Origin of the sequence: Sabulicella flocculans (assembly GCF_045449635.1) — a bacterium.
Taxonomy (GTDB): Bacteria; Pseudomonadota; Alphaproteobacteria; order Acetobacterales; family Acetobacteraceae; genus Roseococcus.
Genome location: NZ_JBJJBR010000006.1, coordinates 107,464 through 150,373, shown reverse-complemented (window position 1 = coordinate 150,373; position 42,910 = coordinate 107,464). Strand labels below are relative to the sequence as shown.

Below are 42,910 nucleotides of genomic sequence, written 5' to 3'. Positions count from 1 at the left end.
CGCTGATCCGCGCCCTGGCCGCCGCGCCCGGCCGCATCGAGGAAGCCGAGGCGCGCGCCGCCGCCGGCCCGCCCCCCTTCCCGGCCGCCGGCATCCCGCGCGCCGAGGCGCTGCTGGCCGACCACGCGCGCGTCGCCGCGGCGCGGCTGGACCCGCGCATCGCCGCGCTGGAGGCGCCGGGGCTGGAGGAGGCGGCCGCCACCCTGGCGCAGCCCGGCGGCCTGTTCGGCTTCCTCAGCGGCGAGCGCCGCGCCGCCGAGGCCGCGCTGGACGCCGCGCTGCGCGACCGCGCCGCCCTGCCGGCGTTGCTGGAGGCGCGGGCGGCGCTGCGCCGCGCCGCCGGCACCGACCCGGCGGCGCTGCGCGCGGGGCTGGACTGGCACCGCCGCTTCGGCGCCGTGCCGGAAGCCCCGGCCGCCGCGCTGGACGCCGCCCGCCAGGCCTGCGCCGCGCTGGGCCTGGAGGCGCGCGGCCCCTTCGCCGCCCTGGCCGAGCGCCTGGCCGCCCTGGCGGCGGAGGCCGAGGCCCTGCCCGGCTGGCGCGCCTGGCTGGCCGCCACCGACGCCGCGCCCGAACTGGCCCCGCTGGCCACCGCCCTGGCCGACGGCAGCCTGCCGCCCGCCGCCGCCCAGCCGGCCTTCGAGCGCGCGCTGCTGGAAGGGCTGTGGCGCGCCGCCACCCGCGCCCATCCCGCCCTGGCCGCCTTCGACGGCGCGGCGATGGACCGCGCGGTGGAAAGCTTCGCCGCCGCCGACGCCGCCCGGGTGCGCCTGGCCCAGCAGGAGGCGCGCGCCGCCCACCACGCCCGCATCGCCGCCCTGCGCGGCGACCGCGCCGACGCCGCCATGGCCTTCCTGCGCGGCGAGTTCGAGCGCCGGCGCGGCCACGCCCCCATCCGCACCCTGCTGCTGCGCGGCGCCGAGGTGGTGCGCGCCGCCAAGCCGGTGCTGATGATGTCCCCGCTGGCGGTGGCGCAGCACCTGCCCTCGCCGCACCACCCCGCCCTGCCCGGCCTGCCGCCCTTCGACCTGGTGGTGATGGACGAGGCCTCGCAGATCGAGCCGGTGGACGCCTTCGGCGCCATCGCCCGCGCGCGCCAGGTGGTGGTGGTGGGCGACGACCGGCAGATGCCGCCCACCCGCTTCTTCCAGCGCCTGCTGGAGAACGAGGAGGAGGCCGCGGCGCCGGAAGGCGACGTGCAGGCGCGCGACGTGGAAAGCATCCTGGGCCTGTGCAACGCGCGCGGCCTGCCGCGCGCCCTGCTGCGCTGGCACTACCGCTCCCGCCACGAGAGCCTGATCGCCGTCAGCAACGCGGAGTTCTACGAGGGGCGGCTGCTGGTGCTGCCCTCGCCGCGGCCGCGCTCGGCGGCGCTGGGCCTCTCGCTGGTGGCGGTGGAGGGGGTGTCGGAGGGCGGCGTCAACGCGGCGGAGGCGGCGGCGGTGGCCGAGGCGGTGCTGCGCCACGCCCGCGACACCCCGGGCGAGACGCTGGGCGTGGCCGCCTTCAGCGTGGTGCAGCGCGACGCCATCCTGGAGGCGCTGGAGGCGCGCCGCCGCGCCAGCCCGGAGACGGAGGCCTTCTTCGCCGCCCACCCGCACGAGCCCTTCTTCGTGAAGAACCTGGAAAACGTGCAGGGCGACGAGCGCGACGCCATCCTCATCTCCGTCGGCTACGGGCGCGGGCGGGACGGGCGGCTGGCCATGCGCTTCGGCCCGCTCTCGACCGAGGGCGGCGAGCGGCGGCTGAACGTCCTCATCACCCGCGCCCGGCGCCGCTGCGTCGCCTTCAGCGGCCTGCGCGCGGAGGAGGTGGACCTGTCGCGCGCCGGCGGGCGCGGGGTGGCGGCGCTGAAGGCCTTCCTGGCCTTCGCCGCCGCCACGGAGGAAGCCCGGGCCGGCCGCCGCGCCGACACCCCGCTGGCCGCGCTGCTGGAGCCGGTGGTGGGGCCCGGGGCGGTGGCCGGGCTGGGCACGCCCGCCCTGCAGGTGGACCTGGCGCTGCGCGGCCCCGATGGCGGCTACGCCTGGGGCATCGAGGCCGACGGCGCCGACTTCGCCGGGCTGCGCTGCGCGCGCGACCGCCACCATGGCTGGTCCGGGGCGCTGAGGGGCATGGGCTGGAAGCTGAGCCAGGTCTGGGCCGCCGACTGGCTGGAACGCCCGCGCGAGGCCGAGGCGCGGCTGCGCGCCGCCCTGGGGCTGGAGGCCGCGCCGGAGGCCGCCGCCCCGGCCGACCCCGGCCTGGCCGCCCCCTACGCCGAATGCGCGCCGGAGCTGCCCGGCCCGGCCGATTCCCTGCCCTTCGCCACGCTGGCCGGCCTGTACGCCCAGGTGGTGGAGGCCGAGGCCCCGGTGCCGGAGGACGTGGTGCTGGCGCGCATCGGCGCCCCGCCCGCTGCCGCCGCCCAGGCGCTGGCCCTGGCGGCGAAGCTGCACGGGCTGCGCAAGGAAGGCGCCTTCTGGCTGGGCGAGGCAGCGCCCGCCTTCGCCCCGCGCGACCGCCGCGCCGCCCACCCCCTGCTGCGCCGCGCCGCCGCGGTTCACCCGCGCGAGGTGGAGGCCGCCGCGCGCGCCCTGCTGGCGGCCCGCCCCGCCACCACCGAGGCGGAGGCGGCGGCCGGGGTGGCGCGCCTGCTGGGGCTGGAAGCGGGCAGCGAGCCCGCCCTGGCCGCGCGGCTGGCGATGCTGGCGGGCAGCGGGGCGCTCAGCTTCGCGGGGTGAGGGTCCCGCCGCGCTGCGCCCGCAGCTCGTCGCGGATCTCGGCCAGCAGCACCTGGTCGGCGGTGGCCTTCACCTCCTTCTTCTCGCCCGCCATGCCGAGGCGCGACAGCACCTTGACCAGCCAGAACACCGCGAAGCCCACGATCACGAACTTGATGACGGCGTTGAGGAACACCCCCAGCGCCAGCACCGCCGCCCCGCCCTCGCGCGTCGCGGCCAGCGTCGGCCGGCGCTCGCCCGTCAGCACGACGAACAGGTTGGAGAAGTCGATCCCGCCCAGCAGCAGGCCCAGCAGCGGGTTGAACAGGTCCTCCACCAGCGAGCCGACGACGCTGGTGAAGGCGGCGCCGATCACCACGCCCACCGCGAGGTCGATGACGTTGCCGCGCATCAGGAAGGCGCGGAAGTCCTTCACCCATTGCGGCTGGTTCAGGGGGATGGGGCTCTGCATCTTGGTTCTCCCGGTTCGCGGGGCCATGCTGGCCCCCATGACGCCCTTCGAGCAACAGGTGACCTTCCTCTACGCCGCCGACCCGGCGGCGAGCTGGCGCTTCTACGAGGAGGTGCTGGAGCTGCCGCTGGCACAGGACCAGGGCACCTGCCGCATCTACGAGGCCGCGACGGGCGGGCGCGCCTTCCTGGGCATCTGCCGCGCGCGGGCCGAGCGCGCGAGCGAGAACCCGCGGGTGGAGGGCGGCGTGGTGTTCACCTTCGTGACGCGCGAGGTGGAGGCCTGGCACGCCCACCTGGCCGCCAAGGGCGTGGCCCTGCCGCCGGCGCCCGAATACAGTGCGGCCTACGGCGTGACGCACTTCTTCTTCCACGACCCCGCGGGCTACCTGCTGGAGGTGCAGCGCTTCGACCGGCCGGACTGGGTCAGCCCGGCAGGCAGCTGATGCGCACGGCGTTGGCCAGGGCCTCGTTGCGCAGGGGCGCGCGGCCGGGGATGCTGGGGGCGTAGCCCAGCGCCAGGGTGGTGGACTGCCCGGCCGCCAGCGACTGCGCGCCCACCGGCTTGCCCAGCACGTCGCCCTGCACCTGCACCACGAAGCGCAGCGGCGCGCCCGCGGCGTTGCGCAGCGTCACCCGGTAGTCGGCGCGGCCCTGGGCGCCGGGGGTCACCAGCGTCTCGAAGGGCGCGGCCACCAGGCGGTCGCCGCAGAAGGAGACGGGCACGGCATAGGCCTGCGCCGCCGCCGGTTGGGCGGCCGGGCCGGTGGCGAGGAACAGCGGCAGGAACAGCAGGCGGCGCATGGGCCCATGCTGCCACGCGCCCGCCGGGGCCGCCAACCGGCCCGCCCGGTCAGCCCGACAGCCGCCCGAGCAGGGACAGCAGGAGCGCGCGCTCCTCGGGCGAAAGGGGCTGCAGCAGCGCCTCGTTGGCGCGCTTGCCGGCGTGCTTGGCCTGCGCCAGCAGCAGGTGCCCCTCGGCGGTGACGGACAGAACGCGGGTGCGGCGGTCCATCGGGTCCGGCGCGGCGCGCACCAGCCCGCGCTCCTGCAGGCGGCGGGCCACGCCGTGCGCGGTGGCGCTGTCCATGGCGGCGAGGCGCCCGAGCTGGTTCTGGGTGCAGCGCCCCGCCTCGGCCAGCCGCAGCAGGGTGGCGAATTGCGGGCCGGTCAGCCCGATGCCGGCCGCAGCCTCGCCGAACAGGGCCTGGTAGCGCTGGTGCGCGCGGCGCATGAGGTGCCCGGCGGAGGTTTCCAGGCGGTAGGGCCGCTCGGCGGCGGCGGGGCGATCGAGGATCTCGCTCATCACGGTCCCGGCTTGGTGACGCGTCGTTGCGCCCGATTCGCCAGGAGTGTCAAGAAATCCTTTCGCCGGCGGGTGGGATTGCAACTTCCTTGCGTCGCCCTTAATCACCGCGGTGACCCGCCTCCAGAGCGGGGCTGCCATTCCTTGCGCAGGGAGCGAGACATGACCGACGCCAATCGCCGCGGATTCCTCAAGGCCGGTGCCGTCACCGCGGCGGGGGCCGCCGTGCTGGCCACGCCCAGCGTCAGCCGCGCGCAGACCACCACCCTGCGCTTCCAGTCCACCTGGCCGCAGCGCGACATCTTCCACGAGTTCGCGCAGGACTTCGTGTCGCGCGTCAACGCCATGGGCGGCGGGCGCCTGCGGCTGGAGCTGCTGGCGGCCGGCGCCGTGGTCGGCGCCTTCCAGGTGCTCGACGCCGTGCATTCCGGCACGCTGGACGGCGGGCACGGCGTCTCGGCCTACTGGTTCGGGCGCAACCGCGCCTTCTCCCTGTTCGGCACCACGCCGCCCTGGTTCGGCGACGCCAACCAGATGCTGGGCTGGTTCTACTACGGCGGCGGCGAGGCGCTGTACCGCGAGCTGATGCACGACATCCTGCGCATGAACGCGGTGGGCTTCATGTCGGGCCCCATGCCCACCCAGCCGCTGGGCTGGTTCCGCAACCCCATCGAGCGCCCGGACCAGATCCGCGGCCTGCGCTACCGCACCGTGGGCCTGGCCACCGACCTGTTCCAGGAGATGGGCGCCGCCGTGGTGGCCCTGCCGGGCGGCGAGATCGTGCCGGCGCTGGAGCGCGGCGTCATCGACGGCGCCGAGTTCAACAACCCCTCCTCCGACCGCGTGCTGGGCTTCCCCGACGTCGCCAAGAACTACTACATCCAGAGCTACCACCAGGCGGTGGAGTGCTTCGAGATCCTGTTCAACCGCCAGCGCTTCGAAGCGCTGCCGGAGGAGCTGCGCGCGGTGATCCGCCATTCGGCCGAGGCGTCCTCGGCGGACATGAGCTGGAAGCTGCAGGACCGCTACTCGCGCGACCTGCTGGCGATGAGCCAGCAGCAGGGCGTGAACGTGCGCCCCACCCCGCGCCCCGTGCTCGACGCCCAGCTCCAGGCCTGGGACCGCGTGATCGCGCGGCAGGAGGGCGACACCTCCAACCCCAGCGCCGGGCCGTTCTTCAAGAAGGTGTGCGACAGCCAGCGCGAGTGGTGCCGCCGCGTGGGCAACTTCAGCCTGCGCTACAACGTCTCCGCCGTCGTCTCCTACAACCACTTCTTCGCCCGCGGCTGAACCCCGCCCCTGGTTGACGCCCGGACCGGCAGCAGCAGCGCCGGTCCGGGCTTTTTCGTGGCCGCACGGAGGACGCAGCAATGACCGATGCGATGGTGACCGGCGGCCTGGCCGGGCTGGTGGTGGCGGCCCTGCTGGTGGGCATCCTGTTCGCCGAGAGCGGCGTCGTCTCCCGCGCGCTGCTGGCGGTGGACCGCTTCTCGACGCTGGTGGGGCAGGTCTTCTCCTGGACCATCCTGCTGCTGACGGCGGCCATCGTGTACGAGGTGTTCGCGCGGCGCTTCTTCAGCGCCCCCACCAACTGGGGCTACGACGCGCAGTACATGCTCTACGGCACGCTGTTCATGTTCGCCGGCGCCTACGCGCTCAGCCGCAACGGCCACGTGCGCGGCGACTTCCTGTACCGCATGATGGCGCCGCGCCGGCAGGCGTGGCTCGACCTCGTGCTGTACATCCTGTTCTTCTTCCCCGCGATCTTCGCCTTCATGGTCGCCGGCTGGCACTTCTTCGAGCTGAGCTACATGCAGAACGAGCGCTCGATGTTCTCGCCCTCCGGACCCATCATCTGGCCGTTCAAGGCCATCATCCCGGTGGTGGGCGTCATCATGCTGCTGCAGGGGCTGGTGGAGGTGGTGCGCTGCGTGCGCGCCATCCGCTCGGGCGAGTGGCCGCGTCGCCTGAGCGACGTGGAGGAGCTGGACCAGATCATCCTGGCCCAGGCCGCCGAGAAGAGCCCGGAGGAGCTGGAGCGCGAGCTGCGCCAGGGCGACGCCATCCTCCACCAGAAGCACTGAGAGAGGCCCAGCGCCCATGATCTCCGACGCCGCGCTGGGCCTCACCCAGCTCCTGCTGTTCCTGTTCTTCATCCTGCTGGGCTTCCCCATCGCCTTCACGCTGATGGCGATGGGGCTGTTCTTCGGCTACCTCGGCATGGGCGACCGCATCTTCGACCTGCTGATCCAGCGCACCTACGCGGTGATGAGCAGCGACGTGCTGATCTCCGTGCCGCTCTTCGTGCTGATGGGCTACATCATCGAGCGCGCGAACATCCTCGACCGGCTGTTCCGCTCGCTCCAGATGGCCTCGGGCAACATCCCCGGCTCGCTGGCCGTGGCCACGCTGGCCACCTGCGCGCTGTTCGCCACCGCCACCGGCATCGTCGGCGCGGTGGTGACGCTGATGGGGCTGCTGGCCTTCCCCGCCATGCTGCGCGCCGGCTACGACGTGAAGCTGGCCTCGGGCGTGGTCTGCGCCGGCGGCTGCCTGGGCATCCTCATCCCGCCCTCCATCATGCTCATCCTCTACGGCGCCACCGCGGGCGTCTCGGTGGTGCAGCTCTACGCCGCCGCCTTCATCCCCGGCCTGATGCTGGCCTCGCTCTACATCGGCTACGTGATCGTGCTGGCCATCCTCAAGCCCGAGGTGGCGCCCAAGCTGCCGCCCGAGGCGGTGAACATCCCCTTCGGCCGCATCCTGTGGAACCTGCTCACCAGCTTCCTGCCGCTGGCGCTGCTGATCGCCATGGTGCTGGGCGCCATCCTGATGGGCCTCGCCACGCCCAGCGAGGCGGCGGCGATGGGCTCGCTGGGCTCCATCCTCCTCGCCGTCGCCTACCGCTCCTTCACCTTCGAGAAGCTCAAGGAATCGGTGTTCCTCACTGCGCGCACCTCGGCGATGGTGTGCTGGCTGTTCGTCGGCTCCTACATCTTCAGCAGCGTCTTCGGCTACCTGGGCGGGCAGGGCGTGGTGGAGAACTTCGTCAAGTCGCTGCCGCTCAACACCTTCACCTTCATGCTGCTGGCCCAGGCCATCATCTTCGTGCTGGGCTGGCCGCTGGAGTGGACGGAGATCATCGTGATCTTCGTGCCGATCTTCCTGCCGCTGCTGGACGATTTCGGCGTGGACCCGCTGTTCTTCGGCGTGCTGATCGCGCTGAACCTCCAGACCTCCTTCCTGTCGCCGCCCGTCGCGATGGCCGCCTTCTACCTGAAGGGCGTGGCGCCCAAGCACGTGCGGCTGGAGGACATCTTCAAGGGCTGCATGCCCTTCATCTACATCGTCGTCTTCACCATGCTGATGGTCTACGCCTTCCCCGGCATCGTCACCTACCTGCCCGAGGCGCTGTACGGCGGCGACCACGGCCCGCCCGCCGTCTCCATGGAAGCCCCGCCCTCGGGGGGCTTCCAGGAGGAGGAGATCAACCTCCGATGAGCCTCGCCGCCTGGCTGCAAGAGGCGTGGGAGACCGGCAACCCGCTGGCGCCCATCCCCCCCGGCACGACGCGCGAGGCCGCGGAGGACGCCGCCGCCGCCCTGGCCGAGGGGCTGGGCGCGCCGGTGGTGGGGCTGCGGATGGCGCGCGGCCCCGGCGGCGCCTGGGTGGCGGCGCCGCTGCCGGAGACGCGGCTGCTGCGCGCCGGCACGCCGGTGTCCGTCGCGGCGCTGCGCGCCCCGCGGCTGAGCGTGGGCGTGATGGGCGTGCTGGCCGCGCCGCTGGGCGAGGGCGCGCCCGCCTTCTCCGCCCTGCACCCGGTGCTGGACGTGGCGGCGACACGCTTCCGCGACGGCCCGGCCAGCGCGGAGGAATGCCTGGCCGACCTGGGCGGGGTGGGCTTCGTGCTGGTGGGCAAGCGCGCCCCCGGCACCGCCCTGCCCGAGGCGGCGGAGGCCCGGCTGGGCCCGACCGGCGCGCGGCCCCGCCCCATCCACGAGCAACTGGGCGTGCTGTTCGCCCAGGCGGCCGCCGAGGCGCGGCGCGGCGGCGGGCTGCCGGCCGGCGCCCTGCTGCTGGTGGCGGGGCTGGGCGGCGAGGCCGCGCCGAAGCCCGGCGAGAAATGGAGCGCCGCGGTGGCCGGGGTGGGGCGGATCAGCGTCGGGTTCGGCTGACGCCGCGCCTCAATCCGCCCGCGCGCCCGTCTCCTCGATCACCACCTTCCAGCGCGCCGCCTCCTCCGCCATCAGCGCCGACAGCGCGGCGGGGGTGATGGCGGGCGCCAGCTGCATGCCCTGCCCTTCCAGCACCGCGCGCAGCTCGGCATCGGCCAGGGCGGCGGCGAGCGCGGCGCGCAGCCGCTCGCGCGGGGCCTCGGGGGTGGCGGCGGGGACCACCAGCCCGAAGAAGACGCTGGCGTCGTAGCCGGGCAGCCCCTGCTCGGCCACGGTGGGCACGCCGGGCAGGGCGGCGCTGCGCTCCGCCGTCGTCACGCCCAGGGCGCGCAGCCGGCCGGATTCCACGTGCGGCTTGGCGGTCAGCACGTCGGTGAACACCATGGCGATGTGCCCGGCCAGCACGTCGTTCAGCGCCGGCCCGGTGCCGCGGTAGGGGATGTGCTCGAAGCGCGTGCCGGCCATGCGGTTGAACATCAGCCCCGCGAGGTGCGACGACGCGCCGTTGCCGGAGGAGCCGAAGGCCATGGGCCGGTCCAGCGCCACCAGCTCCCGCACGTCGCGCGCCGGGATGGCGGGGTGGACGGCCAGCACGTTGGGGATGCGCCCCAGCGGCCCCAGCGGCGCGAAGTCGCGCAGCGGGTCCCAGGGCAGGCCGCGGAACAGCAGCGGGTTGATGGCCAGCGGGCCGGAGGTGCCGAACAGCACCGTGTGCCCATCCGCCGCGGCGCGGGCCACGTGCTCGGCGCCGACATTGCCGCCGGCGCCGGCGCGGTTCTCCACCACCACCGGCTGCTCCAGCCGCGCGGCCATCAGCCCGGCCAGGCGGCGGGCGATCAGGTCGGTCGGGCCGCCGGGGGCGAAGGGCACCACCAGGGTGACGGCGCGCGGCTGCGTCAGCGCGGCGCCCGGCAGGGCCAGCAGGGCGCCCGCCGGCAGCGCCGCGAGGCGGTGCGCGAGGCGCAGAAGGATGCGGCGCGGGATCATGCGGGGGCTCCGGGGTCGGGCAGCAGGGCGTCGTCGTCGAAGGCGGGCTCCGCCGCCAGCGGGTCGCGCGCGTGCAGGCGGTGGCGCAGCACCAGCCGCGCCAGGGCGGCGCGCTCCGGCACCGCCGCGGCCTCGGCATGCAGGGCGGCGGCGCTGGTGAGGTGATACAGCGCGCTGGCGGCCTGGCGGGCCAGCGCCGGGTCCTCCTGCGCCCGCAGCGCCAGGGCCGCCACGCGGGGCCAGAGGTCCAGCGCCTCGGGGAAGGCGTTGCCGCACAGGGCGCGCACCCGCGCCTCCAGCGCCGGCAGCGAGTTCTCCCGCGCGATGGCGCGGCCGACGTCGAGGGCGACGATGTTGGACGTGCCCTCCCAGATGGATCCCAGGTGGGCGTCGCGCAGCAGGCGGGCGTCGGGGAACTCCTCGATGTAGCCGCAGCCGCCGCGCACCTCCATGGCGTCGCCCGTCACCTTGCGGGCGTCGCGGCAGGCGCGGAACTTCAGCAGGGGCGTGAGGATGCGCAGCAGCGCGTATTGCCCGTCCTCGCCCGCATCGCTCCGGCGCAGCGCCTCGGACGTCAGGAACACCATGGCGCGCGCCTGCTCGGTCGGCAGCAGCAGCTTCAGCAGCTGGCGGCGCATCAGCGGCATCCGCGCGATGGGCTGGCCGAAGGCGACGCGCCGGTGGGCGATGAACAGCGCCTCGGTGGTGGCGCGGCGCATCAGCCCGGCGGCGCGCACGCCGTTGCTCAGGCGCGAGTTGTTGACCATGTCGGCCATCTGCCGGAAGCCCGCCCCGGGGTCGCCCACCAGGAAGGCGCGGGCGCCGTTCAGCGCGATCTCGCCCGAGGCCATGGAGCGCGTGCCCAGCTTGGGCTTCAGGCGGACGATGCGGTGCGCGTTGGGCGTGCCGTCCGGCATCTCGCGCGGCAGCAGGAACAGCGACACCGCCTTCAGCCCCGGCCCGGCGCCGCGGCGGCGCGCCAGCACCATGGCGAGCGCGGCGTCGGGGTTGGAGCAGAACCACTTGTCGCCATGCAGGGTCCAGGTGCCGTCCGCCTCCTCCACCGCCTCGACGGCGGTGTTGGCGATGTCGCTGCCCGCACCCTGCTCGGTCATGAACATCGCACCCTGGGCCAGCGCGTCCATGTCCTGCGCGGTCAGGGCGGGCAGGTAGCGCGCCACCAGGGCGGGGTCGCCGAACCGGCGCAGGGTGCGGGCCAGGCTGTCGGTCATGGAGACGGGGCAGCACAGGCCGAACTCCGCCTGCACCAGCAGCATGGTCAGCAGGTATTTCGCCGCGGGCGGCAGCGGCGCCGGCCAGCCCAGCACGCCGGGGCGGTGCGACATGGCGGCCAGGCCCAGCTCGCCGAAGGCGATGCGCTCCATCTCGCGGTAGGCGGGGTGCTTGGCGATGCGCTGGCGGTCCTCGCCGCGGCGGGTGCGGGGCTCCAGCACCGGGGGGTTGCGGTCGGCCTCGGCGGCCAGGGCGTCCAGTTCGCCGCCGGCCAGGGCGCCCAGCCGGTCCAGGTGCGGCTCCAGGTGGGCCAGCAGGTCCGGCGGCAGGTGGTGGGCGGCCAGGGCCCGCAGCGCCGGGTCGGCGCGCCACAGGTTCAGGCCGGCGCTGTCGGGCACGGCCTCCGGCCCGGTGGGGGCGGCGAGCGGGCTGATGTGCATGGGCGGTTCCTTCCGCCCGCGAGGCTAATGCCCCGGCGGCGGCAGGGCCAGGGTGGCGGCCCACAGGGCCAGCGCGGCCAGCGCCACGCGCTCGGCGTGCCACAGCAGGCGCGGGCGCAGGTGCTGGCGCAGGCGGCCGTGGCGGCGGGTGCGGTGCGGCACCCGCCACGCCGCGAGCAGCAGCCCGAGGGTGAGCAGCGCGGCCGCCTGCGCGCCCATGCGCAGGGCCAGCGCGGCCTCCGGCGCCAGGGCCAGCGCCGCGGCGGCGGCCAGCAGCCCGACCCCGGCGCAGGTGCGTCGGATGGCGGCGTCGTCGGCGCCCGGGGCCGGGTGATGCATCGCGGCGTCCTTTCCCGGCCATCCTGCCAGGGCGGGCGCCGCCGCGGGATGAAAAACCCTCAACCCATGCGGGCGAGCAGCCCCCAGCCGGCCAGGGCGGCGGCCCCGGCGCACCACAGGCGCAGCGCCGCGCCGGGAGAGGCGCCCAGGCGCTCGGCGATGGCGGCGGGCACGGCGGCGAGCAGCAGCGTGCCGGTGCTGACGATGAGAGAGGCGCCGTAGAACACGATCTCGGCGGTCACCGGGAAGGCCTCGGGCAGCCAGACCGGGTGGAAGAACGCCACCACCATCAGCAGCGGCGAGACGAGGCCGTGCAGCAGCGAGGCGGCGACGGCGAGGACGAAGGCGGTCTCGTCGGACATGGGGCTCAGCCGGGCGGGGTGATCGAGGGGGCCAGGCCGGCGCCCATCATGGACAGGCCGGCGACCCAGCGCAGGGCGAACAGCCAGCAGCACGCCACCAGCGGCAGCCAGCGCGGCCCGACATAGGACGGCACCAGGAAGGCGGCGGCGCCCACCGGCCAGGCGGTCAGCGCGCGGAAGCCGCGCCAGATGTAGTTGGGGCTGTCCGGCGGCAGGAAGGCCGACATGACGAACCGGCCCACGCAGGCCCAGGCCAGCAGCGCGAGGAGGTAGTTGACGATCCAGAAGGGCAGGTGGCCCAGGACGAATTGGTTCATGCGGCCCTTCGGAGGTGGGTGGGGGCGGCCGGGCGGCCGCCCCCGTGGCGCCCGCTATTCCTTCACCGCGTCGCGGGCGTCGGCCAGGGCCACGCCGCCGCGGGGGATGCGGATGCTTTCCACGAAGTCCTGCATCGCCCGGGACGGCGCCCGGGTGAAGTGCGAGACGACGTAGATGGTGAGGAAGGACAGCGGCACGCCGAAGATGCCGCCGGAGATGTTGTTGATGCCCCACAGCCGCCCGACCACGCGGCCGCGCAGCACCTGGTGGTCGGTGGTCATCCCCAGCCCGGACAGCAGGCTGCCCAGCCAGGACAGCGCGCCGTCCGGCAGCGCCGCGCCCTGGGCCACCAGCGCGGCGGCGTAGGCCTTGGCCTCGGCGGTCGCCTGGGGCAGCGCCACCGTGGCCTGGGCGGCGCGCAGGATGGCGTCGCGCGTGCCGAACAGCTCCACGAAGGACAGGCCGTAGAATTCCGTCCACATCAGGTAGCCGAAGGTGACGACGTAGCCCACCACCATGCCCCAGCAGGCGGCGGCGTTGGTGGTCTTCTTCCACCACACCCCCATCACCAGCGCGGCGAACAGCCCCGCGGCGGCGATGGAGAAGGCCCAGGCGACCAGGAACAGGATGTCCGCCCCGGCGTTGCCCGCCGTCCAGGCCGCGGCCAGCGCGACGAGGATGAGCAGCACGCGGGCGACGATCAGGCGCTGGGCCGTCGGCGCGTTGCGGTTGATCATCTTGTAGTACACGTCGTGGCTCAGCGCGTTGGCCAGTGCCAGCAGCAGGCCGTCGGCGGTGGACAGCGCCGCCGCCAGCCCGCCCGCGGCCACCATGCCGGCGATGACGTAGGGCATGCCCGCGATCTCGGGCGTGGCCAGCACCACGACGTCCGGGTGGATGCGGAACTCGCTCCACTGCAGGATGCCGTCGCCGTTGCCGTCCACGATGTTGATCCAGGGCACGCCATAGGGCGAGACGATCTGCCAGTTGCGCACCCATTCGGGCAGCGAGGCGATCGGCTGGTTGATGAAGTTCTGGTAGATCTCCAGCTTGCCGAAGGCGGCGTAGGCCGGCGCGGTGAAGTACAGCAGGAAGATGAAGAACAGCGACCAGGCGACGGAGGCGCGGGCCTCGCGCACGCTGGGCGTGGTGAAGTAGCGCATCAGGATGTGCGGCAGCGCCGCGGTGCCCACCATCAGGCAGAAGGTCAGCGCGAAGAAGTTGACCGCGGCGGGCATGGAGAACTGGCCGTTGGCGCCGACGAAGGGCGCCGAGTGCCAGCCGGTGACGCCGGGCGGCGGCGACTGGCCGGCGGCGCGGAAGGCGTCCTCCAGCCCGGCGATGCGCTCCAGCGCGAAGCCGTACATCAGCTGCGGCACCGGCACGCCCGTGACCTTCATGGACATCAGGATCGCGGGGATGAGGTAGGCGATGATGAGGATGATGTACTGCGCCACCTGCGTCCAGGTCACCGCGCGCATGCCGCCCAGCATGGAGCAGACCAGGATGCCGGCGAGGCCCACGAACACCGCCACGCCGAAGGAGACGTCGAGGAAGCGCTGGGTGATGATGCCCACGCCCACGATCTGCGCCACCACGTAGACGAAGGAGGCGGTGATGAGGACCACCACGCCCAGCGACCGCGCGAGGTTGCCGCCGAAGCGCGCGCCCAGGAAGTCCGGCACGGTGTACTGGCCGAACTTGCGCAGGTAGGGCGCCAGCAGGATGGCCACCAGCATGTAGCCGCCGGTCCAGCCCAGGATGAAGGCCAGCCCGCCATAGCCCAGCGCGTAGAGGCTGCCGGCCATGCCGATGAAGGAGGCCGCGGACATCCAGTCCGAGCCGGTGGCCATGCCGTTGTAGATGGCGGGCACCTTGCGGCCGGCGACGTAGTACTCGCTCACCTGCGCCGTGCGGCTGATGATGCCGATGTAGGCGTAGACGCCGATGGTGAGGAACACGAACAGGTAGCCGATGATGCGGTCGGGCACGCCCATCTGCTCGAGGATGCCCAGGATCACCACGAAGGCCAGGAAGCCGCCGGTGTAGCCCGCGTAGATCTTGTTCAGGTTGGAGATGAAGGGGTCCTTGCCCCCGGTGCTGGCGGACATGGCTACGCGTCCTCCTGCACGCCGAACTCCTCGTCGATCTGGTTCTGGCGACGGGCGAACCACCACAGCCCGACCACGAACACGACGAGGGAGCCCTGGGCCGCCATGTAGAAGCCCAGCGGGAAGCCGAGCACCCGCACGGCGTTGAGCGAGGGCGCGAAGACATGCACGACGAAGCTGGCGACGAACCAGATGGCCAGCACGGTCCACATCAGGGCGGAGGTCTTCCTCCAGTAGGCGCGGGCCACGGCCGGCTCGATGGCCGGCGGGGCGGCGGCGGGCGGCGCCGCGCCCGGTTCAGCGAGGGGCAAGACGTTTTCCTCCTTCGGCTTCCTCCCCCGCCCCGGATTCTCCGACCCGGCAACAGGGGAATGTCATTTGGACGTGGGCATATGGCCCGGCACCTTACGCCTGTGTCACAAAGCGAGGCTTGCTGCAACGAGGAACTGCGGGCCAAGTCACCGGACCGCGCCACGGGGGAACGGATGGACTTGAAAGGGTTGTTCCGGCCGCGCCGGCGCGCCGGGCTGGCGGAGTTGCCGGGCTTCCTGCACCGGCAGGCGGCCTTCGTCGCGCAGAAGACGGTGCTGGACTACTGCCGGGTGAAGGCGGGCCGCAACGAGCGCCGGCACTTCGCCGACCGCGACTTCCAGGCGGCGCTGGAGCACTGCCGCTGGCAGGTCTTCCTGGCCGCGGCGGCGGACCTGGCGCTGGTGCTGGAAGCGGCCCTGCGCCCCCACGCCCCGGGCCGCGAGGCGGCGCTGGCCGCCGGGCTGGCGGCCGCGCACGCCGCCGCCCTGCGCGAGGAGCCGGCGCCGGAGGCGGAGCGCGCGGCGCTGGAGGACGCGCTGCGCGCCCTGCCCCACCACCTGGCCGCGGCGCAGGCGGCGCCGCCGCGCCCCTCCTCCTCGCGGCCCATGCTGGCGGAGCCGGTGCTGTTCGCCACCCTGCCGGTCCACCCGGAGCAGCGGCGCGACGAATCCCCGGCCATCCGCGGGGCGCTGCGCTTCCACCTCGTCTCCTCCGAACAGGAGTTCGAGCGCCGCTTCGACGTGGCGGCGCTGGCCGCGGCCATCGCGTTTCCCGATGAACGGGGCGCCGCGGCAGATGGAGGAAAGGTCACCTCACCTTAAGTTGCTTGCCCGGCGGGGGCCGCTGAAAAAGTGGAGAGGCCCGGGCATCACCCCGGGACCCGGAAGGCTTCGAGGGGGAAGACAAGAAAGATGGCAAACGCAAGGGCCGCAGGGCCGATGACCGCGGAGGAGAGGAAGGTCATCGTCGCCTCCTCGCTGGGCACGGTGTTCGAGTGGTACGACTTCTACCTCTACGGGTCGCTGGCCGCGATCATCGGGCTGAAGTTCTTCTCCATGTTCGACGAGACGACGCGCAACATCTTCGCGCTGCTGGCCTTCGCCGCCGGCTTCCTGGTGCGGCCCTTCGGCGCGCTGGTGTTCGGCCGCCTGGGCGACTTGGTGGGGCGCAAGTACACCTTCCTCGTCACCATCGTGATCATGGGCGCCTCCACCTTCCTGGTGGGCATCCTGCCCGGCTCGGAGAGCTGGGGCATCGCCTCGGCCATCATCCTCATCATCCTGCGCTGCCTCCAGGGCCTGGCGCTGGGCGGCGAGTATGGCGGCGCTGCCACCTACGTGGCCGAGCACGCGCCCAATGGCCGGCGCGGCTTCTACACCTCCTTCATCCAGATCACGGCGACGGCGGGGCTGTTCCTGTCCCTGCTGGTGATCCTGGCGACGCGCTCCATCGTGGGCGAGACGGCCTTCCTCGACTGGGGCTGGCGCGTGCCGTTCCTGCTGTCGGTCTTCCTGCTGGCGATCTCGGTCTACATCCGCTCCCAGATGAACGAGAGCCCGGCCTTCAAGAAGATGAAGGAGGAGGGCAAGCAGTCCAAGGCGCCGCTGGGCGAGGCCTTCGGCCAGTGGAAGAACGCCAAGATCGCGCTGTTCGCGCTGCTGGGCCTCGTCATGGGGCAGGCGGTGGTCTGGTACACCGGGCAGTTCTACGCGCTGTTCTTCCTGGGCTCCGTGCTCAAGGTGGACGGCTTCACCACCAACATGCTGATCGCCTGGTCGCTGCTGCTTGGTTCGGGCGGCTTCGTGCTGTTCGGCTGGCTGTCGGACAAGGTCGGCCGCAAGCCGATCATCCTGGGCGGCTGCCTGATCGCCGCGCTCACCTACTTCCCGCTGTTCAAGCTGATGAGCGCGGAGGCCAACCCGGCCCTGCACCAGGCGCACCAGAACATCCCGGTGCAAGTGGTGGTGGACCAGTCCACCTGCTCCTTCCAGTTCAACCCGACCGGCACGGCGCGCTTCACCCAGCCTTGCGACGTGGCCAAGGCGGCGCTGGCGCGCCTGTCGGTCAACTACCGGGTGGAGAACCAGCCGGGCCGGCAGGGCGCGGGCGTGGTGATCGCCGGCGGCGCGCCGATCGAGGTGGCGGGCAACGCGCAGTTCGCGCAGCAGCTCGGCGCGGCCATCACCGCGGCGGGCTACCCAGCGGCCAACAACCCCTCCGTGGTGCGGATGAGCGGGCCCTTCGACCTGTTCCGCGAGCAGCCGGCGGTGCTGATCGGCATCCTGACCCTGCTGGTGATCTACGTGACCATGGTCTACGGCCCGATCGCCGCGGCGCTGGTGGAGCTGTTCCCGACGCGGATCCGCTACACCTCGATGTCGCTGCCCTACCACATCGGCAACGGATGGTTCGGCGGGCTGATGCCGGCCACCGCCTTCGCGATGATCGCGCAGACCGGCGACGTTTACTTCGGCCTGTGGTACCCGATCGTCATCGCCCTGGCGACCGTGGTGATCGGCACCTTCATGGTGCCCGAGACCAAGGACCGCGACATCTTCGCGGAGAACGCCGACGGCTCGGCCTCCGCCGCGGCCTACAAGCCGGCGCGCTGAGCGCGCAGGCCGGCGAAACCGGAAGGGGCGCCGCGAGGCGCCCCTTTTTTCGTGCCCGCCGCCGCGACCCCCGACCATGCCGCCGCGCGCCCGCCCGGCGCGTTGGAGCGGGATGAGCAAGGAGTTCCCCATGCGCAAGGCATTCGCGGCCGCCGCCCTGGCGGCCCTGTCCAGCATCGCGGTGGCGGCGGCGCAGCCCGTCGCGCCGGGCCAGGAGGCGGCGGGCGGCGTGCTCGCCTCCACCGGCACCTCCTCGGCGGGCGGGGCGCAGCCGGCGGCGGGCAGCGCCGGCGGCGGCGTGCAGCCGACCGGCCCGGCCGGCACGGCGACGCAGCCGGCCGGCCCGGGCCCGGCCAGCGGCGGCGCCACCCCGGCCTCCAGCGGCCAGAGCAGCGGCGCCGGCCCGGCGCGCTGAGGCGCCCGTTGCCGCGGCGCCGTCGCGCGCCGGGGGATGGCGCCTGAGCGTGTGACGCTTCCGGCCTCCGGCGCGGGGCGGCCCCCGCGCCGCGTCCGCTCAGCGCAGCTGGGCGATCTGCTGGCGCATGGCCGCCAGCAGCGCGGCCACCTGGTTGCCGCCGCGCTGGATGACGGAGGAGTACTCCGAGCGCTGGGTGAGGCGCAGCGAGGCGCCCTCCGCCACCAGGTCCACGATGCGCGGCTGGCCGTTCACGTCGGCCACCCGCCAGTCCAGGTTGAAGGCGGCGGTGCCGGGCCGCTGGACGATGGTGGTCACCAGCGCGTCATCCTCCGTGCGCTGCTGCGAGCGGCCGAGGGCGAAGGTGACGCCCTGGAACTCCCCGAAGCGCGAGGCGAGGTTGCGGATCAGCACCTCCTCGAACAGGCGCAGGTACTCGCCCTGCTCGGCCGGGCTGGCCTGGCGCCACCAGCGGCCGAGGATGAAGCGGCCGGTGCCCTCGATGTCCACGGCGCGGCGCAGGATGGTGGCCACCTGCTGGCGGCGCTGCTCCACCGGCGCGGGCGAGTTGATGACGCGCACCAGGTCCTCGCCGGTGGCCTGGATGAAGGCGGCGGCGCGGCCGGGATCCATCTGCGCCAGGGCAGGGCGGGACAGGGCGAGGGCAGGCAGGGCAGCCAGCAGCAGGCGGCGGGTGGTCACGTGCGGAGTCCTTCGGGGTGATCAGCGCGGCGCGGGGTCGCGCGGGGTCGAGTCGAGGGCGGGGCCCATGCCCAGCCCGGTGCCGCCGATGGTGGCCTGGGGCTGGCGCTCGCCGCGGTTGGCGATCTGCGCCGCGCGCTGCTGGCGATAGCCTGAGCGCAGCGTGGCATAGGGGTCGAGCGAGGTGCGGGCGATGTCGTCCAGCGTGTCCAGCGCGCCCTCGCGCGCGTCGAGGATGGTGAGGCCGAAGCGCGTCCAGCGCAGCGCCTCCACCGTCGGGCCCTGGCCCACCCAGGTCCAGGGGGAGGCGGCGGCGTCCACCGCCGTGCCCACCAGGTCGCGCGGGCTGGAGGGGCCGATGACCGGCAGGAACAGGTAGGGCCCCTCGCCCACGCCCCAGACGGCGAGGGTCTGGCCGAAATCCTCCGCATGGCCGGGCAGGCCGAACTGCCACTCCGCCACGTCCACCAGCCCGCCGATGCCCAGCGTGGAGTTGATGAGGAAGCGCACGGCGGTGCGCAGCGCGCGCTCCGGCTGGGCCTGCAGCACGTCGTTCATCAGGATGGTCGGCGCGCGCAGGTTGCCCAGGGCGTTGCGGATGCCGGTGCGCACCGGCGGCGGCACCACGGCGCGGTAGGCCACGGCGGCCGGGCGCAGGGCGTAGCCGTCCACCACCCCGTTCACCGCGTACATGGCGCGGTTGAAGGGCTCGATGGGGTCGTTGGTGGCCAGGAACTCCTCCAGCGCCTCCGGCTCGGTGGCCGGGGGCCGGGTGGCGCAGGCACCGACGGCGAGCGGCAGGAGGGCGGCGAGGAGGAGGAGCGGACGGCGCATCGCGGATGGGTCACCTGGGCTGCGGGCCGGGCCGCGCATCGGCCCGCCTCCCCGTCACAAGCGGGGAAACTGCCCGTTGGTTTACCCCGGGGGGGGCCGGAGGCGCAAATCCCCCCTTGCACGGACCTTGCGGCGGGGCCATTCGGGGGGGCATGGACACCGTGCCCAACACCCTGGAACGCTGGCTGACGGGGCCGCGCATCGGCACCCTGCCGGCACCTGCCGCCCTGCCGGTGCCGAAGCTGAGCTTCGAGTTCTTCCCGCCCAAGAACGAGCGCATGGAGGGCGAGCTGTGGGCCGCCATCCGCCGGCTGGAGCCGCTGGGGCCGCGCTTCGTGTCCGTCACCTACGGCGCCGGCGGCTCCACCCGCGCGCGCACGCACGACACGGTGGCGCGCATCGTGCAGGAAACGGCGCTGACCCCCGCCGCGCACCTGACCTGCGTCGGCGCGACGCGCGAGGAGGTGGACGAGGTGGCCCGCGCCTACCTGCAGGCCGGGGTGCGCCACATCGTGGCCCTGCGCGGGGACCCGCCGGCCGGCGCCGCGCGCTACGAGCCACATCCGGGCGGCTACGCCCAGGCGGAGGACCTGGTGCGCGGCCTGCGCGCCGTGGGCGACTTCGACATCAGCGTCGGCGCCTATCCCGAGGCGCACCCGGCGGCGATGAGCGCGGATGCCGACCTGGACTTCCTGAAGCGCAAGCTGGATGCCGGCGCCAACCGCGCCATCACCCAGTACTTCTTCGACACCGACGTCTACCTGCGCTTCCTGGACCGCTGCCTGGCCGCGGGCATCACCGTGCCCATCGTGCCCGGCATCATGCCCGTCACCAGCATCGCGGGCGTCAAGCGCTTCTCGGCCATGTGCGGCGCCTCCGTGCCCGGCTGGATGGAGGCGCTGTTCGAGGGCCTGGACGAGGACCCGGCGACGCGCCAGCTGGTGGCGGCGACGGTGGCGGCGGAGCAGGTGCGCATCCTGCAGGCCAACGGGGTGGACGAATTCCACTTCTACACGCTCAACCGCGCCGACCTCACCTACGCCATCGCCCACATCCTGGGCGCCCGGCCGCAGCCCGCCCCTCAGCCCGCCGCCTGAGGCCGCAGCCGGGCATAGGCCGGCCGCAGCAGGAAGGGGCTGAGGAACAGGGGGAACTGGCACAGGGCGAAGAACATCAGGATGCTGGCGTCGGTGGCGGCCGGCAGCACCGCGAGGTAGAGCGCCATGTTGCGGTTGCCCGACAGCAGCCCGGCCGACAGCGCCACCCGCCCGCCGAACGGCGCGAAGGCCAGGGCGGTGGCGAGGTTCAGCGCGAAGGCGCCGGCGAAGGCCAGCGCGATGCCGCCCAGCACGAAGCCCGGCTGCTCCAGCATCCGCGCCAGGATGCCGTCCATCACCCCGAAGCCGTAGAGCACCACCAGCAGCACCACCGCGCCGTCCACCGCGCGGCCCCAGCGCGCCAGGGCAGCCGGCGCCACCACCCGGCGGATGCCGATGGACAGCAGCAGCGGCAGCCCCACCAGCAGCGCCAGCCGCAGCATCAGCCCGGGCAGCGAGATGGCGAGGTCGATGCCCATCAGCCCCAGCGCCAGCGGCGGCGCGGTGAAGGGCACCAGCAGGGTGGACAGCACGGCCGCGACCAGGGAGATCTCGCCATCCAGCCCCACCAGCCGCGCGAAGGCCGGCGAGGAGGTGGCGGCGCAGCCGGTGGCCATGATGACCAGCGCGGCGGCCAGCGGCCCCTCGAAGCCCAGCGCGGCGCAGGCGGCCCAGGCCAGCACCGGGCAGGCCGCCAGCAGCCACAGCAGCAGCAGCCCCACCAGCACCGGCCGGCGCAGCCAGGCCAGCACCTGCGCCGGGTCCACCCGCAGCAGCACCAGCGTCATCAGGCAGAACACCACGGGGGTGACGACGTCGCGCATCGCCGAGGCCAGTGGCGGCACGAACAGGCCGACGAAGATGCCGCCGGCCAGCAGCGCGGCGCCGCGGTGGGCGGACCATTCCAGGAAGCGGCGCAAGACAGGTCCCGTTTGGCGATGTTTGCCGGATGTTCTATAGGCGCGCGCGTGACCGCAAGCCCCCCCGACTACCTCGCCCGCCTGAACCCCGAGCAGCGCGCGGCGGTGGAGGCCACGGAAGGCCCGCTGCTGGTGCTGGCCGGCGCCGGCACCGGCAAGACGCGCGTGCTGACCACCCGCTTCGCGCACATCCTGCTGTCGGGCCGCGCGCAGCCGCACCAGGTGCTGGCGGTGACCTTCACCAACAAGGCGGCGCGCGAGATGCGCGAGCGCCTGTCCGCCATGCTGGACCGCCCGGTGGAGGGGCTGTGGCTGGGCACCTTCCACGCGCTGGCCGCGCGCATGCTGCGCCGCCACGCCGAGCTGGCGGGCCTGCGGCACGACTTCACCATCCTCGACACCGACGACCAGGCGCGGCTGCTGAAGCAGGTGATGGACGCCGCCGGGGTGGACCTGAAGCGCTGGCCGGCCAACGGGCTGATGGCCGTCATCCAGCGCTGGAAGGACCGCGGCATCGCGCCGGGCAAGGTGCCGGCGGCGGAGACCAGCGACTACGCCAACAACCGCGCCGAGGCGCTCTACGCCGCCTACCAGGAACGCCTGCGCGCCCTGAACGCCTGCGACTTCGGCGACCTGCTGCTGCACGTGGTGGAGATCCTGCGCGGGCACGAGGACGTGCTGGCCCGCTACCACCGGCTGTTCCGCTACATCCTGGTGGACGAGTACCAGGACACCAACCTGGTGCAGTACATGTGGCTGCGGCTGCTGGCGCAGGGGCACAGGAACATCTGCTGCGTGGGCGACGATGACCAGTGCCTCGCTGCCGGCACGCCCGTCCGCATGGCCGATGGGCAGGACAGGCCGATCGAGCAGGTGCGGGCCGGGGAGGAGGTGCTGGCCTGCTTCGGCTCCGGCGAGTTCCGACCGGCGCGCGTCCTGCGCACCGCCGCGCGCAAGGTCAACCGCCCGCTGGTGCGGGTGCGGCTGGAGGATGGCCGCGCCCTGGTCTCGACGACCGAGCACGTGCACTTCGCCGACGTGGTGCTGGGCGCCAGCCCACAGCGGCACTTCACCTACCTCATGCACAAGCGTGGGCACGGCTGGCGCCTCGGCACCTCGCAGGTCTACACCAAGGGGCAGGCGCATCCGGTGGTGGGCTTCAAGCTCCGCGCGGTGCAGGAGCACGCCGACGCCGTCTGGCTGGTGGATGCCTTCGCCACGGAGGACGAGGCCCGCGAGCGCGAGCACCTGCTCAGCCTCGCCTACGGCATCTCCACCCTGCCCTTCGTGGCGCGCAAGGGCGGCTCGGAGAACGGGCTGGTGCACGACCAGGCGCGCCTCGACCGCATCCACGCCCGGCCGGAGGCGGAGGCCGGCGCGCGCCGGCTGATGGACGCGCTGGGCCTGGACCCGGAGCACCCGCACCACGTCCCGCAATCCGCGCCCGGGCGGCGGCGCAACCTCACCATCACCCTGTTCGCCGACCGGCGCGGCGCCACGCCGATGCATCGCGTCTCCGTCAGCGGCAATGACGAGGACGGACGCGCCGCCCTGCTGGCCGCCGGGCTGAACCCGCGCCCCTATGCCCGCAACCCGCGCAACTGGCGCTTCGAGACCGCCTTCCGGGACATGGCGGTGGCCGAGGGCATCCATGCCCGGCTGGCGCCGCACCTGCCGGTGACGCCGGTGCGCAAGGCCAACCTGCTGGGCAAGCCGCTGACGTTGCGCCCGGCGGCGCAGCTGCGGCCCGGCATGGTGATGGCCGGCGCCGATGGCCGCCACCACGCCATCGTTGCGGTTGAGCCGGTGGAGGAGGCGATCACCGTCCACGACCTCGACGTGGAGGGCGTGCACAACTTCGTGGCCGACGGCATCGTCACCCACAACTCCATCTATTCCTGGCGCGGCGCGGAGATCGAGAACATCCTGCGCTTCGAGAAGGACTTCCCCGGCGCCGCCATCGTGCGCCTGGAATCCAACTACCGCTCCACCCGGCCCATCCTGGCCGCCGCCTCGCACCTCATCGCCCGCAACGAGGGCCGGCTGGGCAAGACGCTGCGCCCCGGCCGCAACGACGCCTCCGGCGAGCGCGTGCGCGTGCTGTCCCTGTGGGACAGCGAGGAGGAGGCGCGCGCGGTGGGCGAGCGCATCGAGCAGGCGCAGCGCGCCGGCACCTCGCTGGCCGAGATGGCCATCCTGGTGCGCGCCGGCTTCCAGACCCGCGCCTTCGAGGAGCGCCTGATCACCCTGGGCGTGCCCTACCGCGTGTTCGGCGGCGCCAAGTTCTACGAGCGGCAGGAAATCCGCGACGCCATCGCCTATTTCCGCGCCGCCGCCAGCCCTTCCGACGACCTGGCCTTCGAGCGCATCGTCAACACGCCCAAGCGCGGGCTGGGCGATTCCGCGCTGTCCACCCTGCACGTCACCGCGCGCGAGGGAGGGATGCCGCTGCAGGTGGCGGCCCTGCGCGTCGTCTCCTCCGACGCCATCCGCGCCCGCCCGCGCGCGGCGCTGCGCGAGCTGCTGGAAGGGCTGGCGCGCTGGCGCGCCGCGATGGAGAAGGAGAGCCACGTCCTCGTCGCCGCGCAGGTGCTGGAGGAAAGCGGCTACACCGAGATGTGGAAGCAGGACCGCTCCCCGGAGGCGCCGGGCCGGCTGGACAACCTGAAGGAGCTGCTGCGCGCCATGGGCGACTTCCCCACCATGGCCGCCTTCCTGGAGCACATCGCCCTGGTGATGGAGAACGACGACAAGGCCGAGGGCGACAAGGTCTCGCTGATGACGCTGCACGCCGCCAAGGGGCTGGAGTTCGACCTAGTGTTCCTGCCGGGCTGGGAGGAAGGGCTGTTCCCCTCGCAGCGCTCCCTGGACGAGGGCGGCAACAAGGCGCTGGAAGAGGAGCGGCGGCTGGCCTATGTGGGCATCACCCGCGCGCGGCGGGAATGCGTCATCTCCCACGCCGCCAACCGCCGCATCTACGGCAACTGGACCTCCTCCATCCCCTCGCGCTTCCTGGACGAGCTGCCGGAGGAGCAGGTGGCGCGCGAGGGCGCCGACCTGCGCCCCAAGGCGCCGCCCGCCTCCGTGTTCGGCGGCGGACCGCTGCTGGGCACCCGCAAGCCCCGCGTGATCGAGGCCGGCGCCTGGGAGGTGCAGGGGCGCCCGCAGGCGGAATTCAGCGTCGGCACCCGCGTCTTCCACCAGAAATTCGGCTATGGCCGCGTCACCGCGGTGGAGGATGGCCGGCTGGACATCGCGTTCGAGAAGGCGGGCGACAAGCGCGTCATGGCCGGCTTCGTGGAGAAGGTTCAGTGATGCGGCGTCACGTCCAGCCCCTGGAAACCCTGGTCCTCGACGGGCTGCCCGAGGACGCCGTGCCGATCTACGAGGGCGCGCTGCTGCCGGTCTGCCTCACCGTGGCGCTGTTCCGCGACGAGCCGACCGACACCTGGCGCATCGAGGCGGTGCGCGAGGCCACCGCCGACCCCGCCGCGCTGGCATCCGCCCTCGCCCTCGCCGCCGGGCTGACCGGGCACGAGGCCACGGCGGAGCACCACGCCACCGAGGCCGATGGCTGGCTGGCCCGCACGGTGGAGGCCTTCCCGGTCATGCCGGTCGGCGGGCGCTTCCTGGTCCGCCCCACCCATGCGCCGCAGGGGCGGGTGCACGGGCGCATCGCGCTGACGCTGGATGCCGGGCTGGCCTTCGGCTCGGGCGAGCACCAGTCCACCCGCGGCTGCCTGATGGCGCTGGAAGCCTTGCCCCGGCGCGGCCGCCACGCCCGCGTGCTGGACCTGGGCGCGGGCAGCGGCATCCTGGCGATGGCGGCGGCGAAGCTGTGGGGCTGCCGGGTGCTGGCCACCGACATCGAGCCCTGGTCGGTGCGCGTGGCCGCCGACAACGCGGTGATGAACGGGCTGCGCGGGCAGGTGCGCGCCATCCTGGCCGATGGCTGGAAGGCCGCCGCGGTGCGCCGCCCGGCGCCCTATGACCTGGTGTTCGCCAACATCCTGGCCCGGCCGCTGTGCGCGATGTCGCGCGCGCTGGCCACCCACCTGGCGCCGGGCGGCACCGCCATCCTGGCCGGGCTGCTGGGGGCGCAGGTGCCCATGGTGCTGGCCGCCCACCGTCGGCACGGGCTGGTGCTGGAACGCCGCATCGACCTTGCCCCCTGGGCGACCCTAGTGCTGCGCAAGCGGGCAGGCGCCGGCGCCGGGCGCTGAATCCGCCCCGGAAACGCCTTGCATCCGTCACGCCGAACGGGCATCTCCACCCCGCCCGCAATCCCGCGCGGGAGAGAGCCCCGCCAGCCGGGGCCGCCGAAGGCGCAACCGGCCCCCGGAAACGCTCAGGCAGAAGGGCCGCGCGGGGCTTGGGCACTCTGGAAAGCCCGGGGAAACCCGGCACCGACGGAGTAAGGTTCCCGGCCGGGAACTGAATCTCTCAGGTCCATGGACAGAGGGGGGCCACGACTGCAACCGCCGCCCCGCGCGGCCGGGAGGGCGCGTGGCCGACGACCTGCTTGAGACACCCCTGGGCAGCCTGCACCGCGAGCTGGGCGGCCGCATAGTCCCCTTCGCCGGCTACAGCATGCCCGTGCAGTACCCGCTGGGCATCATGGGCGAGCACCTGCATTGCCGCGCCGCCGCCGCGCTGTTCGACGTCTCGCACATGGGCCAGGCGGAGCTGCACGGCGAAGGCGCCGCCGCGGCGCTGGAGCGGCTGACGCCCGCCGATGTCCAGGGCCTCAAGCCCGGCCGCCAGCGCTACGGCCTGCTGCTGAACGAAGCGGGCGGCATCGTGGACGACTTCATGGTGGCCAACCTGGGCGACCGGCTGTTCCTGGTGGTCAATGCCTCGCGCAAGCAGGTGGACCTGCCGCTGATCGAATCGGTGCTGCCCGCGGGCGTCACCCTGCGCCCCCTGCCCGACCGCGCGCTGCTGGCGCTGCAAGGCCCGGCGGTGGCGGCGCTGCTGCCCACCGCCATGTCCTTCATGGGCATCCAGGCCATGGAGATCGCCGGCATCCCGGTCATCGCCTCGCGCTCCGGCTACACCGGCGAGGACGGGCTGGAAATCTCCGTCGCCGCGGAACACGCGGAGCGGCTGGCCCGCCACCTGCTCTCCCTGGAAGGCGTGCAGCCCGCCGGGCTGGGCGCGCGCGATTCGCTGCGGCTGGAGGCCGGGCTCTGCCTCTACGGCAACGACCTGGACGAGACGACCAATCCAGTCGAGGCCGCGCTCACCTGGTCCATCGGCAAGCGCCGCAAGCTGGCGTGGGACTTCGTGGGCGCCGAGGCCGTGCGCGCGGCGCTGGACCACGGCCCGGCGCGGGTCCGCGTCGGCATCCGCCCCGAAGGCCGCCAGCCGGCGCGCGGCGGCACCCCTGTGGGGGGCGGCGGCACCGTCACCTCCGGCGGCTTCGGCCCCTCGGTGGGCGGGCCGGTCGCCATGGGCTACGTGCCGCGCGCCCTGGCCGCGGACGGCACGGAACTCACCCTGGAGGTGCGCGGCAAGCCGCTGCCCGCCCGCGTCGCCCCCCTCCCCTTCACCCCGCACCGCTACGCCCGCTGAGAAGGATCGCCGCCATGACGACCACCCACTTCACCAAGGACCACGAGTGGCTGCGCCAGGATGGCGAGGCCTGGACCGTGGGCATCACCGACCACGCGCAGAACGCCCTGGGCGACGTGGTCTTCGTGGACCTGCCCGAGCCCGGCCGCGTGGTCGAGGCCGGCGAGGCCATCGCCGTGGTCGAGAGCGTGAAGGCCGCCAGCGACGTCTACGCCCCCATCTCCGGCAAGATCGTCGAGGTGAACGCGGCGCTGGTGGACGACCCGGCGCTGATCAACCAGTCCCCCACCGCCGATGGCTGGTTCTTCCGCATCGCCCCCAGCGGCGCCCTGCCGGAGGACCTGATGGACGCCGACGCCTACGCCCGCCACGTGGAGAGCGCCTCGTGAGCGCCGCCGACTTCGCCGCGCTGGAGGACCAGGGCGAGTTCATCCGCCGCCACATCGGCCCCAATGAGGCCGAGGTTTCGGCGATGCTGCAAGCGGTGGGCGCCGAGAGCCTGGAGGCGTTGGTCGCCCGCACCGTGCCCGCCGGCATCCGCGGCGTGGACCTCTCCGCCCTGCCGCCGCCGGTGAACGAGGCCGGGGCCCTCGCCGAGCTGCGCGCGCTGGCCGAGGCCAACCAGGTGAAGCGCTCCCTCATCGGCCTGGGCTACCACGGCACCCGCACGCCCCCGGTGATCCTGCGCAACATCCTGGAGAATCCGGGCTGGTACACCGCCTACACGCCCTACCAGGCGGAGATCGCCCAGGGCCGGCTGGAAGCCCTGGTCAACTTCCAGACCATGATCACCGACCTGACGGGCCTGCCCGTGGCCGGCGCCTCCCTGCTGGACGAGGCGACGGCGGCGGCGGAAGCCGTGACGCTGGCGCATGCCCAGCACAAGGCGAAGTCCGACGTGCTGGTGGTCGCCGATGACCTGCACCCGCAGACGCTCGCCGTGGTGCGCGTGCGCGCCGAGCCGGTGGGCATCCGCGTCGTCGTCGCGCCCGCGGCCGCCCTGACCGCCGCCATCGCCGCCGAGACGCCCTTCGCCGTGCTGACGCAATATCCCGGCACGGAAGGCGCGCTGCGCGACATCGCACCCGAGATCGCCGCCGCCCACGCCGCCGGCGCGCTGGCCATCGTCGCCGCCGACCTGCTGGCGCTGACCCTGGTGACGCCGCCGGGCGAGATGGGCGCCGACATCGTCGTCGGCACCTCGCAGCGCTTCGGCGTGCCGCTGGGCTATGGCGGGCCGCATGCCGGCTTCATCGCGGTGAAGGACGCGCTGAAGCGCTCCCTGCCCGGCCGGCTGGTCGGCGTGAGCGTGGACGCGCAGGGCGCGCCGGCCATGCGCTTGGCCTTGCAGACGCGCGAGCAGCACATCCGGCGCGAGAAGGCGACCAGCAACATCTGCACCGCCCAGGTGCTGCTGGCGGTGATGGCCGGCATGTACGCCGTCTGGCACGGCCCCGAGGGGCTGCGCCGCATCGCGCGCCGCGTGAACCTGGGCGCGCGGCTGCTGGCCGGCGCCTCGCGCTTCGGGCTGCGCCACGCCGCCTTCTTCGACACGGTGGTGCTGGAAACCGGCGCCGAGACCGACGCCGTGATGGCCGCCGCGCTGGACGCCGGCTTCAACCTGCGCCGCCTGGACGGCGCCGTGGCCGTGGCGCTGGACGAGACGGTGACGGGCGATGAGCTCGCCACCCTGGCGCGCCTGCTGGGCGGCGCCGTCGCCGCGCCGAAGGGCGGCCTGCCCGATGCGCTGGCCCGCACCACCCCCTTCTGCACGGCCGAGGTGTTCAACAGCCACCACGCCGAGCACTCCATGCTGCGCTACATGAAGCGGCTGGAGGACAAGGACGTGGCGCTGAACCGCTCCATGATCCCGCTCGGCTCCTGCACCATGAAGCTGAACGCCACCGCCGAGATGATGCCCATCACCTTCGCGGGCTTCGCCGACATCCACCCCTTCGCGCCGGTGGAGCAGGCGCAGGGCTACCTGGAGATGATCCGCACGCTGGAAGGCTGGCTCTGCGCCGTCACCGGCTTCGCGGCGGTGTCCTTGCAGCCCAATGCGGGGTCGCAGGGCGAGTATGCCGGGCTGCTGGCCATCCGCGCCTTCCACCGCGCCAATGGCGAGGGCCACCGCGACATCTGCCTGATCCCGTCCTCCGCCCACGGCACCAACCCGGCTTCCGCCGTGATGGCCGGCATGAAGGTGGTGGTCACGGCCTGCGACCGCGACGGCAACGTGGACCTCGACGACCTGCGCGCCAAGGCCGAGCAGCACAAGGACCGGCTGGCGGCGCTGATGGTGACCTACCCCTCCACCCACGGCGTGTACGAGGAGGCGATCCGCGAGATCTGCGCCATCGTCCATGCCCAGGGCGGGCAGGTCTACATGGACGGCGCCAACATGAACGCGCAGGTCGGCCTCACCAGCCCGGCCGCCATCGGCGCGGACGTGTGCCACCTGAACCTGCACAAGACCTTCTGCATCCCCCATGGCGGCGGCGGGCCGGGGGTCGGCCCCATCGGCGTCGCCGCGCACCTGGCGCCGCACCTGCCCAACCACCCGCTGGTGGCCGAGGCGGGGCCGGCGACGGGCTTCGGCCCCGTCTCCGCCGCGCCCTTCGGCTCGGCCTGCATCCTGCCCATCTCCTACGCCTATATCCGCATGATGGGCGCCGAGGGGCTGACGCGGGCGACGCAGGTGGCCATCCTGAACGCCAACTACCTGGCCGCCCGGCTGGCGCCGCATTTCCCCATCCTCTACCGCGGCGCCAAGGGCATGGTGGCGCATGAGTGCATCCTGGACTGCCGCGGCTTCGGCCAGGGTGGCGGCGTGCTGGTGGAGGACATCGCCAAGCGCCTGCAGGATTACGGCTTCCACGCCCCCACCATGTCCTGGCCGGTCAACGGCACGCTGATGGTGGAGCCCACGGAAAGCGAGACCCAGGCCGAGCTGGACCGCTTCGCCGAGGCGATGATCGCCATCCGCGGCGAGATCCGCGCCGTCGAGCAGGGCCGGGCGGACAAGGCGGACAACGTGCTGAAGAACGCCCCGCACACGGCGGCGGAGGTGACGGGCGACGCCTGGACCCACCCCTACAGCCGCCAGCAGGCCGCCTTCCCGCTGCCCTGGGTGCGCGCGCACAAGTTCTGGCCGCCGGTGAAGCGGGTGGACAACGTGCATGGCGACCGCAATCTGGTCTGCACCTGCGCCCCGCTGGAGGAATACGCCGAGCGGCAGCTCATGCAGGCGGCGGAGTAGGGGGCAGCGGCCGCATCCGGAGCCGGTCATCCTCCAGTACGGAGAAATGGCCGGCCCAGCCGCCGCGCTGGCGGAGATGGGCGAGCAGGTGCGTCGCCCATTCCGCCAGCGGGCGCTGCCGGAACCGCAGCAGGATCACCCCCGCCGCCTGCCCTTGCGCCGCCAGCGCACCGAAGTCGGTGTCGAAGGTGAGGAGGACCCGCCCCTCTGCGACGGCCCGGGCCAGCACTTCCCGGTCAGGCGCCCCGCGGGCGACCTCGGCCACCCAGGCGGCGTCATGGCCCGCCTGCCGCAGCGCCTCGACCATCCGGCGCGGCACGTTCTCGTCGCACAGCAGGCGCAGGCTCATGCGGCGGAGGGAAAGACCTTCTCGCCCGCCAGCGCGTCGCGCGCATAGGCCAGGCAGGCCCGCAGGTGAGCCTCCGTCACGCCTGGGTAGTTCTCGGCGAAGTCCCGCGCCGTCCAGCCTTGCGCCATCAGCCCCAGCACGAAGGGCACCGCCAGCCGCGTGCCCTCGATCACCGGCTGGCCAGCGAGGATGGCGGGGTCCAGGATGATGCGCGGCGTCTCGGTCATGGGAGGCACGCTAGCACCAACGCCGGCGGCGGCGCAGCGGCTTCCTTTCCCCCGCCCCCGCTTGGCCCTACAACCTCCCCCCATGCGCTACGTCTCCACCCGCGGCGAGGCCGCGCCCCGCGGCTTCGAGGATGTCCTGCTCGCCGGCCTCGCCGAGGATGGCGGCTTGTTCCTGCCCGACGCCTTCCCCCAGTTCAGCCCGGCCGAATGGCGCGCCCTGCGCGGCCTCCCCTATGCCGAGCTGGCAGCGCGCGTCATCCATCCCTTCACTTCGAGCGGGGGCACCGGCGGCGCCATCGCCTTCGAGGCGCTGCACGCCATGTGCCGCGACGCCTATGGCAGCTTCCGCCACCCCGCCGTGGTACCGCTGGTCCAGCTGGATGACCGCAGCTTCGCGCTGGAGCTGTTCCACGGCCCGACGCTCGCCTTCAAGGACGTGGCGCTGCAACTGCTGGGCCGCCTGTTCGACCACGTGCTGACCAGGCGCGGCGAGCGCATCACCATCGTCGGCGCCACCTCCGGCGACACCGGCAGCGCGGCCATCGAGGCGGTGCGCGACCGCGCGGCGGTGGACATCGTCATCCTGCACCCGCGCGGCCGCACCTCCGAGGTGCAGCGCCGGCAAATGACCACGGTGCTCTCCCCCAACGTCGCCAACCTCGCGGTCGAGGGCTCCTTCGACGATTGCCAGGACATGGTGAAGGCCATGTTCGTGGACGCGCCCTTCCGCGCCGAGATGAAGCTGGCCGCGGTGAACTCCATCAACTGGGCGCGCATCGCCGCCCAGGTGCCCTACTACGTCGCCGCCGCGCTGGCGCTGGGCGCGCCGGACCGGCCGGTGGCCGTCTCCGTCCCCACCGGCAATTTCGGCAACGTGCTGGCGGCCTGGGTGGCCTCGCGCATGGGGCTGCCGGTCGCGCGCTTCATCATCGGCGCCAACCGCAACGACATCCTGGCGCGCTTCCTTTCGGCCAACGACATGAGTGCGCGCCCCGTCGAGCCCTCGCTGTCGCCGTCCATGGACATCCAGGTCAGCAGCAACTTCGAGCGCCTGCTGTATTCCCTGCTGGGCGAGGACGCCGCCGCCACCGCCCGCACCATGCGCGAGTTCCGCGCCACCGGCCGCATGCCGGTGCCCGACGCCGCCTGGAAGGCGCTCTCCGCGAAGTTCCACGGCTTCACCCTGGACGACGAGGGCACGCTGGCCGAGATCCGCCGCCTGCACGACGGCGCCGGCTACCTGGCCGACCCCCACACCGCCATCGGCACCGCCGCCGCCCGGGCCCTGGCGCCGGAAGACCGCGGCATCCCGGTCATCGTCGCCGCCACCGCCCACCCGGCCAAGTTCCCCGACGCGGTGGAGCGCGCCACCGGCCTGCGCCCGCCCCTGCCGCCGGCCCTGGCCGACCTCTACGCGCGGGAGGAGCGCTTCTCCACCATCCCCAACGACCTCGCCGCCGCGCAGGGCTTCGTGCGCGCGCACGCCCTGCGAAACGCCGCCTGAAGGCCCATATCCCTCCCATGCTGACCATCACCAAGCTTCCCAATGGCCTCACCGTCGCCTCCGAGACCATGCCGCGGGTCGAGACCGTCTCCATCGGCGCCTATGTCCATGCCGGCACCCGCAACGAGGCGGCGGCGGAGAACGGCGCCTCCCACTTCCTGGAGCACATGGCCTTCAAGGGCACCCGCCGCCGCGACGCCGCCGGCATCGCGCGCGAGATAGAGAACGTCGGCGGCCACATCAACGCCTACACGGCGCGCGAGCAGACCGCCTACTACTGCAAGGTGCTGAAGGAGGATGCCGGCCTGGCCGCCGACATCATCGGCGACATCCTGTGCCACTCCAAGCTGGAGCCCGAGGAGCTGGAGCGCGAGCGCGGCGTCATCCTCCAGGAGATCGGCCAGGCGAACGACACGCCGGACGACATCGTCTTCGACCACTTCCAGGAAGCCGCCTTCCCCGACCAGCCGATGGGCCGCCCGACCCTGGGCACCACCCCCATCATCGAGGGCATGCAGCGCGAATCGCTGACCGCCTACATGCAGCGCCACTACGGCCCCTCGCGCATGGTGGTCGCCGCCGCCGGCGCCATCCAGCACGAGGACCTGCTGGCGATGACCAAGGCGCATTTCGCCGACCTGCCGGCGGTGGCGCCCGAGGCGCCCTCCGCCGCCCGCTACGTCGGCGGCGAGTTCCGCGAGGAGCGCGAGCTGGACCAGGTGCACCTGGTGCTGGGCTTCCAGGGCGTGCCCTATGGCGACAAGGACCACCACGCCTCCCTGCTGCTCTCCACCCTGCTGGGCGGCGGCATGTCCTCGCGCCTATTCCAGGAAATCCGCGAGAAGCGCGGGCTGGTCTATTCCATCTACTCCTTCGCCCACCCCTACGAGGACACCGGCCTGTTCGCCTTCTACGCCGGCACCGGCGAGGACCAGGCGGCCGAGCTGGTCCCCGTCGCCGTCGAGGAGCTGCGGCGCGTGCAGCACGACGTGAGCGAGGAGGAGCTGGCGCGCGCCAAGGCGCAGCTGCGCGCCTCCCTGCTGATGTCGCTGGAATCCACCGGCTCGCGCTGCGAGCAGATCGCCCGGCAGATCCAGGTGCACGGCCGCGTCATCCCGCTCGAGGAGACCAAGGCCAGCATCGCCGCGGTGGCGGTGGAGGACGTGCAGCGCGTCGCCGCCCGCCTGTTCCGCTCGGCGCCGACCCTGGCCACGCTGGGCCCCATCGGCAACGTCCCGCGCCTGTCCGCCATCGCCGAGAGCCTGGCGGCATGACGGCGCAGGACACCCTGGCCGCGCTGCTGGAAGCGGCCCGCCGCGCCGGGGCGGACGCCGCCGACGCGCTGCTGGTGCACGGCGCCTCGCTGCACGTCACCCGCCGCCTGGGCGCCATCGAGCAGCTGGAGCGCGCCGAGGGGGTGGACCTGGGCCTGCGCGTGTTCCTGGGCGCGCGGGTGGCCACCGTCAGCGGCAGCGACGCCAGCCCGGCGGGCTTCGCCGCCCTGGCCGGGCGCGCGGTCGCCATGGCCCGCGTGGTGCCGGAGGACGCGCTGACCCTGCTGGCCGAGGCGCCGCCGCCGCCCGCCCTGGCGCTCGACCTCGATGACGGGCAGGAGCCTTCGGCGGAGGCGCTGCTGGACGCCGCGGCTCGGGCGGAGGACGCGGCGCTCGCCGTGCCCGGCGTCACCAACAGCGAGGGCGCCTCGGCCGGCTGGGGGCGCACGCGGCGCGCCCTGGCCACCTCGCGCGGGTTCTTCGGCGAATACGCGCGCTCCTCGCACTCGCTGTCCGCCACCGCCCTGGCCGGCGCCGGCACGGCGATGCAGCGCGACTACGACTACACCTCCGCCACCCACCTGCACGACCTCGACGCGCCGGAACTCATCGGCCGGCAGGCGGGCGAGCAGGCGGTGGCTCGGCTGGACCCGGTGCGCCCGCCCTCGGCCAAGGGGGTTGCGGTGGTCTATCACCCGCGGGTGGCGGGCTCGCTGCTCGGGCACCTCGCGGCGGCGCTGAACGGCGCGGCGGTGGCGCGGCGCACCTCCTTCCTGCAGGACGCGATGGGCGGGCGCGTGCTGCCCGCCGGCCTGTCCCTGCTGGACGACCCGCTGCGCCCGCGCGGCCCGCGCTCCCGCCCCTTCGACGGCGAGGGGCAGCCGGGCGCCCGCCGCGCCATGGTGGAGGACGGGGTGCTGCGCTCCTGGTTCCTCGACGGGCGCTCGGCCCGGCAGCTCGGCCTCGCCTCCACCGGGCACGCGGCGCGCGGCACCGGCGGGCCGCCCGCGCCCTCGCCCACCAACCTGTGGCTGGAAGGCGGGCAGGGCACGCCGGAGGCGCTGATGGCGGACATCCGCGACGGCATCTACGTGACGGAGCTCATCGGCATGGGGGTGAACGGCGTGACGGGCGACTACTCGCGCGGGGCCGCCGGCTTCCGCATCCGCGACGGCCGGCTGGCCGAGGCGGTGAGCGAGATCACCATCGCCGGCAACCTGAAGGACATGTTCCTGCGGCTGCGCGCCGCGGGCGACCTGCGCTTCCGCCGCGGCACCGACGCCCCGACGCTTCGGGTGGACGGCATGACGCTGGCGGGCGCGTGAGCGCCGCCGCCGGCCGCAAGCGCCCGGCGCGCGGCGACCGCGGCATGGTGGTGGCCAACCACCCGGCCGCCGCCGCCGCCGGCGCGCAGATGCTGGCCGAGGGCGGCACCGCCACCGACGCCGCCGTGGCCGCCCTGCTGGCGCTGTCGGTGTGCGAGCCGATGATGGTGGGCCTGTTCGGCGGCGGGCTGATGCACCTGGCCGCCCCCGACGGCACCCACCGCATCCTGGACGGCATGGCCTCCGCCCCGCTGGCCGCCCGGCCGGAGATGTACGAGGACCGCGACCCGCTGCTGCAGAGCCGCGGCGCCCAGGCGGTGGCGGTGCCGCGCAACCTGCTGGCCTGGGAGGCGGCGCTGGCCAGCCACGGCCGCTTCACGCTGGCCGATTGCCTGGAGCCCGCCATCCGGCTGGCGGCGCGCGGCTTCCGCGCCGGCGGCTACCTGCACGAATGCATCCAGGAGACCGCGCCGGACCTGGCGCGCGACCGCCACCTGGCGGCGATCTTCCTGCCCGGCGGCCGCCCGGCCGCGCCCGGCGCCCTGCTGCGCAACCCCGCCCTGGCCGAGACGCTGCGCCACCTGGCGCGCGAAGGCGCGGCGGCGCTGCACGGCGGCGATCTGGGCGCCTCCGCCGTGATGGAGCTGGCGCGGCGCGGCGGGCTGCTGACGACGGACGACCTCGCCGCCGTCCGCGCCACCTGGCGCGAACCGGTGCGCGGCACCTATCGCGGGGTGGAGGTGGTGGGCCCGCCGCCGCCCTCGGCCGGGGGCGTGCACCTGCTGCAGATGCTGCGGGTGATGGAGGGCTTCGACGTGGCGGCCCTGGGCGCCAACAGCCCCGCCGCGCTGCACCTGGTGGCGGAATGCCTGAAGCTGGCCTTCGCCGACCGCGCCGTGGCCACCGCCGACCCCGACTTCGTCGCCGTGCCGGTGGAGCGCCTGACCGGCGCCGCCTACGCCGCCGAGCGCCGCGCCCTGCTGGACCCCGCCCGCGCGCGCGACTGGGCGCCGGGCGTGGCGCCGCTGCGCGAATCGCCGCACACCACCCACGTCACCGCCGCCGACGCCGAGGGCGGCATCGCCTGCTGCACCCACACCATCAACAGCCTGTTCGGCGCGCGCATCCTGCTGCCCGAAACCGGGCTGATCCCCAACAACTACATGGCGCTGTTCGACCCGGTGCCGGGGCGGGCGCAGTCGGTGGCGGCGGGCAAGCGCGTCACCACCTCCATGGCGCCCACGGTGCTGCGGCGCGACGGGCGGCCCTGGGCGGCGCTGGGCCTGCCCGGCGGGCTGCGCATCTTCGGCAGCGTGTTCCAGGCGGTGCTGAACCTGCTGGACCACGGCCTGGACGCCCAGGCGGCGGTGGACGCGCCGCGGCTGTGGACGCAGGGCGCCGCCCTGGAGTGCGAGGAGGGCATCCCCGCCGCGGCCCTGGCCGCCATGGGCCACGCGGCGCAGCCGGTGCCGGTGGTGGCGGGCGGCATGAACCTGATCCGCTTCCACGCCGATGGCGCGCTGGAGGGCGCGGCCTGCTGGCGGGCGGACGGCGCCCCGGTGGCCATCGCCGGCGGCCCGGCGCGCGCCGGGGTGCGCTTCTGGCCCGACGCCGCGCGGCCCGACCTGCGGCGCTGAGGGAAAGCGGGCGCGGCGCCCCTACTCGCTGAACTCCATCTCCACCACGGCCTGCGCCCCTTCCGCCCGCACGGCGCAGCGGTCGGCCTGGCGCGCGGCCAGCCACATGGCGAAGGCCTCCTGCGCCGCCACCGCCGCCGCCAGGTCCTCCGCCCTGGGCACGCGGGCGGGCGGCGGCAGGGGCGGGCCCGGGTGGCGCAGCGCCAGCCTGACCCGCCCGTCCGCCTCCGTCATCTCGGCCGAAAGGGAGGGCACGCCGCGCGCCGCCAGCACCTCCGCCACCTCGATGGCGGCGTGGGCCAGGGCGTCGGTGGTGGCGCGGCGCAGGCCGAAGGCGCCGCCCGCGCGCTCGACGAAGCCTTCCAGGGCGCGGTTCGCCGCGGCGTCCAGCTTCAGGTCCAGGCGTTCGCTGCGGCGCACCAGGGGCAGGGTCAGCAGGTGCACGCCGAGCGCCACCACGAAGCCCAGCGTCACCGGCGCCACCAGCGCGTCGGGCAGGATGGCGCGCAGCGGGCCCGGCGCCAGCATCGCCAGGGTGGCGGCCAGCAGCCCCAGCCCCACCGCCACCGTGCGCCGCTTGTCCAGCACGCGCGAGGCCACCTGCTGCGCCCCGGCCGCCACCATGAAGCAGGCGAGGTAGAGCAGCATCGCCGCCGCCACCGCCCCCGGCAGCAGCAGCAACTGGGCCAGCAGCAAGGGCGAGCACGCCAGGGCCAGCAGCAGCGCGGCGTTCGCCCAGACCACGGCGCGCGCCAGGATGCGCGTCGCCACCACCAGCCCGACGCCGCCGGAGGAGACGTTGACCACCATGCCGCCCAGCAGCCCGGTGACGCCCATGCCCAGGGTGGTGGCCACCATGGCGCGCTGCACCGGCGCGGGGTCGGGCTTCACCCAGTCGGCGTCGCCCTCCTTCTGCAGCAGCAGCGCGGAGCCGACGGTGGAGGGCAGCAGGCACAGCGCCACCACGGCGAAGGCGGGCAGCAGGTCCCAGGCGGCGCCGCCCAGGTCGGGCCAGGCGGGGCGGGGCAGCGCCAGCCAGGGCAGGCCGGCGGTCAGCGCCGCCGCCTCCGGCCCCGGGGGCCACAGCAGCAGCCCGGCCGCCACCCCGGCCACGCCGCCCAGCAGCAGCGCGAAGGGCGCCAGCGCCCAGCGCAGCAGCGAGGCGACGACGATCACCCCCAGCACCAGCGGCAGCAGCGCCTCCTCCGCCGCCGGCGCCGCCGGCAGGCCCAGCCGCACCACCGAGGGCAGCAGGCTGAGCCCCAGCGCCATGGAGACGACGCCCGCGATCTCCACCGGGATCAGCCGCGGCAGGCGGGGGAAGGCCAGCAGCACCGCGAGCACCAGCAGCGCCGCACCCAGGATGGCCGGGCCGGCCTGGGCCATGCCCACCCCCAGCCCGGCCGCCGCCAGGTGCGCGCCCAGCGCCACCGGCGTCGGCACGGTGGTGATGGCGTAGCCCGCGCCGACCGGGCCGCGCGGCAGGGCGTGCAGCAGCCCGGCGGCGGCCATGGCCAGCAGGGTGAGCGCCAGCAGGTTGGCGGTCTGCCGCCCGTCCAGGCCCATGGCCTGGGCCAGCACCACCGGCACCAGCAGGTAGACCGCCTGCACCGCCAGGATCTGCAGGGCCAGCCCCAGCAGCGTGCCGGGGCCGGGGCGGCCCGCCGCGTCGTGCAGCAGCTCGGGCGGGCGGCGAACGCGGCGGTCGCGCGCGCGGTCCGCCCAGCCCGGCCAGGACCAGCGCGGGCCGGGAGGGTTCGTCATCGGGGCTTCGGGCATGCCGCGCCACGGTTGCACCGCCGCGGAAGGGCCGCAACTTCCCCCGGGGGGCAAGCCCCCCTATGCTGCGCCGCAAACGCCCGGACCACGCGATGCCGAACCCCGACGCCCCCTGCTTCCAGGAGATCATCCTGCGGCTGCACGCCTTCTGGTCGGCGCAGGGCTGCCTGATCCTGCAGCCCTACGACATGGAGATGGGCGCCGGCACCTTCCACCCCGCCACCACCCTGCGCGCCCTGGGCCCGCAGCCCTGGAGCGCGGCCTATGTCCAGCCCTCGCGCCGGCCCAGCGACGGGCGGTATGGCGAGAACCCGAACCGCCTGCAGCACTACTACCAGTACCAGGTCATCCTGAAGCCCTCCCCGCGCGACCCGCAGGCGCTGCTGCTGGACAGCTACAAGGTGCTGGGCCTGGACCCGGCGCTGCATGACATCCGCTTCGTCGAGGATGACTGGGAAAGCCCCACCCTGGGCGCCTGGGGCCTGGGCTGGGAGGTGTGGTGCGACGGCATGGAGGTGACGCAGTTCACCTACTTCCAGCAGGTCGGCGGCATCCCCTGCGAGGTGCCGAGCTGCGAGCTGACCTACGGCCTCGAACGCCTGGCCATGTACATCCAGGGCGTGGAGAACGTCTACGACCTGCGCTTCAACGAGGCGGGGGTGAGCTACGGCGACGTCTTCCTGCGCGCCGAACGGGAATACAGCGCCCACAATTTCGAGCACGCCGACGTCGCCCTGCTGACCCGCCAGTTCGCCGAAGCCGAGGGGGAATGCCAGGCCCTGGCCGATGCCGGGCTGGCCATGCCGGCCTATGACCACTGCATCAAGGCCAGCCACCGCTTCAACCTGCTGGACGCCCGCGGCGCCATCAGCGTGGCCGAGCGCGCGGCGTACATCGCCCGGGTGCGCGCCCTGGCCAAGCGCTGCTGCGAAACCTGGCTGGCAAAGGCCGCTTGATGGTAGAACGCTGATGGAGGCATCTACCATGGGCCAGCTGAACATCAAGGACGACGAGCTGATCGCCGAGGCGAAGGCGCTGGCGGCCGAGCTGGGCACCAGCGTGGTCGGCGCGCTGCGCGACGCGGTGCGCGCCCGCCGCGCCGAGCGCGCGCGGCAGCGGGAGGAGGAGCGCGAGGCGAAGATCGCCGCAGCCATGGCCATTGGCGCACGCGTCGCGGCGATGGTGCCGCCCCACCTGCGGACCAGTGACCATTCCGACCTCTACGACGAGAACGGCCTGCCCCGGTGATCGTGGACACCTCCGCACTGGCGGCGATCCTGTTCCAGGAGGGCGATGCACGCCGCTATGCCGGCACCCTGGTGGACCAGGGCGGCGCCACCCTGTCGGTGGCGAACCTGGTCGAGCTGACCATGGTGGTGGAAGGCCGCGCGGGCAACGCCGCCGGCACCGAGGTGGACGACCTCCTCCACCGCTTCGGCATCCATCTCTCGCCTGTGACTCGCCGGCAGGCGGAGCTCGCGCGGGCCGCCTGGCGGCGCTACGGCAAGGGTCGCCATCCGGCGGCGCTGAACCTCGGCGACTGCTTCGCCTATGCCCTCGCCGCCGAGCGCGGCGAGCCCCTCCTCTTCAAGGGCGAGGACTTCGCCCGCACCGACGTGAAGGCGGCCCTCTGACGTGCCCGAACTGCTGATCGAACTGCTTTCCGAGGAAATCCCCGCCCGCATGCAGGCCCGCGCCGCGGAGGACCTGGCGCGGCTGTGCAAGGCGGCGCTGGCGCCGCTGATGGAAGGCGAGCCGCAGGGCTTCGCCGGCCCGCGCCGCATCGGGCTGGTGGCGCGCATGCAGGCCAGCGCCGCCACCGCGGCGAAGGAGGAGCGCGGCCCGCGCATCGGCGCGCCCGAGGCCGCGCTGGCCGGCTTCCTGAAGAAGCACGGCGCCGCGCGCGAGGACCTCCGGGAGGAGAACGGCTTCCACGTCCTGGCCAAGCCGGGCGAGACGGTGACGGCCGAGGCGCTGCTGCACGCCAGGCTGCCCGACCTGCTGTGGTCCTTCCCCTGGCCCAAATCCATGCGCTGGGGCACCAGCGGCTTCACCTGGGTGCGCCCCTTGCAGCGCATGCTGGTGCTGCTGGGCGGCGTGGCGGTTCCCGTGTCGCTGGCCCGCAACGGCGACGACGCGCACGGGCTGGTGGCGGGCGACCTGACCGAGGGCCACCGCGTGCACGCGCCCGGCGCGGTGCGCGTGGCCTCGGCCGGCGATCACGCCGCGACGCTGCGCGCGCGCTTCGTGTTGCGCGACGCCGCCGAGCGCATGGCGGCCATCCGCGACGGCGTCACGGCGCTGGCCGCTGCCGAGGGGCTGGAAGTGGTGCCCGACGAGGGCCTGCTGGCCGAGGTCGCCGGGCTGGTGGAATGGCCGGTGCCGCTGCTGGGCCGGATTGACGACGCCTTCATGGACCTGCCGGCCGAGGTGATGCGCACCTCCATGCGGGTGAACCAACGCTACTTCGCGCTGCGGCACCCGGATGGCCGCCCGGCCAACCGCTTCGCCCTGGTGGCCAACATCGCCGCCAGCGACGGCGGCGCGGCGCTGGTGGCCGGCAACGAGCGCGTGCTGCGGGCGCGGCTGTCGGATGCGCGCTTCTTCTGGGACGGCGACCTGAAGGCGGGGCTGGAATCCTTTCTGCCGAAGCTGGCGGGCGCCACCTTCCATGCGCAGCTGGGCACCCAGGCCGACCGCGTGCAGCGCATCACCGCCCTGGCCAAGCACCTGGCGCCGCAGGTGGGCGCCGATGCCGCGCTGGCCGAACAGGCGGCGCGGCTGTGCAAGGCCGACCTCGCCTCGGGCATGGTGGGCGAGTTCCCGGAATTGCAGGGCATCATGGGCGGCCACTACGCCCGCGCCGCCGGCCTGGACGCGCGGGTGGCCGACGCCATCGCCCAGCACTACCGCCCCCTGGGCCCGACCGACGCGGTGCCGGCGGAGCCGGTGGCGGTGGCGGTGGCCCTGGCCGACAAGCTGGACACCCTGGCCGGCTTCTTCGCCATCGGCGAGAAGCCGACCGGCAGCGGCGACCCCTACGCGCTGCGCCGCGCGGCGCTGGGGGTGATCCGCATCGTGCGGGAGAATGGGCTGCGGCTGGGGCTGAAGGACGCCTTCTACGAAGCCCGCATGAATCTCGCCCAGGTCGTGCCGGCGGCGTTGGACACCTGGCGGAGCGACACAGCCGACCTCCTCGCCTTCCTCCTCGAACGCCTGCGCGTGCAGCTCCGCGCCGAGGGCGCGCGGCACGACCTCGTCGCCGCCTCCATCGGCGAGGATGACGACATCACCCGCATCCTGGCCCGCGCCGAGGCGCTGCGCGCCATCGTCGAGACGCCGGAGGGCGCCGACCTGCTGGCCGCCGTCAAGCGCGCCGGCAACATCCTGCGCATCGAGGAGAAGAAGGACGGCCACCCCCACGACGCGCCGGTGGACCCCGCCCTGCTGGAAGCGCCCGAGGAGCAGGCGCTGAACGCCGCCCTGGGCGCCGCCGAGGCCGCCTCGGCCCGGGCGATGGCGGCGGAGGATTTCGCCGCCGCCACCGGCGCGCTGGCAACCCTGCGCGCGCCGCTGGATTCCTTCTTTGACAAGGTGGTGGTGAACGCGGAGGCCCCGGCCCTGCGCGCCAACCGCCTGCGCCTGCTCAACCGGGTCCGTGCCGCCGCCGCGCAGCTGGCGGACCTCGCCAAGATCGAAGCCTGAGGAAAAGCCTGATGACGCAATGGGTGTACAGCTTCGGCGCCGGCCGCAACGAAGGCCGGGCCGGCATGCGCGACCTGCTCGGCGGCAAGGGGGCGAACCTGGCGGAGATGGCCTCCATCGGCCTGCCGGTGCCGCCGGGCTTCACCATCACCACGGAGGTCTGCACCCATTTCTACGCCCATGGCCGCACCTACCCGGAGGCGCTGAAGGCCCAGGTGGCCGAGGCGCTGGCCCAGGTGGAGGAGGCCGTCGGCCTGAAGTTCGGCGACGCCGCCAAGCCGCTGCTGGTGTCCGTGCGCTCGGGCGCGCGGGTGTCCATGCCGGGCATGATGGACACGGTGCTCAACCTCGGGCTGAACGACACCACGGTGGAGGGGCTGGCCGCCGCCTCGGGCGATGCCCGCTTCGCCTGGGACAGCTACCGCCGCTTCATCCAGATGTTCGGCTCCGTCGTGCTGAACGTGGACCACCACCGCTTCGAGGAAGTGATCGAGGAGGTGAAGCTGCGCGAGGGCGTGACGGAGGACACCGCGCTGTCCGCCGCGCATTGGCGCGAGGTGGCGCAGGGCTACCAGCAGATGGTCGCCGAGGTGACGGGCCAGCCCTTCCCGCAGGACCCGCAGGCGCAGCTCTGGGCCGCCATCGGCGCGGTGTTCGAGAGCTGGATGAACCAGCGCGCCATCACCTACCGCCGCCTGAACGACATCCCGGCCGAGTGGGGCACGGCGGTGAACGTGCAGGCCATGGTGTTCGGCAACATGGGCGAGGACTGCGCGACGGGGGTCTGCTTCACCCGCGACCCCTCGACGGGCGAGGACATCTTCTACGGCGAGTACCTGGTGAACGCGCAGGGCGAGGACGTGGTGGCCGGCATCCGCACGCCGCAGCCCATGGCCAAGCTGCGCGCCAAGCCGGGCGAGAAGCCGATGGAGGAGGTGATG

General features: G+C 73.9%; 40 protein-coding genes and 1 riboswitch (1 of these 41 cut by a window edge). Of the genes, 24 read left to right on the top strand and 16 right to left on the bottom strand.

The annotated features are described in order from the left end of the window. The coding region (locus ACI6QG_RS09110) for an AAA domain-containing protein (RefSeq protein ID WP_407024277.1) at window positions 1-2,723 on the top strand (2,723 nt) is incomplete at its 5' end. Here the strand turns inward: ACI6QG_RS09110 and mscL are convergent. Next, window positions 2,707-3,174 carry a large conductance mechanosensitive channel protein MscL gene (gene mscL / locus ACI6QG_RS09105; protein WP_407024276.1) on the bottom strand — a complete coding sequence of 156 codons (468 nt, stop codon included), beginning with the start codon at window positions 3,172-3,174 and terminating at the stop codon, window positions 2,707-2,709. The genes ACI6QG_RS09110 and mscL overlap by 17 nt on opposite strands. 37 nt (window positions 3,175-3,211) lie before the next feature. Here mscL and ACI6QG_RS09100 point away from each other — a divergent pair, with 37 nt between their 5' ends. Continuing rightward, a complete protein-coding gene (locus ACI6QG_RS09100) occupies window positions 3,212-3,619 on the top strand; it encodes a VOC family protein (protein ID WP_407024275.1) in 408 nt (135 codons plus the stop codon). Here ACI6QG_RS09100 and ACI6QG_RS09095 read toward each other — a convergent pair. Both ACI6QG_RS09095 and ACI6QG_RS09090 read right to left on the bottom strand, forming a co-directional pair. Beyond that, window positions 3,600-3,977 carry a hypothetical protein gene (locus ACI6QG_RS09095; RefSeq protein WP_407024274.1) on the bottom strand — a complete coding sequence of 126 codons (378 nt, stop codon included), beginning with the start codon at window positions 3,975-3,977 and terminating at the stop codon, window positions 3,600-3,602. The genes ACI6QG_RS09100 and ACI6QG_RS09095 overlap by 20 nt on opposite strands. A 49-nt stretch (window positions 3,978-4,026) precedes the next feature. Continuing rightward, a complete protein-coding gene (locus tag ACI6QG_RS09090) occupies window positions 4,027-4,479 on the bottom strand; it encodes a MarR family winged helix-turn-helix transcriptional regulator (RefSeq protein ID WP_407024273.1) in 453 nt (150 codons plus the stop codon). Window positions 4,480-4,641: 162 nt separating this feature from the next. Here ACI6QG_RS09090 and ACI6QG_RS09085 point away from each other — a divergent pair, with 162 nt between their 5' ends. The 4 genes from ACI6QG_RS09085 (at window position 4,642) to ACI6QG_RS09070 (ending at window position 8,654) form a co-directional block, all read left to right on the top strand. Then, window positions 4,642-5,769 carry a TRAP transporter substrate-binding protein gene (locus ACI6QG_RS09085; protein ID WP_407024272.1) on the top strand — a complete coding sequence of 376 codons (1,128 nt, stop codon included), beginning with the start codon at window positions 4,642-4,644 and terminating at the stop codon, window positions 5,767-5,769. Between the two features lie 80 nt (window positions 5,770-5,849). After that, entirely contained in the window at window positions 5,850-6,563 is a 714-nt protein-coding gene (locus ACI6QG_RS09080) for a TRAP transporter small permease subunit (RefSeq protein ID WP_407024271.1), read from the top strand. Between the two features lie 16 nt (window positions 6,564-6,579). Then, window positions 6,580-7,980, top strand: a complete 1,401-nt coding sequence (locus ACI6QG_RS09075; RefSeq protein ID WP_407024270.1) for a TRAP transporter large permease — start codon at window positions 6,580-6,582, stop codon at window positions 7,978-7,980. After that, window positions 7,977-8,654 carry a hypothetical protein gene (locus ACI6QG_RS09070; RefSeq protein ID WP_407024269.1) on the top strand — a complete coding sequence of 226 codons (678 nt, stop codon included), beginning with the start codon at window positions 7,977-7,979 and terminating at the stop codon, window positions 8,652-8,654. Before ACI6QG_RS09075 ends, ACI6QG_RS09070 begins: the two co-directional genes overlap by 4 nt. Before the next feature lie 9 nt (window positions 8,655-8,663). Here ACI6QG_RS09070 and ACI6QG_RS09065 read toward each other — a convergent pair whose 3' ends face one another. Genes ACI6QG_RS09065 through ACI6QG_RS09035 form a run of 7 tightly spaced genes read right to left on the bottom strand, consistent with a single transcriptional unit; the run spans window position 8,664 to window position 14,755 of the window. Continuing rightward, on the bottom strand, window positions 8,664-9,641 hold the full coding sequence (locus ACI6QG_RS09065) for a Bug family tripartite tricarboxylate transporter substrate binding protein (protein WP_407024268.1): 978 nt from the start codon (window positions 9,639-9,641) through the stop codon (window positions 8,664-8,666). Beyond that, complete coding sequence (locus ACI6QG_RS09060; RefSeq protein ID WP_407024267.1) at window positions 9,638-11,314, bottom strand: acyl-CoA dehydrogenase family protein; 1,677 nt, start codon at window positions 11,312-11,314, stop codon at window positions 9,638-9,640. Before ACI6QG_RS09060 ends, ACI6QG_RS09065 begins: the two co-directional genes overlap by 4 nt. A gap of 24 nt (window positions 11,315-11,338) precedes the next feature. Beyond that, window positions 11,339-11,653, bottom strand: a complete 315-nt coding sequence (locus ACI6QG_RS09055; RefSeq protein WP_407024266.1) for a hypothetical protein — start codon at window positions 11,651-11,653, stop codon at window positions 11,339-11,341. Between the two features lie 59 nt (window positions 11,654-11,712). Beyond that, a complete protein-coding gene (locus ACI6QG_RS09050) occupies window positions 11,713-12,015 on the bottom strand; it encodes a hypothetical protein (protein WP_407024265.1) in 303 nt (100 codons plus the stop codon). A 5-nt stretch (window positions 12,016-12,020) separates the two neighbouring features. Then, complete coding sequence (locus ACI6QG_RS09045) at window positions 12,021-12,332, bottom strand: YggT family protein (protein ID WP_407024264.1); 312 nt, start codon at window positions 12,330-12,332, stop codon at window positions 12,021-12,023. Between the two features lie 54 nt (window positions 12,333-12,386). Then, the gene (locus ACI6QG_RS09040; RefSeq protein WP_407024263.1) at window positions 12,387-14,444 is read right to left on the bottom strand and encodes a sodium:solute symporter family protein; all 2,058 of its coding nucleotides are present in this window, start codon (window positions 14,442-14,444) and stop codon (window positions 12,387-12,389) included. A 2-nt stretch (window positions 14,445-14,446) separates the two neighbouring features. Beyond that, a complete protein-coding gene (locus tag ACI6QG_RS09035) occupies window positions 14,447-14,755 on the bottom strand; it encodes a DUF4212 domain-containing protein (protein ID WP_407024262.1) in 309 nt (102 codons plus the stop codon). 189 nt (window positions 14,756-14,944) lie between these two features. Between ACI6QG_RS09035 and ACI6QG_RS09030 the strand changes: the two genes are divergently transcribed. The 3 genes from ACI6QG_RS09030 to ACI6QG_RS09020 all read left to right on the top strand — a co-directional run bounded on the left by ACI6QG_RS09030 (window position 14,945) and on the right by ACI6QG_RS09020 (window position 17,783). Beyond that, window positions 14,945-15,577, top strand: coding sequence for a hypothetical protein (locus ACI6QG_RS09030; RefSeq protein ID WP_407024261.1), 633 nt, complete (start codon window positions 14,945-14,947; stop codon window positions 15,575-15,577). Between the two features lie 117 nt (window positions 15,578-15,694). Next, window positions 15,695-17,368: an MFS transporter gene (locus ACI6QG_RS09025; protein WP_407024260.1), complete on the top strand. Its 1,674-nt coding sequence runs from the start codon at window positions 15,695-15,697 to the stop codon at window positions 17,366-17,368. A gap of 130 nt (window positions 17,369-17,498) precedes the next feature. Next, window positions 17,499-17,783 (top strand): hypothetical protein, encoded by a 285-nt coding sequence (locus ACI6QG_RS09020; protein WP_407024259.1) that lies wholly within the window; start codon window positions 17,499-17,501, stop codon window positions 17,781-17,783. 99 nt (window positions 17,784-17,882) lie between these two features. Here the strand turns inward: ACI6QG_RS09020 and ACI6QG_RS09015 are convergent, their stop codons facing one another. Together ACI6QG_RS09015 and ACI6QG_RS09010 are read right to left on the bottom strand one after the other, a co-directional pair. Next, window positions 17,883-18,485 carry an MlaC/ttg2D family ABC transporter substrate-binding protein gene (locus tag ACI6QG_RS09015; protein ID WP_407024258.1) on the bottom strand — a complete coding sequence of 201 codons (603 nt, stop codon included), beginning with the start codon at window positions 18,483-18,485 and terminating at the stop codon, window positions 17,883-17,885. Window positions 18,486-18,506: 21 nt separating this feature from the next. Continuing rightward, window positions 18,507-19,319 (bottom strand): MlaA family lipoprotein, encoded by an 813-nt coding sequence (locus ACI6QG_RS09010; protein ID WP_407024257.1) that lies wholly within the window; start codon window positions 19,317-19,319, stop codon window positions 18,507-18,509. Between the two features lie 152 nt (window positions 19,320-19,471). Here ACI6QG_RS09010 and metF point away from each other — a divergent pair, with 152 nt between their 5' ends. Further along, window positions 19,472-20,416, top strand: a complete 945-nt coding sequence (metF, locus tag ACI6QG_RS09005) for a methylenetetrahydrofolate reductase [NAD(P)H] (protein WP_407024256.1) — start codon at window positions 19,472-19,474, stop codon at window positions 20,414-20,416. On the opposite strand, the gene ACI6QG_RS09000 is transcribed toward metF, so the two are convergent. After that, a complete protein-coding gene (locus ACI6QG_RS09000; RefSeq protein ID WP_407024255.1) occupies window positions 20,401-21,336 on the bottom strand; it encodes a hypothetical protein in 936 nt (311 codons plus the stop codon). The genes metF and ACI6QG_RS09000 overlap by 16 nt on opposite strands. Before the next feature lie 48 nt (window positions 21,337-21,384). Between ACI6QG_RS09000 and ACI6QG_RS08995 the strand changes: the two genes are divergently transcribed. The 5 genes from ACI6QG_RS08995 (at window position 21,385) to gcvP (ending at window position 30,169) form a co-directional block, all read left to right on the top strand. Then, on the top strand, window positions 21,385-24,651 hold the full coding sequence (locus tag ACI6QG_RS08995; RefSeq protein ID WP_407024254.1) for a UvrD-helicase domain-containing protein: 3,267 nt from the start codon (window positions 21,385-21,387) through the stop codon (window positions 24,649-24,651). Further along, the gene (locus tag ACI6QG_RS08990; protein ID WP_407024253.1) at window positions 24,651-25,559 is read left to right on the top strand and encodes a 50S ribosomal protein L11 methyltransferase; all 909 of its coding nucleotides are present in this window, start codon (window positions 24,651-24,653) and stop codon (window positions 25,557-25,559) included. The genes ACI6QG_RS08995 and ACI6QG_RS08990 overlap by 1 nt, the downstream gene beginning before the upstream one ends. A gap of 58 nt (window positions 25,560-25,617) precedes the next feature. Beyond that, window positions 25,618-25,710, top strand: a riboswitch (glycine riboswitch). A 132-nt stretch (window positions 25,711-25,842) separates the two neighbouring features. After that, window positions 25,843-26,910, top strand: a complete 1,068-nt coding sequence (gcvT, locus tag ACI6QG_RS08985) for a glycine cleavage system aminomethyltransferase GcvT (protein WP_407024252.1) — start codon at window positions 25,843-25,845, stop codon at window positions 26,908-26,910. A 14-nt stretch (window positions 26,911-26,924) separates the two neighbouring features. Further along, window positions 26,925-27,299, top strand: a complete 375-nt coding sequence (gene gcvH, locus ACI6QG_RS08980) for a glycine cleavage system protein GcvH (RefSeq protein ID WP_407024251.1) — start codon at window positions 26,925-26,927, stop codon at window positions 27,297-27,299. Then, window positions 27,296-30,169 carry an aminomethyl-transferring glycine dehydrogenase gene (gene gcvP, locus ACI6QG_RS08975; protein ID WP_407024250.1) on the top strand — a complete coding sequence of 958 codons (2,874 nt, stop codon included), beginning with the start codon at window positions 27,296-27,298 and terminating at the stop codon, window positions 30,167-30,169. Before gcvH ends, gcvP begins: the two co-directional genes overlap by 4 nt. Here gcvP and ACI6QG_RS08970 read toward each other — a convergent pair. Then, window positions 30,150-30,518, bottom strand: a complete 369-nt coding sequence (locus ACI6QG_RS08970; protein ID WP_407024249.1) for a DUF5615 family PIN-like protein — start codon at window positions 30,516-30,518, stop codon at window positions 30,150-30,152. The genes gcvP and ACI6QG_RS08970 overlap by 20 nt on opposite strands. Then, complete coding sequence (locus ACI6QG_RS08965) at window positions 30,515-30,745, bottom strand: DUF433 domain-containing protein (protein WP_407024248.1); 231 nt, start codon at window positions 30,743-30,745, stop codon at window positions 30,515-30,517. Before ACI6QG_RS08965 ends, ACI6QG_RS08970 begins: the two co-directional genes overlap by 4 nt. An 82-nt stretch (window positions 30,746-30,827) precedes the next feature. Between ACI6QG_RS08965 and thrC the strand changes: the two genes are divergently transcribed. Genes thrC through ggt form a run of 4 tightly spaced genes read left to right on the top strand, consistent with a single transcriptional unit; the run spans window position 30,828 to window position 36,485 of the window. Beyond that, the gene (gene thrC / locus ACI6QG_RS08960; protein WP_407024247.1) at window positions 30,828-32,249 is read left to right on the top strand and encodes a threonine synthase; all 1,422 of its coding nucleotides are present in this window, start codon (window positions 30,828-30,830) and stop codon (window positions 32,247-32,249) included. Window positions 32,250-32,266: 17 nt separating this feature from the next. Beyond that, on the top strand, window positions 32,267-33,523 hold the full coding sequence (locus ACI6QG_RS08955) for a M16 family metallopeptidase (RefSeq protein ID WP_407024246.1): 1,257 nt from the start codon (window positions 32,267-32,269) through the stop codon (window positions 33,521-33,523). Then, entirely contained in the window at window positions 33,520-34,848 is a 1,329-nt protein-coding gene (locus tag ACI6QG_RS08950; RefSeq protein ID WP_407024245.1) for a TldD/PmbA family protein, read from the top strand. The genes ACI6QG_RS08955 and ACI6QG_RS08950 overlap by 4 nt, the downstream gene beginning before the upstream one ends. After that, window positions 34,845-36,485, top strand: a complete 1,641-nt coding sequence (ggt, locus tag ACI6QG_RS08945; protein WP_407024244.1) for a gamma-glutamyltransferase — start codon at window positions 34,845-34,847, stop codon at window positions 36,483-36,485. The genes ACI6QG_RS08950 and ggt overlap by 4 nt, the downstream gene beginning before the upstream one ends. A 21-nt stretch (window positions 36,486-36,506) precedes the next feature. Here ggt and ACI6QG_RS08940 read toward each other — a convergent pair whose 3' ends face one another. Next, on the bottom strand, window positions 36,507-38,249 hold the full coding sequence (locus ACI6QG_RS08940; RefSeq protein WP_407024243.1) for a solute carrier family 23 protein: 1,743 nt from the start codon (window positions 38,247-38,249) through the stop codon (window positions 36,507-36,509). 107 nt (window positions 38,250-38,356) lie between these two features. Between ACI6QG_RS08940 and ACI6QG_RS08935 the strand changes: the two genes are divergently transcribed. The 5 genes in view from ACI6QG_RS08935 to ppdK are tightly spaced (at most 13 nt apart) and all read left to right on the top strand, a layout consistent with a single transcriptional unit that may run on beyond the window. Next, on the top strand, window positions 38,357-39,220 hold the full coding sequence (locus tag ACI6QG_RS08935) for a glycine--tRNA ligase subunit alpha (RefSeq protein ID WP_407024242.1): 864 nt from the start codon (window positions 38,357-38,359) through the stop codon (window positions 39,218-39,220). A 13-nt stretch (window positions 39,221-39,233) separates the two neighbouring features. Further along, complete coding sequence (locus ACI6QG_RS08930; RefSeq protein ID WP_407024241.1) at window positions 39,234-39,512, top strand: type II toxin-antitoxin system VapB family antitoxin; 279 nt, start codon at window positions 39,234-39,236, stop codon at window positions 39,510-39,512. Beyond that, on the top strand, window positions 39,509-39,898 hold the full coding sequence (locus ACI6QG_RS08925; RefSeq protein ID WP_407024240.1) for a type II toxin-antitoxin system VapC family toxin: 390 nt from the start codon (window positions 39,509-39,511) through the stop codon (window positions 39,896-39,898). The genes ACI6QG_RS08930 and ACI6QG_RS08925 overlap by 4 nt, the downstream gene beginning before the upstream one ends. Before the next feature lies 1 nt (window position 39,899). After that, on the top strand, window positions 39,900-41,969 hold the full coding sequence (glyS, locus tag ACI6QG_RS08920) for a glycine--tRNA ligase subunit beta (RefSeq protein ID WP_407024239.1): 2,070 nt from the start codon (window positions 39,900-39,902) through the stop codon (window positions 41,967-41,969). Window positions 41,970-41,980: 11 nt separating this feature from the next. Further along, window positions 41,981-42,910 carry the 5' end (the start) of a pyruvate, phosphate dikinase gene (gene ppdK / locus ACI6QG_RS08915; RefSeq protein WP_407024238.1) on the top strand. The gene runs 1,743 nt beyond the window's last position, so the window shows 930 of its 2,673 coding nt (coding positions 1-930); the start codon lies at window positions 41,981-41,983; the stop codon falls past the right edge of the window.

Excerpts from the sequence above, each read along its gene's own strand:
- mscL (WP_407024276.1), bottom strand. The coding sequence starts at position 3,174 with ATGCAGAGCCCCATCCCCCTGAACCAGCCGCAATGGGTGAAGGACTTC.
- ACI6QG_RS09100 (WP_407024275.1), top strand. The coding sequence starts at position 3,212 with ATGACGCCCTTCGAGCAACAGGTGACCTTCCTCTACGCCGCCGACCCG.
- ACI6QG_RS09095 (WP_407024274.1), bottom strand. The coding sequence starts at position 3,977 with ATGCGCCGCCTGCTGTTCCTGCCGCTGTTCCTCGCCACCGGCCCGGCC.
- ACI6QG_RS09090 (WP_407024273.1), bottom strand. The coding sequence starts at position 4,479 with ATGAGCGAGATCCTCGATCGCCCCGCCGCCGCCGAGCGGCCCTACCGC.
- ACI6QG_RS09085 (WP_407024272.1), top strand. The coding sequence starts at position 4,642 with ATGACCGACGCCAATCGCCGCGGATTCCTCAAGGCCGGTGCCGTCACC.
- ACI6QG_RS09080 (WP_407024271.1), top strand. The coding sequence starts at position 5,850 with ATGACCGATGCGATGGTGACCGGCGGCCTGGCCGGGCTGGTGGTGGCG.
- ACI6QG_RS09075 (WP_407024270.1), top strand. The coding sequence starts at position 6,580 with ATGATCTCCGACGCCGCGCTGGGCCTCACCCAGCTCCTGCTGTTCCTG.
- ACI6QG_RS09070 (WP_407024269.1), top strand. The coding sequence starts at position 7,977 with ATGAGCCTCGCCGCCTGGCTGCAAGAGGCGTGGGAGACCGGCAACCCG.
- ACI6QG_RS09065 (WP_407024268.1), bottom strand. The coding sequence starts at position 9,641 with ATGATCCCGCGCCGCATCCTTCTGCGCCTCGCGCACCGCCTCGCGGCG.
- ACI6QG_RS09060 (WP_407024267.1), bottom strand. The coding sequence starts at position 11,314 with ATGCACATCAGCCCGCTCGCCGCCCCCACCGGGCCGGAGGCCGTGCCC.
- ACI6QG_RS09055 (WP_407024266.1), bottom strand. The coding sequence starts at position 11,653 with ATGCATCACCCGGCCCCGGGCGCCGACGACGCCGCCATCCGACGCACC.
- ACI6QG_RS09050 (WP_407024265.1), bottom strand. The coding sequence starts at position 12,015 with ATGTCCGACGAGACCGCCTTCGTCCTCGCCGTCGCCGCCTCGCTGCTG.
- ACI6QG_RS09045 (WP_407024264.1), bottom strand. The coding sequence starts at position 12,332 with ATGAACCAATTCGTCCTGGGCCACCTGCCCTTCTGGATCGTCAACTAC.
- ACI6QG_RS09040 (WP_407024263.1), bottom strand. The coding sequence starts at position 14,444 with ATGTCCGCCAGCACCGGGGGCAAGGACCCCTTCATCTCCAACCTGAAC.
- ACI6QG_RS09025 (WP_407024260.1), top strand. The coding sequence starts at position 15,695 with ATGACCGCGGAGGAGAGGAAGGTCATCGTCGCCTCCTCGCTGGGCACG.
- ACI6QG_RS09020 (WP_407024259.1), top strand. The coding sequence starts at position 17,499 with ATGCGCAAGGCATTCGCGGCCGCCGCCCTGGCGGCCCTGTCCAGCATC.
- ACI6QG_RS09010 (WP_407024257.1), bottom strand. The coding sequence starts at position 19,319 with ATGCGCCGTCCGCTCCTCCTCCTCGCCGCCCTCCTGCCGCTCGCCGTC.
- metF (WP_407024256.1), top strand. The coding sequence starts at position 19,472 with ATGGACACCGTGCCCAACACCCTGGAACGCTGGCTGACGGGGCCGCGC.
- ACI6QG_RS08990 (WP_407024253.1), top strand. The coding sequence starts at position 24,651 with ATGCGGCGTCACGTCCAGCCCCTGGAAACCCTGGTCCTCGACGGGCTG.
- gcvH (WP_407024251.1), top strand. The coding sequence starts at position 26,925 with ATGACGACCACCCACTTCACCAAGGACCACGAGTGGCTGCGCCAGGAT.
- ACI6QG_RS08970 (WP_407024249.1), bottom strand. The coding sequence starts at position 30,518 with ATGAGCCTGCGCCTGCTGTGCGACGAGAACGTGCCGCGCCGGATGGTC.
- ACI6QG_RS08965 (WP_407024248.1), bottom strand. The coding sequence starts at position 30,745 with ATGACCGAGACGCCGCGCATCATCCTGGACCCCGCCATCCTCGCTGGC.
- thrC (WP_407024247.1), top strand. The coding sequence starts at position 30,828 with ATGCGCTACGTCTCCACCCGCGGCGAGGCCGCGCCCCGCGGCTTCGAG.
- ACI6QG_RS08955 (WP_407024246.1), top strand. The coding sequence starts at position 32,267 with ATGCTGACCATCACCAAGCTTCCCAATGGCCTCACCGTCGCCTCCGAG.
- ACI6QG_RS08950 (WP_407024245.1), top strand. The coding sequence starts at position 33,520 with ATGACGGCGCAGGACACCCTGGCCGCGCTGCTGGAAGCGGCCCGCCGC.
- ACI6QG_RS08940 (WP_407024243.1), bottom strand. The coding sequence starts at position 38,249 with ATGACGAACCCTCCCGGCCCGCGCTGGTCCTGGCCGGGCTGGGCGGAC.
- ACI6QG_RS08935 (WP_407024242.1), top strand. The coding sequence starts at position 38,357 with ATGCCGAACCCCGACGCCCCCTGCTTCCAGGAGATCATCCTGCGGCTG.
- ACI6QG_RS08930 (WP_407024241.1), top strand. The coding sequence starts at position 39,234 with ATGGAGGCATCTACCATGGGCCAGCTGAACATCAAGGACGACGAGCTG.